Here is a 56,482-nt window from a genome sequence, read left to right on the forward strand (position 1 = left end):
GTGGGGGGGGGGGGGCCCCCGCCCCGGGGGGGGGGGGGGGGGGGGCGGGGGGGGGGGGGGGGGGGGGGGGGGGGGGGGGGGGGGGGGGGGGGGGGGGGGGGGGGGCCCCCCCCCCCCCCACCCTGTGATCCCGCTGCTGTAACGCCTTTTCAGCTCTGCCGGGCGCGGCGCAGTCCGGAGGTCACGGCGGCGCCCAGTCCCGCGACGACCAGCCCCGCCCCCATCCGCGACCGGTTCCGGGACACCCAGTCCTGCGGGCTGTCGGCGACCGCCTCGTCGTCGAACCGCCCGTGCGCCCCGAAGTCCCTTCCGTGCGCCCCGTCCATGGGAGCCCACAGGTTGCCGAACTCGCCGTGCCGACCGTCCTCCTGCTGGGAGTCGAACCCGGTCCGCGCCAGATAGCGGTCCAGGATCCCGGGCGCCACCGCGTTGGCGAGCAGCGTGGCCACCGTGGATCCGCCGACCCAGTACTCCCGCCGCCGCGCGTGCGAGGCCGCGTGCACGATCGCCCGAGCCGCCACCTCCGGCTGGTACACCGGTGCCACGGGCCGCGCCTTGCCCGGCATCCGGTTCAACACCCAGTCGAACTGGGGGGTGTTGAGCCCGGGCATCTGCACCATGGTGGTACGGACGCCGGTGCCGCTGTGCAGCAGTTCGCAGCGCAGCGACTCGTTGAACCCCTGGATGGCGTGCTTGGCCCCGCAGTACGCCGACTGCAGCGGAATCCCGCGGTAGGCGAGCGCCGAGCCGACCTGCACGATCGTGCCCCGGTCCCGCGGCAGCATGTGCCGCAGCGCGGCCCGCGTGCCGAACACGTATCCCAGGTACGTCACCTCGGTCACCCGGCGGAACTCGTCCGCCGTGATCTCGGTGAACGGCGCGAACACCCCGGTGAAAGCGTTGTTGACCCAGACGTCGATGTGCCCGAACGTGTCGGCGACCTGCTGGGCCGCGTCGTCGACGGCCTTGGCATCGGCCACGTCCACGGACACGACCAGGGCCTCGCCACCGGCGCGCTGCACGTCGTCTGCCGCCGCGGCCAGGCCCTCGCGGCCCCGGGCCAGCAGGGCGACCCGGTCGCCCCGCGCGCCGAAGGCCACGGCCGTGGCCCGTCCCACGCCCCCGCTGGCCCCGGTCACGACGACGGTCCTACGGTCTCCCGGCACGGGCACGCCCCATCGTTTGCGCATGACGCATCACGCCCGGTGGTGCGGCTGCTCGGGGTCGATGTCGTCCTGTCGCGGCGCCGGGGAGCCCATGCCGGTCCCCGGTTCGCCCACGACGGGCGCGCCGGCCGCCCCGGCCGCGCCACCCGGCGCGACGGGCGGCATCGGCGGTATGGGCGCGCCGGCCCCGGTCTGCGGGGTGACGGGCGCGCTGTCGCCGAAGGCACGGTCGCCCTGCCCGGCGGCCATCAGTTCGGCCTCGCGCTCCGGCGTCGGCCGGGCCCCGGACGGGTGGGCCATGTCGCGCAGGACGTAGGCCACGACGCCGAGGATGCCGGCCGTGATCAGCGCGGCGGCCCAGTCGGGCAGCCCGATGGCCAGGGCCAGGCCGACGGCGAGCGCGAGGGCCGCGCCCGCGTACAGGGCGACGGCTCCGGACGCGGCGTACAGCATGGCCGTACGGCGCTGCTTGCGAGTCTGTTCGCGCAGTTCGTCACGCACCGTCTCGCGTGCCACCTGCGCCAGCTCGTCGACCAGGTGCTTGTCCAGATGCTCCAGATGATCCAAGCCTTCCATGGCGGCCGGGTACCCTCGGTCACCGGCGCGTAACGCCGCAGCCGGGCGCGGCGATCACCGGAACTGATCACCTGGTCCGGCGGCCCCCAACTAGGCTTTCCTCCCATGGACATTCTGGGAGCCACGCTGCGTATCTGCGTCGACGACCTGGACAGGGCGGTCCCCTTCTACGAACGGCTCGCCGGACAGGAGGCCCTCCGTTTCGAGCGCGGCGGCGTCCGGGTGGCCGCCGTCGGCTGCTTCCTGCTGATGAGCGGGCCCGAGGCGGAGCTGGAGGTGCTGCGCAACATCGCCGCGACGATCGCAGTCAAGGACGTCGCCGAGGCCCACCGGGTGCTCACGGAGCTCGGCGCCCGCATCGTCGCCGGGCCGGTGGCGACCCCGGGGGGCCGCAACCTGATCGCGATGCACCCGGACGGCACGGTGTACGAGTACGCGGACCGCAACCCGTAGGACCGGCCGCCGGTTCAGGCCTCCGGGGGCCGCATGCGGAAGTCGTAGTGCGCCGGCAGCGGCTCGTCGGTCAGCCTCGCCCAGAGGCGGCCGACGTCGTCCGCTCCCTCCCGCAGGTCCGCGACCTCGAACCCGGCACGGAAGACGTCCAGCGCCTCCTCGCCCCGCCCCTCGGCGAGCAGCAACCGCGCCTCGATCAGCCGGAACCGGCCACGCGCCCGGGTACCGGGGTGGAGCCGGTCCCACACGGCACGGGCTTGAGCGGTACGGCGCACGGCGAGCAGCGCCTCGATCGCCTCGCGGCCCAGCGCGGCCGTGGCGGCCGTCCATGACGCGCCGTCGTCACGCCGCTCGTGGCACAGGTCGTCGAAGGCGTCGGCGTACCGGTCGGCGGCCCGCTCGTGGTGGCCGCTCTCCTGGTCGGCGACGGCGAGACAGCGCAACAACGGCCAGAGCGACGGGGCGAGTTCGAGCGCCCGTTCCCAACTGCGCACCGCCTGCGCCCGGTCACCGGCGTGCCACTGGGCCACCCCCAGGTGGTACTCGGTGAGCGGGCTGGCCGGCGCGGTCTCCAGCATGTCCCGCCAGTGCGGGGCGACCAGCGTCTCGCCGGGCGGCCGCACCCGGCGCGGCTCCGGGAAGGACCCGGTGCGCAGCAGCCGCAGCCACGGTTCCTGGGCCGCGCCGAGCGTGTCCTCGTCGAAGGGCGTGCCGGGCAGCTTCCAGTCGGCGCGCAGCACTTCGAGCGCGCCCCAGCCGGAGCCGCCGGCGAGGATCTCGGCGGGCTCGGCGTCGGCATGCGTCTTCCAGGCGGCGTACGCGGCGTCCACGTCGGCGCGCGGCAGCGCGGCCTCGAGGCGTGCTTCGGCCTCCTCGGCGGACGGCGGGGAGCTGAGCGGGCCGTACGCCTCCAGCCAGGACACCTCGCTCTCCGCGTCCAGGCGCACGTGCTCCAACTGGGTGCGGGCGAGCCCGGCCTGGATCTCGCAGTAGCCGCCGGTCCCCGGTTCGGTCAGCCACTGCTGCCAGCGCCGGCCTCCCGGGCCCGCGCCCCAGACGAAGAGCTTGCGGCCGCGCAGCAGGTCGGTGGACGTCTGCACCAGCCCGTGCCCGTCCTCGTCGAGGGCGGCGATCCAGCGCCGGCGCCCGTCGGGCAGGTCGTAGAAGTAGTCGGCCGCGTGCGGGTGCTGCCGGATCCGGTCGTACGGGGGTGCTGGCACCTTGCGCAGGCGCCGCTCGTGGCCGAAGTGCCAGGCCTCCCGCGCCGGGACGAGCACGTCGCGTTCCTCGGGCACGGCGATGTTGGACCACCAGTACGTCGGCACGGGCCGCTCGTGCGGATTGCGGATGCGGACGCCGACGTGGAGGAAATCGGAGCCGTCCGGGAGCCAGAGGTCGACCTGGAAGGGCAGGTCGCGCAGGCGTTCCCACTCCCACAGACGGAGCATCGGGCCGCCGCCGGGGGCGGGGACGCGGGCCGCGTGCAAGGGGGCGCAGGAGAGCGTGGTGTGGCCGGTGGCGCCGATGTTCCACTCGACGCCGCCGGAGAACCAGGCGCCGTTGAGGGCGAAGTTGGCGGGCTGCAACACCGGGTTGCGGTAGAGGAGTTCGCGCCCGGTGGGCTTGTGGAACAGGGACGCGAGCCGGCCGCCGAGGCCGGGCAGCACGGTGGCGCGCAGGCGGTCGTTCTCGATCACGAGGGTGTCGATGTCACGGGGTGCGCGCGAGCGTCCGTAACCGTCACGAACCCGGACGGGCAGCAGGCTGCGGAGCGGCCCGTAGCCGACCTGCCGCGCCATGTCCCTGGGTAGGTCGTCCCGGTCCCGGTCCTCGACGCGGTGGACCTCGTGCGGCGGCCGCAGGGGTGGCAGGGGGTTGTCCGGCCCGAGTTCCGCTGCGGGCAACGTCAGTACCTCACGTCGGATCGTCGTCACGATCACCATGGAAGCGGCCGACCGGTGAACCGGCCAGGGGAGCTACCGGTCAGGATTGCGCAAAGGCGGACGGCTTCACGCCGGAGACCGGCCTCAGGCCCGCATCTCGGCGGTGACCGCCCAGCGCTCGTGGTCCCGCCAGGCACCGTCGATGTAGATCATCTTCGGGGAGAAGCCCTCCAGGCGGAACCCGCAGCTGCGGGCCAGCGCGATCGATCCGGCATTGCCGGGCTGGACGTTGATCTCCAGCCGGTGCAGGCGCATCGGCCCGAACGCGTACCCCACGACGAGGCCGAGGCCCTCCCGCATCAGCCCGCGCCCGGCCGCGTGCGCGAAGGCGCCGTAGCCGAGGGCACCGCACTGGAAGCCGCCCTCGACGATGTTGTTGATGTTGATGAAGCCGGCGATGGCCCCCGCGCCCTGCTCACCGTCCTTCTCACAGACCAGGAACCCCGCCTTGGCCGGGTCCTCGATCAGCCGGCCCGCGTAGGCGGTGTAGGCGTCGGCGGCGTCCGGCGGGAACAGCCAGGGGTGGTGCAGGTCCTTGCTCTCCCGCGCGCGGGCGGTGAACTCGGCACCGTCCTCGTGGGTGAAGTGACGTATCCCCACGCGGGGGCCTTCGGCAAGGTAGCGGGAAGCGTGCGGCATCCCGCCAGCCTAGGGCCCTTCTGGCGTGCGGCTCAGCTCAGCGCCGGTTTTTCCAGCGTCAGCGTGCCCGCGTCCGCGTCGAGCTCGGCGCTCACCCCGAAGGGGACGGTCAACGCCCCTTCGCAGTGGCCGAATCCGAACTCCTCCACCACCGGGACGCCGAGATCGCCGAGCCGGTCGACGAGCACCGGGCGGACCCCGCTGTAGGGACCGCACTCCGCCCAGGACCCGAGCGCGATCCCCCGGACCCCGTCGAGCCAGCCGACGCGCAGCAGCTGGGTGAGCATGCGGTCGATGCGGTACGGCGGTTCGCCGACGTCCTCGAGCATCAGCAGTCCGCCCCCGGCTCCGGACAGCGCGTGGGGCGTGCCGAGGTCGGAGGCGAGCAGGGCGAGACAGCCGCCGAGAGTGACGCCCCGGGCCCGGCCGGGCACCAGTACGGTGCCGCCGGAGACGATGGTGGTGACCGTCTCGGGGGCCATGAGCGTGGCTCTGAGGTGGTCCTGCGCCCGCGCGTTCTTGATGAAGTCGGCGCCGCCGGCGGCCGGTCCGTACAGCGTGACCAGGCCGAGCCGCGTGGCGAAGGCCTGGTGCAGCACGGTGGTGTCGCTGAAGCCGACGAGCACCTTCGGTCCGGCGGCCCGCAGCGCCTCCCAGTCGAGCAGGTCGACCATCCGCTGCGCCCCGTACCCGCCCCGCGCGCACAGCACGGCGTCGACCGACGGGTCGCACCAGGCGGCCTGCAGGTCGGCGGCCCGGTCGGCGTCCGTGCCGGCGAGGTAGCCCAGCTCACCGTGCCGGTCCAGCGCATGGGGCGCCACGACCGGGTCGAGGTCCCAGCCGCGCAGGATGTCGAGCCCCGCCTGCACGCGCTCCTCGGGCACCGGCCCGCTGGGCGCCACGACCGCGACCCGGGCGCCGGGGGCGAGCCGGCGAGGGCGCACCAGTGTCTGCTCGCTCACTCGGACAGCTCCAGGGTCGGCACACCGCGCGGATCGAGTCCGAAGGCCTGTGCGTACAGGGAGAGTTCGGACTCCAGGACGCGGATCATGGTATCCGCCCGGCGGAACCCGTGCCCCTCCCCCTCGAAGGTGAGGTAGGCGTGCGGTACCCGCCGTCCGCGCAGCCGCTCCAGGAACCGTTCGCACTGGATCGGCGGGCAGATCACGTCGTCCAGGCCCTGGAGCAGCAGGAACGGCACGGTGATCCGGTCGGCGTGCTCGGTGGGCGACCGCTCGGCGTACCGTGCGGGCACCTCGGCGAGCGGTCCGACCAGGGTCTCCAGGTACCGCGACTCGAAGTCGTGGGTCTCCCCCTCGGCCCAGGAGGCGAGGTCGAGGATCGGGTACATGATCGTGCCGCAGGCGTACACGTCGGTCTGGGTGAGCGAGGCGGCCGTGGTCCAGCCGCCCGCGCTGCCGCCCCGGACGGCGAGCCGGTCGCGGTCGGCGGTGCCCTCGTCAGCGAGGGCGAGCGCCACGGCCGCGCAGTCCTCGACGTCGACCACGCCCCACTGCTCGCGCAGCCGCTCCCGGTAGGCGCGCCCGTGCCCGGTCGAGCCGCCGTAGTCGACCTCGGCGACGCCGATGCCCCGGGAGGTGAAGTAGGCGATCTCCAGGTCGAGGACGAGCGGCGCCCTGCTGGTCGGTCCGCCGTGGGCCCACACGACGTACGGCGGCAGCTCGCCGCCGGGCGGGACGCAGCCCGGGTTGTGGGGCGGGTAGATGTGGGCGTGGATGTCGCGTCCGTCGGGTCCGGCGAAGGTGCGGATCTGCGGTTCGGGGTAGTACGCCGGGTCGACGGCGTCCTGGTGCTCGGCGCCGATCACCCGGGCCCGGCCGGTGGCGGTGTTCAGCTCCACCACCTCGTACCCGGTGCGCGGGCTGGCCCCGACGGCGACGACCTGTTCGCCGTGCACCGCGAGCGTGGGCGCGAACTCGGTCCAGGGACCGGCCGCGTCGACGACCTCGCCGGTCTCCGGGTCCAGGATGCCGAGCACGCCGGCGCCCCGGCCGTGCACGACGGCGACCAGTCCGCTCTCCAGCGGGGCGAACCAGCGGAGGCCGAGCCGCCACAGCGGTCCCGCGAACTCCTCCTCGCGGGGGCACAGGGGGACGCCGTCGCGGTAGAGGTTCCACCAGCCGGTGCGGTCACTGGCGTACAGCAGGGAGCCGTCGGCCGCCCAGTCGACCTGGGCGATGGACTCCTCGGGGCCGCCGGCGACGGTCCGCGGTTCCTTCAGGGTGCCGTCCTCGGCCACCCCGGCGAGGACCAGTTCGGTGCCGTCCCAGGGCATCCGGGGGTGGTCCCAGGCGAGCCAGGCGGCGCTGCGGCCGTCGGGCGAGAGCCGGGGGCCGGTGACGAACCGGTGCCGTTCGCCGGTGAGTTCGCGTACCGCGTCCCGGTCCTGGGCGGCCGAGCCGTCCAGCGGTACGGCCGCCGGTACGCGGCGCACGTCGGTGGGTCCGTCACCGGTGAACTCCTCCAGCACGCACCACACTTCACCGCGTTCGGGCAGCAACTGCGGCTCCGTCCACCGCAGTCCGCCGCCGACGAGGGAGACGGGCGTCAAGGGGACGGGTTCGGTGCCGGGTTCGTAGCGGTAGAGGCGCTGGTCGGCGAAGTCGACGAAGACCACGAGGGGCCGGCCGTCCACGGTCGTGCCGGACCAGGGGTGGCCGCCGTACTCGATGACCCGGCTGCGGACGTTCCAGGGAGCGGGCAGCACCGACTCCTCCCGGCCGTCGACGTGCCGCCGCACGAGGGTGCGCCGGCCGCCCTCGGTGGGTCTCGGCTCGGTCCACCACGCCTCGTCGCCGACGAAGCCGACGTACTCGGGGTGCCCGTCGTGCGCGGCGGCCAGGGCCGCGTCGATGGGCGAGGGCCAGGAGCCGTAGGGCAGGGTGTGCACGTTCTCCCCCAACTCGGATCACGCCGTCCGCAGGAACCGGTCGAGTACCCGGACGCCGAAGTGCAGTGCCTCGACGGGGACGCGCTCGTCGACGCCGTGGAACATGGCCTGGTAGTCGTACCCCTCGGGAAGCCGCAGTGGGGTGAACCCGTAGCCGGTGATGCCGAGCCGGGAGAACTGCTTGGCGTCGGTGCCGCCCGACATGCAGTACGGCACCACATGTCCCTCGGGCGCGAACTCCTCGACGGCGGCCCGCATCCTCGCGTACGTCGGCGAGTCGAGCGGCGCCTGGAGGGCGACCTCGCGATGGTGGAACTCCCAGTCCACGTCGGGCCCGGTGAGCCGGTCCAGGGTGGCGCGGAACTCGTCCTCGGCGCCGAAAAGACACCGCCCGTCGATGTACGCGACGGCCTCCCCGGGAATGACGTTGACCTTGTAACCGGCGTCCAGCATGGTCGGGTTGGCGCTGTTGCGGACGGTCGCCTCGACCAGCTTGGCGGCCGGTCCGAGCTTCTCCAGCAGCCGGTCCACGTCACCGAGGCCGTCCTCGATGCCGTACAGCGCGGCGAGTTCGGTGAGGGCGGCGCGGACGGTCGGGGTGAGCCGCAGCGGCCACTCGTACTCGCCGATGCGGGTGACGGCGGCGGCGAGGCGGGTGACGGCGTTGTCCCGGTTCACCTTGGACCCGTGCCCGGCGCGGCCGCGGGCGGTGAGCCGCAGCCAGCCCGTGCCGCGCTCACCGGCCGCGATGGGGTAGATCTGCAACCCGCCGCCGTCGTGGAAGGTGAACGCGCCCGACTCGCTGACGCCTTCGGTGCAGCCCTCGAACAGCTCGGGGTGCTCGTCGGCGAGGAACCCGGAGCCGTCGCGGGCGCTGTCCTCCTCGTCGGCGGTGAACGCGACGACGACGTCCCGCCGGGGCCGGACGCCTTCCCGCGCCCAGCTCCGTACGATGGCGAGGATCATCGCGTCCATGTTCTTCATGTCGACGGCACCGCGCCCCCACACGACGCCGTCGCGGACCTCGCCCGAGAAGGGATGCACGCTCCAGTCCTCGGCCCGGGCGGGTACGACGTCCAGATGGCCGTGCAGGAGCAGCGCGTCCGCCGACGGGTCGGTGCCCTCGATACGGGCCACGACGTTGGTGCGCCCCTCGGTCCGCTCCAGCAGGACCGGCTCAAGGCCCGCCCCCGCGAGCTGCTCGGCCGCGTACTCGGCGGCGGGCCGCTCCCGGCAGTCCCCGCCGCCCTTGTTGGTGGTGTCGATCCGGATGAGGTCGGAGGTGAACCGCACGACCTCGTCCAGTGCCCGCTCGTCAGCCATACTGCTCCTCCACCGCGGCCGCGACGATCGTGGTGACCGCCTTGAAGGTACGGATGCCCCGGTACATGGTCTCCTCGGTGTACGCGACCCTCCGCTCGCCGATCCGGTCGACGCCCGGCACGACGGTGGCGGCCATCGCCAGGTGCTCGGCGTCGAACTCGACGGCGACGGTGAACGGACCTGCCTGCACCGGTTCCTGACGGACCGCCAGCCGCGCGGCCTCCTTGGCCGCGGCCCGGATGTCGGCGGCGGTGCGGGACGGTGTGCGGCACACGGCCGCGTACCGCGAGACATGGTCCTTGACGGCGACCTTCAACGCCTCGGGCGCGTACCCGAGGGCGTCCTCGCAGGCCACGTCGTCGCCCGTGACGAGGACGACGGGCACCCCGAACTCGGCGACGACCCGCGCGTTGAGCAGACCCTCGCTCGCCCGTACGTCGTTCAGCCAGACACCGGTGATGGAGTTCGCGAGGTAGGTGTGCGCGAGCACGCCCTCCATCCCGGCGCCGGCGTGGTAGCCGACGAAGGCGATGCCGTCCACGTCCCCGTGCTGCACGCCCTCGACCATGGACAGCGCCTTGTGCCGCCCGGTGAGCATCTCGGTCCGCTCGTCCAACTGCTCGAGGAGCAGGTTGCGCATGGTCCAGTGGGCCTCGTTGACGAGGACCTCGTCCGCCCCGCCGTCGAAGAACCCCCGCACGGCCGCGTCGACGTCCGAGGTGAACAGCGAGCGGCACCGCTCCCACTGCGGCGTGCCGGGCAGCACGTCGGCGGGCCAGGTCACCCCCGTGGCACCCTCCATGTCGGCGCTGATCAGGATCTTCATGGGGAGCCACGTTACTTGCCGGGTGACGGCGAGGCTATGAACCCGGTCGCAGCGCCCGGTCGAACTGGTCCAGCAGTGCCGTCGCCGATCTGTTCGGCGGGGATGGTGCTGTCCTGGTCGGCGTGGCCGAAGGAGAGCTCGGCACTGATCCGGTCGGCCAGCAGCTGGGGGCTGTCGGGAGCGTCGGTGGCGAGCTGGACGCCGTGGAAGCCGGCCGCGGCGGCGGCCGGCCCTCCCCCGCGCGGTGCGGGCGGCCGCCGTCCTCGGCTGTCTGAACGTCGCCCTGGACCACCGGCCGGCCTCGGACGGCGAACTCGACCTGGTGACCCTGCTGGTCGAGGCCTTCGCGGCGCCGGAGCCGGCGCTCCCCGCGGTCAGCTCGTCCGGCCCGCCACCACCCACGTCGACGGCAGAGTGATCCGGGTGCCGTCGGACGCGGACTCCGTGGTGGTCAGGGGGAGCCGCCCGGCGGCCAGGACGGCGAGGCCGGCCGCGCGCAGGTACTGAGGCACCGCGTCGTCGGCGACCTCGCCCGGCGCTATGCCGTGCCGGAAGACCGGTGCCAGCTTGGGCGGCGGCCCGGACGGGCTCTGTGCGAGGCCCAGCAGCACGGGCTTGGCCTCCTCGGAGAGTTCGAGGAGGAACAAACGGCCCCGGTCGCCGAGGAGCGTGGCGATGCCGTCCACCATGGGCTGCCGGTCCTCCGGTTCGGCCTGGTGCAGGACGCCGCGTATGTAGACGTTGGCGTCGCCGAGTTCGGCGTGCAGCGCCTCGGTCTCGCTCTTCTCGACGGCGTCGAGCACCCGGTAGGTCGCCTGTCCGGCCGGGTCGGCGTGCCGGGCGTGCTCGACGGCCGCCTCGGACAGGTCGGCGCCGACGACGCGCGGGAAGCGCCCCGCGAGGAACCGGGTCTGGGTGCCGTTGCCGCAACCGAGGTCCAGCAGCACCAGGCCGGGATCGGCCAGGTGCGGTGCGAACAGGTCCACGTGGACACCGGCGGTCAGCGCCGGTTCCGCGTCCCAGAACACGGCCCCCTGTTCGTCGGGGGCCTCACGCCAGAAGCCCTCCCAGGCCTCCCGGTACCGAGTGGTCACGCTCATGCCGTACTCCCCAGGGTGCGACGCCGAACCGCCTCAAGTGACGGGCCAGTACGGTCTATCGCGCCCGGATCACCGCTACAAGCGCGTGGCGCATACCTTCACGCCGCATTCGATACGCGTACGCCCCCGCGCGCCTCGTGCGCCCCGGTGCCGGGCACGGACGTCAGCGCCGCGGCAGCCCGAGCTCGAACCAGACGGTCTTGCCGGCCTTGGTCCGGCTGGTGCCCCACTCCCGGGCGAGGGTGCTGACCACCCGCAGTCCGCGCCCGAGCGTGTCGGTGGGCTCGGCGCTCAGCAGGTTGGGCAGCTCGTGGTCGTCGTCGTCCACCTCGCACAGCAGGGTGTCGCCCCGCACCAGCCGTAGTTCGACCGGGCTGCTGTGGGAGTGCCGTAGGGCGTTGGTGACCAGCTCACTGACCATCAGCTCGGCGTTGTCGACGAGTTTGACGAGGCCCCACTCGTGCAGTCGCTCGCGGACCACGGCACGCGCGCGGGCCACCTCGGCCGGGTCGAGGGCGAAGCGCCACTCGGCGACGTCGTCCTCGTCGATGCCGTTGAGCCGTGCCATCAGCAGGGCGACGTCGTCCTTGCGGCCACCGTGGGTGTTGAGGGCACGGATGATCGCGTCGCAGGCGTCGTCCATGGAGGCGGCCGGGTGGGCGGCGGACTCGCTGAGCGTGGCCAGGCCCACGCCGATGTCCTCGCCGCGCACCTCGACCAGTCCGTCGGTGCACATCACGAGCCGGTCGCCGGGCGCCACGCGCACGCGTACCGCCTCGAAGGGCACTCCGCCGACCCCGATGGGCGCGCCGGTCGGCAGGTCGAGCAGTTCGCTGCGGCCGTCCCAGGCGCGCACCAGCACGGGCGGGATGTGGCCCGCGTTGGCGATGTGCAGCTCACCCGCGATCGGGTCGTAGACGACGTACAGGCAGGTCGCGAGGTAGGTGTCGCCGAGACGCTGGGCGAGGTCGTCCAGGTTGCGCAGCAACTGCGCGGGCGGCAGGTCGAGGGCGGCCATGGTCTGTACGGCGGTCCGCAGCTGGCCCATCATGGCGGCCGAGTTGAGACCGTGGCCCATGACGTCGCCGACCACCAGCGCGGTCCGGGCGCCCGGCAGCTTCACGGAGTCGAACCAGTCGCCGCCGACGCGTCCCAGAAGGGTGCCGGGGAGGTAGCGGGTGGCGATGTCGCAGCCCGCCATGCGCGGCGGGATGTGCGGCAGCATGCTGTCCTGGAGGGTCTCGGCGACGCTCTCCTGGTGGGTGTACATCCGTGCGTTGTCGAGGACGAGGCCCGCGCGGGCGGCGAGTTCGGCGCCGGTGACCCGGTCCATGTCGTTGAACTCGGCGCGCTCCGGGTGGCGCAGCAGGATCATGAAGCCCAGGACGACGTTGCGTGCCTTCAGCGGTACGACCAGCATGGAGCGGTTGTTGATCAGCGGCCGGATGTCGCGCTTCTCGAACTGGGAGGCGATGGCGTGGCCCATCTCCTCGCTGATGCGCGGCACCAGGACGGGCTCGCCGGTGGTCATGCACTGGAAGAACGGCGTGTGGGCGGGGAACGGCATGGCCTCGCCGACCGGGACGACGTCGTCCCAGCGACCCGGTTCGTCGGTGTGCTCGACGGCCACCCGGTGCCACATGGTGGTCGTGTCGGGCACGCCCTCGGGGAAGCCCTCGCCCGCGACGACCTGTTCGCGCAGGTAGGTGCCGGCGACGTCGGTGAAGCGCGGGACGACGGCCCTGCTGACCTCGATGATGGTCCGTGACAGGTCGAGGGAGGTGCCGATGCGTCCGCTGACCTCGTTGAGGAACTCCAGGTGCTCGCGTACGGCCGCGTACTCCAGGTCCTCGCCCTCGTCGACGAGTTCCTGCGGCACCGGCAGGCCCTCGGCCGCCGCCTGCGCGGCCCGCTCGCGGCGCGCCCTGCGCTCGGCGCGCCGGGGCACACCCCAGTCTGGGGTCACGGGCACCCGGTCGTTCTGGCTGAACTCCAGAACCGGGTAACCGAGTTCGAGCACCTGCGAGACGATGCGGGCGCTTTCGTCGACGCTCATGCTGGGCAGGATCTCGGGCAGTCTGCGGGCCAGTTCCTCGGCGCCGGGGAAGTCGGTGTGCAGGGCGAAGCCGGGGGCGATCCGCTCGAACGCCAGATCGCCGGGGCCGTCGTTGCCGTCGTCCTGGCGCAGGCCCGCGGTGTCGGCGGCGAGGACGAGCAGCCGCTCGTGCCCCGGCCCCACCAGGGGATACGCCCACCACAGGACGTCGACGCGGTCCCTCCCGCACCCTTCGGCCTCCGGGGTCCCGCTCCCGCCGTGCTCGGGGACGGTGAGGCGGGCGCGGCCCGCGGCGGAGTAGGAGAGCCCGCCGTCGAGGGACGACTCGAGGTCGGGGCCGAGTCCGTCGTAGGCCGTGAACGCGTCGTACGGCGGGCCGTCGTCCGCCTCGGGCAGCGCTCCCGAGACGGGCAGCAGGTCGAGGGCCGGGCGGCCGATCGCGTCGTCCTTGGGGACACCGAACAGCCGGCGCGCCCCCGTGCTCCAGTGGGACACCAGGCCATAGCGGTCGACCACGACCACGGCCAGCGGGACGCGGCCGGCCGGGACGTGCCCGGCGAGCGCGCCGGTCCCGGCGTCGCGGCCGGGAGGCATGCCCCTCTCGGTGCCACGGTCGCTGCCACTTTCCATGGCGCAGGCCCTCTCTCCCCACGGCTCCGCAAGATCTGCCGCCTCGTCCACCGTACGGCGCCGCCAGGTGGTGATGTGCGGCAACACGGGAATTGGTCTCCCGCGTACCGCCCCCGCGCGCGGGGGCGCACGCCGGGTCCCGGTCAGTCCTCGTGCCCCAGCTGCAGGTCCCGGTCGGTCCGCCCGCCTCCGGCCAGCTGGAGCACCGTGGCGACGGGCGGGTAGCCCGCGGCGATGACGGTGTACTCGCCGGAGGACAGGTCCACGAACCGGAACGATCCGTCCGGGCCGGTGGTGAGCGTGTCCACGACATTGCCCGCCGCGTCGAGCAGCGTCACCCGCGCGTCCTCCACCGCCCGCCCGCCCCCCGCCCGCACGGTGCCCCGCAGCACGGCGCCGCCCGCGAGTTCGACGTCCTGGCAAGTCTGCCGGGCGGCCTGGACGGTGACGGGGAGCGCGGCCGGGCGGAACGCGGGCGCCCCGGCGGCGAGGGTGTACTCGCCGGCGACCAGCTCACCGATGACATAACCGCCCTCGCGGGATGTGCGGGTGGTGGCGACGACCTCGCCGTGCACATTGGTGAGGGTGACGGTGGCGTCCCGGACGCCGGTGCCGTCCGCGGTGCGCACGGTGCCGGTGAGGCGTCCGGCGCCGCCCAGGACGATGTCCAGCTCGACGGAACGCTCGCCGACGGTGACGGAGACGGCCTGCGGCCGGTGGCCGCCGGCCGCGGCGATCAGCATGTACGGGCCCGGCCCCGGTGTGGCGAGCGCGTACCGCCCGTCCTCGCCGCTCGCGCCCCGCCCGATCTGCTGTCCGGCCACGTCGATGAGGGTGAGCGCGGCACGCGGTACCACGGTGCCGTCGGGATGCTGCACCGTGCCGCAGACGGGGATCGAGGCGGCGTGCGCCGAACGGGCCTGCGGGATCGACGGGTTCACGGTCTCCGCCTCCGTTCCTGCGCCGTCGTGGGACGCTCCGGTGTTCGACAAGGGGGTCTCCTTGAGGAAGAAGGCGATCAGCACGCCGAGGGCGAGCACCGGCACGAGGTAGAGGAAGATCCGGGGCATCGCGTCGGCGTAGGCCCGGACGTAGCCGTCGCGCAGGGGTGCGGGCAGGGCGTGGACGAGCTGCGGGGTGACGGCCTCGGGGTCGCGGAGGCGGGCGCCCGCGCGCGGGGGCAGCCGTTTCGCGAGAGCGTGGGAGAGCCGGTCGGAGAAGAGGGTGCCGAAGACCGCGGCGCCGACGCTGCCGCCGATCTGCCGGAAGTAGTTGTTGGCGCTGGTGGCGGTGCCGAGGTCGGCCGGGCGCACGGAGTTCTGCACGGCGAGGATCAGGACCGGCATCACCATGCCGATGCCGGCACCGAGGACGGCCATCCACACGCTGTACTGCAGCCGCGGCGTGTCCACCTGGAGGCGGGACAGCAGCCACATGCCGACGGCGGAGACGGCGCTGCCGAGGACGGGGTAGATCTTGTAGCGCCCGGTGTGGCTGATGAGCTGCCCGGAGACGATCGAGGCGCCGACGATCCCGGCCATCATGGGCAGCATCAGCAGCCCGGACTCGGTGGCACTGGCCCCGTCCACCATCTGCAGGAAGGTCGGCAGATAGCTCGCGGCCCCGAAGAGGGCGACGCCGATCACCAACCCGACGAGGCCGGTGACGTTGAAGACGGGGTCACGGAACAGCCGCAGCGGGATGAGGGGTTCGGCGGCGACGTGCTCGGCGAGGAGGAAGAGCACGGTGGCGACGACGGCACCGGCGCCGAGCCCGAGGATCACGCGCGAGTGCCACGCGTACTCGGTGCCGCCCCAACTGGTCAGCAGGACCAGGCAGGTGGAGGCGGCGGCGAGCAACAGCGCGCCGGGGACGTCGAGTCGCGGTCTGGTCCGCGGTTTCGGGAGCTTCAGGACGACGGTGACGACGGCCAGGGTGACGAGCCCGAAGGGGACGTTGAAGTAGAAGCACCACCGCCACGAGAGGTGGTCCGTGAAGTAGCCGCCCAGCAGGGGCCCGGCGACGGAGGCGAGGCCGAAGGCGGCGCCGATCAGGCCCATGAAGCGGCCGCGTCGCCGGGGCGGCACGATGTCCGCGATGATCGCCTGCACGCCGATCATGAGCCCGCCCGCGCCGACGCCCTGGACGGCGCGGAAGGCGATCAGCTGGTCCATGCTGTGCGCCCGGCCGGCGAGCGCGGCGCCGATCACGAAGACGACGATGGCGAACTGGAAGACGCCCTTGCGGCCGAGCAGGTCGCCGAGCTTGCCGTAGACGGGCAGTCCGACGGTGGCCGTGAGCAGGTAGGCGGTGATCGCCCAGGACATCCGGTCGAGTCCGTGCAGCTCGCCGACGATCCGGGGCAGCGCGGTGGCGACGATCATCTGCTCCAGCGCGGCGAGCAGCAGCGCGAGCAGCAGCCCGAGGAAGACCAGCCGCACGCGGCGCGGGCTGAGCGCGTCCGCCGTGACCGGCACGGTGGCCGTGGTGTGCGCCGGCGCCACGGCCGGTCCGTCCATCACCGGAGTCGACCCGCCCACGCACCGCTCCCCTCGTCGCACCTGCCACGCCGTTCCCGCCACAGGCGACAACCGCGGGCAAGCACGACGGGTTACGGCGGACCGGCGCGTCGCGCGGAGATCCACTCGAACCGGTGAGGGAGGTCAACGCCCCTTTTCCACCGGGGACTTACTTCTCGACCTCGGTGGCGAACCGCTCTAGCACCGCGTCGTAGATCCGGGCCAGGCCCTTGGGGGCGAAGGTCTTCTCGAAGAAGCCGCCGATGCCGCCCGCGCCGTTCCAGACGGTGGTGACGACGACGCGGGACCTGCCCTCGCCGGCCGGGGTGACCGTCCAGGTGGTGACCATGGAGGAGTTGCGGTCCTTCTCGACGAGCTGTCCGTCGGTGGGCTCGGTGACGTCCAGGAGACAGTCGCGCACGCGCTTGCTGGTGGCCTGGAGCTTCCAGTGGACGAGGGTGCCCTCGCCGTCGCCGCCCTCGCGCACCTCGTACTCGCTGAAGTGCTCGGGCAGCACTCGCTGCCGGGTGCCGCTGTAGTCGGCGAGGGCGTCGAACACCTTCTCCGCGTCCGCCGCGACGACCCGCTCCGTAGTGGCCTCGACCTGCGCCATTGCGTTCCTCCAGGACTTGCTCTCTCGGGGGTTGGGGCAAGCCAACCACCCCCGCCCACGGCCGCCCAAATCGGGGTGCGGAACGCACTTGCACTAGAAATCGAACAGATGTTTCACTGCTGGTGCAGGTGCTACCGAGGAGGCGTCATGCGCTGGGAGAACCTCACCGTGGAGTCCGGCGGCCACAGCCGGGCGGCCGACGCCGCGCTGTTCGGCGCGGACGCCGTGGTCACCCGTACCTTCGACACGCCCGAGTTCCGCGGTATCACGTTCCACGAGGTGCGTGCCCGGTCGATCATCAACCGGGTCCCGGGAGCCTCCCGGATGCCCTTCGAGTGGACGATCAACCCCTACCGCGGCTGCTCGCACGCGTGCGTGTACTGCTTCGCCCGCAAGACGCACACCTACCTCGACCTGGACTCGGGCCTGGACTTCGACTCGCAGATCGTGGTCAAGGTGAACGCGCCGGAGCTGCTGCGCCGCCAGCTGGCCTCTCCCCGCTGGCAGGGCGAGCACATCGCGATGGGCACCAACGTCGACTGCTACCAGCGCGCCGAGGGCCGCTACCGGCTGATGCCGGGCATCCTCTCCGCCCTGCGCGACCACGCCAACCCCTTCTCGATACTCACGAAGGGCACGCTGATCCTGCGCGACCTGGACCTCCTGGTCGAGGCCGCCCGGGTGACCGACGTCGGCATCTCGGTCTCGGTCGGCTTCACCGACCCCGTGCTGTGGCGGGCGGTGGAGCCGGGCACGCCGGCCCCCGAGCGCCGCCTGGACGTCGTGCGCACACTCGCCGAGCACGGCATCGGCTGCGGGGTCCTGATGGCCCCGGTGATCCCCTTCCTGAGCGACGACCCGGCGCAGCTGCGCGCCACCGTCCGCGCCGTCGCGGCATCCGGCGCCACCTCGGTCACGCCCCTGGTACTGCATCTGCGCCCCGGCGCCCGGGAGTGGTTCACGGCCTGGCTGACCCACCACCACCCGCACCTGGTCCGCCGTTACGAGCGGCTGTACGCGGACGGTTCCTACGCGCCGAAGTGGTACCAGCGCCGGATCACCCGTCAGGTGCACGAGCTGGCCCAGGAGTACGGGATCGGGCCCGCGCGGGCGGGGATGCCGCGGCGGATCCGGCCGCCGGAGCCGGCCGAGCCGGCCGTGGCCGAACCGACTCAACTGTCGCTGATCTGAGAGCATTCGAGGGCATCCGGCGACCCGATCGGGTCAACTATTGCCAGAACGAGTTCTTCCGGGGGTGCTTCTCGGGACGATGCGGCGAGGACCGTACCACTCGCGGTCCGCCCCCCGTCCTGGGAGGACTCCATGAGGAAACGCGCAGCCGTGCTGTGCGGTGCCGCCGTCGTCGTGGCGGGGAGCGTCGCGGCCGTCCCCGCCGACGCGAGCGCCCCGAGCAGCGCGCAGGCCGCCCCGGCGGCCGAGCTCACCTGGCAGAACTGCGGCACCACCAACTACCCGACGCTTCAGTGCGCGTCCCTCCAGGTGCCGCTCGACCACCAGAACCCCTACGGGCGGCAGATCACGCTCGCCCTCTCGCGCGTGAAGCACACCGCGAAGAAGAGCCAGGGCCCGCTGCTGGTCAACCCCGGCGGCCCCGGCGGCAGCGGACTCACACTCGCCGGTTTCGTCGCCGCCTCGCTGCCGAAGGCGGTCGCCGCCCGGTACGACGTCATCGGCTTCGACCCGCGCGGGGTGGGCCGGAGCAAGCCCGCCCTGGACTGCGAGCCGGGCCACTTCAACCCGGTCCGCCCCGACACCGTGCCGAGCACCCCGGCCCTGGAGAAGGCCAACCTCGAGCGCGCCGGGTCCTTCGCCGCCGCCTGCGGCCGGAAGTACGCCGGCCTGCTGCCGTACATCAACACCGTGCAGGCCGCGCAGGACATGGACGCGATCCGTGCGGCGACCGGCTACCGCAGGACGAGTTACTTCGGCTACTCGTACGGCACCTATCTGGGCGCGGTGTACGCCAAGCTCTTCCCGCAGCGTGTCAAGCGCCTGGTGCTGGACTCGATCGTCGACCCGGCGGGCGTCTGGTACGACGACAACCTCGGCCAGGACTACGCCTTCAACGACCGGCACCGGGCGCTGATGTCCTGGATCGCCCAGCACGACTCCACGTACAAGCTGGGCACCGACCCGGAGAGGATCGAGGCCAAGTGGTACGCGATGCGCCGGGCGCTCGCGAAGAAGCCGGCCGGCGGCAAGGTGGGCGCCTCCGAACTGGAGGACACCTTCATCCCCGGCGGCTACTACGACGGCTACTGGCCCTACCTCGCCGAGGCGTTCGCGGCCTACGTGAACGACAGGAACACCGACCCGCTGGTCGAGGCGTACGAGCGGTTCGGCGCGGTCGACGCGTCCGGCGACAACGGCTACAGCATCTACACCTCGGTGCAGTGCCGGGACGCCTCCTGGCCGCGGGGCTGGGACCAGTGGCGCAAGGACAACTGGCGGGTGTACGACAGGGCGCCGTTCATGGCCTGGAACAACGCCTGGTACAACGCACCGTGCGCCTTCTGGCCGACGGACTCCCTGCGGCCGGTCGACGTGGCCAACGGAAAGCTGCCGCCGGTGCTGCTGTTCCAGGCGACCAACGACGCGGCGACGCCGTACCTGGGCGGTCTGACGGTCCATCGGCTGCTGGCCGGCTCGAGCTTCGTGGTCGAGCAGGGCGGCGGCAACCACGGCATCACGCTGAGCGGGAACGCCTGCCTGGACAAGTACCTGGCGCACTACCTGTCCGACGGCACGGTGCCGCGCAGCGGGCGGGAGATCGACGCGGTCTGCCCGAAGCTGCCCGATCCCGAGCCACTGGCCGCGAAGGGTGCCTCGAGCCCGACCCGCGGCTCGACGTTGCACGGCATGGTCGGCTTCCGCGGCTGAGCTGCGAGGGCCCTCGGGGGCGGGCATTGTCAGACCCGTGGTCCACCATGGACGCATGAGTGAGCTGACCAGGTTTCCCGCCCCCGGGGGGGTCTTCCCCGCGGCCCAGTACAGCCATGTCGTCATGGGCACCGGCCGCTTCGTCGCGATCGCCGGCCAGCTGGCCCTGGACGAGAAGGGCGAACTCGTCGGCGAGGGCGATCCCGACGCACAGGCCCGCCAGGTCTTCGAGAACCTGCGCCGCTGCCTGACCGCCGCCGGGGCGACCTTCGACGACATCGTCAAACTCACCTTCTTCGTCACGGACATGGCCCACATGCCCGCGATCCGCACGGCCCGCGCCGCCCACATACCGGACGACCGTCTCCCGGCCGCCTCCGCGATACAGGTCGCCTCGCTGGTCCGCCGCGAGTTCCTGATGGAGATCGAGGCCTTCGCGGTCGTGGGCCCGTGAACGGCCGACCGGTACGGGAGATGACCCTGGCCGACTGCGAGCGCGTGGCCGAGATCCGCGTCGGCGGCTGGCAGAGCGCCTACCGAGGCATCGTCCCGCAGTCCCACCTCGACGCGATGAGCGTGCCGGAGGACACCGAGCGCCAGCGGACGCGCTTCCTGCAGCGCAGTCCCGGCGTGCTGAACCTGGTCGCCGAGCAGGACGGGAAGGTCGTCGGCTGGCTCTGCCACGGCCCCTACCGGGACGGCGAAGCGCGCACGGCGGACGCCGAGCTGTACGCGCTCTACGTCGCCCCTGACCGGTACCGGGACGGGATCGGCCGGGCTCTCCTCGAGGAGTCCCTGCGGCGCTGTACGGCCGCCGGGCACGACCGCATGTTCCTCTGGGTCCTCAGGGAGAACGGTCGCGCCCGGCGCTTCTACGAGGCGGCGGGCTTCCGCTGCGACGGGGTCGAGGAACCGTTCGTGGTGGACGGGGTCGAGGTGCCGGAGGTGCGGTACGTGAGGGCGCCGGCCGGTTGACGCGCCGTCACCGTTGCTTGGGGATGCGTGCCAGGGCCCGTACCGCCGCCTCCGCCAGGGCGGGGTGGGCGAGCGCCTCCGTGAGGACGGGACGGGCGCGGGCGTCCTCCAGGGCGCCGAGCCCCTCCACGCAGGCGAGGGCCACGCGCCGGTAGGGGTCTCGCGGCCGCAGCCGCCGTTCCAGGGTGGTGATCAGGGCCGGTACGGACTCCGGGGCGCGCAACCGCGTCAGCAGCCGGACCGGGTGCAGGGCGTAGGCGATGCGGAGTTCGTTGGTGGCGAGGGCGGCGGCCGCGCGGGCGGTGCGCGGGTCGCCGAGCTTGGCGAGGGCGTACGCGGCCGACGCGCAGCGCTGCGGGTCACGGTGGTTGAGCAGCAGGACGAGGGCCTCGAAGGCACGCCGGTCCCCCGCGAGCCCGAGCCGGAACGCGGCCAGCTCCCTGGCCCACAGGGGCTGCCCCGGCTCGGTGAGCACGCCGGCCAGCTGGTCGAGGTCGTCGGTCGCCGTGAGCCGGTCGTACGCGGCGGACCCCCCGGACTCCTGCCGTGAACGCTCCGTGAGTGATCGCAACTCTTCGTCCATGACCCCGAGCGTAGAGGGGGCGTGGATCGCCCGGGACCTACATCACAAACACGGGGACTGGCGCGCTCGTTACCCACCGGTTAAGCTCATACGAGCGAGTCACCCTCTCGCACCCTGCTGACAGCGGCCTGGTGACGCAGCCGTTGTCAGAGCAGTCGGTTCGGTACCTCGAGTACCGCAGCACGACCCGGCCACGGGACAGGGCCGGTCGGACACCACCGTTCGCTCCGGGCGTGTGCACGCCCACGGCGACGGTACCGGGCGTGTGCGCTCGCAGCCCGGCACCACCCGCACCTTCCTCACGCACCCGGTGCGTCCCGGCCCGCCTCGGCAGGCCCGATACGGCGCACCCGGGCGCGCTCCCAGTCGTCACCCTCATTCCTGGAGTCCCGCGATGGCCACTCCCCTGTCCCAGACCCCTTCGTCCGCGCTCACGACGGTCGCCGTCGTCGGCCTCGGCACCATGGGCACCGGTATCACCGAGGTCCTCGCCAAGGCCGGCCGCGAGGTCGTCGGCATCGACATCAGCGAGGCCGCCGCCGCCAAGTCGCTGGCCCATCTGGAGGCCGCCACCGCGCGTGCCGTGAAGCGGGGCCGGCTGACCGAGCAGGAGCGCGCCGACGTCCTCGCCCGCGTCCGCACCTCCACCGACCTGCGCGCCGCGGCCGACGCCGACCTGGTCATCGAGGTGGCTCCGGAGTCGTACGAGATCAAGCAGCAGATCTTCCGTGAGCTCGACGGGATCGTGCGCCCGGAGACGATCCTGACGACCGGCACCAACGCCCTGTCGGTGACCCGGCTGGCCGCCGACTCGGCCCGTCCGGAGCGCGTGCTCGGCCTGCACTTCTTCAACCCGGCGCCGGCGATGAGGCTGGTCGAGGTCGTCTCCTCGGTGCTGACCGCGCCGGCCGCCGTCACGGCCGTCACCGACCTCGCCCTGGACCTCGGCAAGGAGCCCGTCGCGGTCGGCGACCGGCCCGGGTTCGTCGCCGACGGGCTGCTTTTCGGCTACCTCAACCAGGCCGCCTCGATGTACGAGGCCAAGTACGCCTCCCGCGAGGACATCGACGCCGCGATGCGGCTGGGCTGCGGCCTGCCGATGGGCCCGCTGGCCCTGCTGGACCTGATCGGCGTGGACACCGCCCGTACCGTCCTGGAGGCCATGTACGCCGAGTCCCACGACCGGCTGCACGCCCCCGCCCCGATCCTGGGGCAGCTCAGTGAGGCGGGCCTGACCGGCCGCAAGTCGGGACGCGGCTTCTACACCTACGAGGCCCCCGGCAGCGCGACGGTCGTCCCGGACGCGCTGACGCCCCTGACCGGCGGCCTGGCGGTGCCCGGTCGCCCGGTCCGCTCCGTCGGTGTCGCGGGCTCGGGCACCATGGCGTCCGGCATCGCCGAGGTCTTCGCCAAGGCGGGCTTCGACGTCGTCCTGGCGGCCCGCAGCGAGGAGAAGGCGCAGGCGGCCAAGGCCCGGATCGGCACGTCGCTCTCGCGTTCCGTCGACAAGGGCCGGCTGACCGCCGAGGCCGCCGCGCAGACGCTGGACCGGATCACGGCGGCGGGCTCCTACGAGTCCTTCGCGGACGTCGACCTGGCCGTCGAGGCGGTCGCCGAGGACCTGGAGATCAAGCAGCAGCTGTTCGCCGCGCTGGACAAGGTCTGCAAGCCGGGCGCGGTGCTGGCCACCACGACCTCCTCGCTGCCGGTCGTCGCCTGCGCACGGGCCACCTCCCGTCCGCAGGACGTGATCGGCATGCACTTCTTCAACCCGGCGCCCGCGATGAAGCTGGTCGAGGTCGTCCGCACGGTGCTGACGGCCGAGGACGTGCACGCCACGGTCCGCGAGGTCTGCGTCAGGATCAGGAAGCACGCGGTCGACTGCGGCGACCGTGCGGGCTTCATCGTGAACGCCCTGCTGTTCCCGTACCTCAACAACGCGATCAAGATGGTGCAGGAGCACTACGCGTCCCTGGACGACATCGACGCGGCGATGAAGCTGGGCGGCGGCTACCCGATGGGCCCGTTCGAGCTGCTGGACGTCGTCGGGCTCGACGTGTCCCTGGCGATCGAGAAGGTCCTGCACCGCGAGTTCCGGGACCCGGGCCTGGCTCCGGCCCCGCTGCTCGAGCACCTGGTGGCCGCGGGCTGCCTCGGCCGCAAGACCGGCCGCGGCTTCCGCGAATATGCCCGCCGCTGACGGCGTCGGCGACTGGTTCCGAGCGGAGGCGGACTGGGGCGGCCTGCTCGACCCCGCTGGAGGACCCCCGCCCGCCGAGGGCGGGGGAACCCCGGTACCGGCGCGACAAGCTGCGAACATGCAGTACGTTCGGGTCATGTCCCAGCCCGCCAGGTCCTCACGTACACCAGCCACGCCCGACGCACCGGAGAGTGCCGCGGGCAGCCGCGCCGCCGCCCAACGGCTCAAGATGCGCCGCGAACTGGCGGCCGCGGCCATGGAACTGTTCGCGACCAAGGGGTACGAGGCGACCACCGTCGACGAGATCGCGGCCGCGGCCGGCGTCGCCCGCCGCACCTTCTTCCGCCACTTCCGTTCCAAGGAAGAGGCGATCTTCCCCGACCACGACGACACCCTGATCCGTGCGGAGGCCGTGCTCAACGCGGCTCCGGCGCACGAGCACCCGCTCGACACGGTGTGCCGCGGCATCAAGGAAGTCATGCGGATGTACGCGGCCCGCCCGGAGATCTCGGTCGCCCGCTACAAGCTGACGCGCGAGGTGCCGACCCTGCGCGAGGCGGAGATCGCGTCGGTGGCCCGCTACGAGCGCCTCTTCACCCGTTATCTCCTCGGCCATTTCGACGAGCACGCGCACGACGACGACGCCAACGACGACCCGCTGCTGGCGGAGGTGGCCGCGTCCGCCGTGGTCACCGCCCACAACCACGTGCTGCGGCGCTGGCTGCGGGCCGGCGGCCAGGGCGACGTGGAGACGCAGCTGGACCACGCCTTCGCGATCGTGCAGAAGACGTTCGGGACGGGCATCGGGGCGGGGCGTTCGACCCCGCCCCAGCCGTCGGGCACCCCAGCGACGGTCTCCGCCCAGGGCGAGGTGCTGGTCGCGGTCGCCCGCACCGACGCGCCCCTGGACGAGGTGATGCGGACGATCGAGCAGGCGCTCAAGGAGCGCTGAGCGAGCGACCGCCACTGTGACGACGGCCACCCTCGGGGTGGCCGTTTTGGCATGTCGGGGCCCCTTTTCGCGCGGATTTCAGCGGCCGTTCGATCGATCATCGCTCATTTGTTACGTAAAGATTTCACCTGAGAGCAATCTCTGGCACTCAGTGCCTTGCAGCCTGACACGCGGTGTCATACGTTGATGGTGTCGGGCTGTCCCGGCAGGCCCACCGCCTGCGCGCCCGACGCCTGCGTCACAGGCAACCTCCCGCGCCGACCAAGCGCTGCCGAAGCACCACAGCCGAACCGACGGCACCTCCCGAAAACCCTCAGCAGCACACCGACGTAACCCTCAGCGTCCCCTTTGGGACGCGTATCGCCGGAGGCAACACCGTGACCGTGAAGGACATCCTCGACGCGATCCAGTCGCCGGACTCGACGCCCGCCGACTTCGCCGCCCTGCCGCTCCCCGAGTCGTACCGCGCCATCACCGTGCACAAGGACGAGACGGAGATGTTCGCGGGCATGCAGACCCGCGACAAGGACCCGCGCAAGTCGCTCCACCTGGACGAGGTTCCGCTGCCGGAGCTCGGCCCGGGCGAGGCCCTGGTGGCCGTCATGGCCTCCTCGGTCAACTACAACTCCGTGTGGACCTCGATCTTCGAGCCCCTGTCGACCTTCGGGTTCCTGGAGCGCTACGGCAAGGTCAGCGAGCTCACCAAGCGCCACGACCTGCCGTACCACATCATCGGCTCCGACCTCGCGGGCGTCGTCCTGCGCACCGGCCCCGGCGTCAACGCCTGGAAGCCCGGTGACGAGGTCGTCGCGCACTGCCTGTCGGTGGAGCTGGAGTCCAGCGACGGCCACAACGACACGATGCTCGACCCCGAGCAGCGCATCTGGGGCTTCGAGACCAACTTCGGCGGCCTCGCCGAGATCGCGCTGGTCAAGTCCAACCAGCTGATGCCCAAGCCGGGTCACCTGTCGTGGGAGGAGGCCGCCGCCCCGGGCCTGGTCAACTCCACCGCCTACCGGCAGCTGGTCTCCCGCAACGGCGCCGCCATGAAGCAGGGCGACAACGTCCTGATCTGGGGCGCGAGCGGCGGACTCGGCTCGTACGCCACCCAGTTCGCGCTGGCCGGCGGAGCCAACCCGATCTGTGTCGTCTCCAGCCCGGAGAAGGCGGACATCTGCCGCTCGATGGGCGCCGAGAACGTCATCGACCGCAACGCCGAGGGCTACCGGTTCTGGAAGGACGAGCAGACCCAGGACCCGAGGGAGTGGAAGCGCTTCGGCAAGCGCATCCGCGAGCTGACCGGCGGCGAGGACATCGACATCGTCTTCGAGCACCCCGGCCGCGAGACCTTCGGCGCCTCGGTCTTCGTCACCCGCAAGGGCGGCACCATCACCACCTGCGCCTCCACCTCGGGCTACATGCACGAGTACGACAACCGCTACCTGTGGATGTCCCTGAAGCGGATCATCGGCTCGCACTTCGCCAACTACCGCGAGGCCTGGGAGGCCAACCGGCTCATCGCGAAGGGCAAGATCCACCCGACGCTCTCCAAGGTCTACTCCCTGGAGGACACCGGGCAGGCCGCCCACGACGTGCACCGCAACGCCCACCAGGGCAAGGTCGGCGTGCTGTGCCTCGCCCCCGAGGAGGGCCTCGGCGTGCGCGACGAGGAGATGCGCGCCAAGCACGTCGACGCCATCAACCGCTTCCGCAACATCTGAGACACCCGGGGTCATAGATGACTGAGCGTCAGCCCGCCGACGGCATACGGGAGAAGGACCGGCCGTGGCTCATGCGCACGTATGCCGGGCACTCCACCGCCGAGGCGTCCAACGAGCTGTACCGGCGCAACCTCGCCAAGGGCCAGACCGGTCTGTCGGTGGCGTTCGACCTGCCGACGCAGACCGGCTACGACTCCGACCACATCCTCGCCCGCGGCGAGGTGGGCCGGGTCGGCGTGCCGATCGCGCACCTCGGTGACATGCGCCGGCTGTTCCAGGACATCCCCCTGGAGCAGATGAACACCTCGATGACGATCAACGCCACCGCCATGTGGCTGCTGGCGCTCTACCAGGTCGTCGCCGAGGAGCAGGGTGCGGACATCACCCGGCTCCAGGGCACGACCCAGAACGACATCGTCAAGGAATACCTGTCGCGGGGGACCCATGTCTTCCCACCGGGGCCCTCACTCCGGCTGACGACGGACATGATCGCCTACACGGTCTCCCACATCCCGAAGTGGAACCCGATCAACATCTGCAGCTACCACCTGCAGGAGGCGGGCGCCACGCCGGTCCAGGAGATCGCCTACGCGATGTCCACCGCGATCGCGGTTCTCGATGCCGTACGCGACTCAGGGCAGGTCCCCGCCGAGAAGTTCGGGGACGTCGTGGCCCGTATCTCCTTCTTCGTGAACGCGGGTGTCCGCTTCATCGAGGAGATGTGCAAGATGCGGGCGTTCGGGCGGATCTGGGAGAAGATCACGCTCGAGCGGTACGGCATCGAGAACCCCAAACAGCGCCGCTTCCGCTACGGCGTCCAGGTCAACTCCCTCGGCCTGACCGAGGCGCAGCCGGAGAACAACGTCCAGCGGATCGTGCTGGAGATGCTGGCCGTGACCCTCTCGAAGGACGCCCGCGCACGTGCCGTGCAGCTGCCGGCCTGGAACGAGGCCCTGGGCCTGCCGCGCCCCTGGGACCAGCAGTGGTCGCTGCGCATCCAGCAGGTGCTCGCCCACGAGAGCGACCTGCTGGAGTACGAGGACATCTTCGAGGGCTCGAAGGTGATCGAGGCGAAGGTCGCCCGACTGGTCGAGGACTCCCTCGCCGAGATCGAGCGGATCCAGGAGATGGGCGGCGCGATGGCCGCCGTCGAGTCCGGCTACCTCAAGGCGCAGCTCGTCTCCTCGCACGCCGAGCGGCGGGCCCGTATCGAGTCGGGCCAGGAGAAGATCGTCGGCGTCAACATCTTCGAGACGACCGAGCCCAATCCGCTCACCGCCGATCTCGACACGGCCATCCAGACGGTCGATCCGGCCGTCGAGGCCCGCGTCATCGCGGCGCTGCAGCACTGGCGCGACACCCGTTACCAGCCGCCCTTCAACCACCCGCGTCCCTGCAAGGCGCTGGAGAAGCTGAAGGAGGCCGCGAAGGGCACCGACAACCTCATGGAGGCCACCCTGGAGTGCGCCCGCGCCGGTGTCACGACCGGCGAGTGGGCCGGGGCCCTGCGCGAGGTGTTCGGTGAGTTCCGCGCGCCGACCGGCGTGTCGTCCGCGCCGGTCGCGGTCGCCGCCGAGGAGGGCTCGGCGATGAGCGAGGTGCGCCGCAAGGTGGACGCCACCGCCCGCGACCTCGGCGTCGGCAAGCTGCGCTTCCTGGTCGGCAAGCCCGGTCTGGACGGGCACTCCAACGGCGCCGAGCAGATCGCCGTGCGGGCCCGTGACGCCGGGTTCGAGGTGGTCTACCAGGGCATCCGCCTGACGCCCGAACAGATCGTGGACGCGGCCCTCGCCGAGGACGTGCACGCGGTCGGCCTGTCCATCCTGTCCGGCTCGCACGCCCAGTTGGTGCCGGACGTGCTCGAACGGCTGCGTGTGGCCGGTGCCACAGATATACCCGTCATCGCCGGTGGGATCATCCCCAATGGAGACGCCGAGCAGCTCAGGGCCGCCGGAGTGGCCGCCGTCTTCACCCCGAAGGACTTCGACATCACCGGCATCATCGGCCGCATCGTGGACGAGATCCGCACAGCGAACAAGCTCGACCCCCTGGAGGTCCCCGCATGACCGTCAACCGTCTGCGTCCCCGCCGCTCGTGTCTCGCGGTACCGGGAAGCAACCCCCGCTTCCTGGAGAAGGCGCAGGGCCTCCCGGCGGACCAGGTCTTCCTCGACCTGGAGGACGCGTGCGCGCCGCTCGCCAAGCCCGAGGCGCGGCACACCATCGTCAAGTTCCTCAACGAGGGTGACTGGACGGGCAAGACGAGGGTCGTGCGCGTCAACGACTGGACGACCGAGTGGACGTACCGCGATGTCGTGACCGTGGTCGAGGGGGCCGGCCAGAACCTCGACTGCATCATGCTGCCGAAGGTGCAGGACGCGCAGCAGATCGTCGCCCTGGACCTGCTGCTGACCCAGATCGAGAAGACCATGGGCTTCGAGGTCGGCAAGATCGGCATCGAGGCGCAGATCGAGAACGCGCAGGGGCTCAACAACGTCAACGAGATCGCGACGGCCTCCCAGCGCGTCGAGACGATCATCTTCGGCCCCGCCGACTTCATGGCGTCGATCAACATGAAGTCGCTGGTCGTGGGCGAGCAGCCGCCCGGCTACCCGGCGGACGCCTACCACTACATCCTGATGAAGATCCTGATGGCCGCCCGCGCCAACAACCTCCAGGCGATCGACGGCCCCTACCTGCAGATCCGCAACATCGACGGCTACCGCGAGGTCGCCCAGCGCGCCGCGGCGCTCGGCTTCGACGGCAAGTGGGTGCTGCACCCGGGCCAGGTCGAGGCGTCCAACGAGATCTTCTCGCCCTCCCAGGAGGACTACGACCACGCGGAGCTGATCCTGGACGCGTACGACTACTACACGTCCGAGGCCGGCGGCAAGAAGGGCTCGGCGATGCTCGGCGACGAGATGATCGACGAGGCCAGCCGCAAGATGGCGCTGGTCATCTCCGGCAAGGGCCGTGCGGCGGGCATGCAGCGCACGTCGAAGTTCGAGATCCCGGAGGGCTGAGCGCGATGCAGTTCGGACGCACCTACGAGGAGTTCGAGGTCGGGGCGACGTACAAGCACTGGCCGGGCAAGACGGTCACGGAGTACGACGACCACCTGTTCTGTCTCCTCACCATGAACCACCACCCGCTCCACATGGACACCAACTACGCGGAGAAGACGACGGACTTCGGCAAGAACGTCGTCGTGGGCAACTACGTCTACTCCCTCCTGCTCGGCATGAGCGTGCCGGACATCTCCGGCAAGGCGATCGCCAACCTGGAGATCGAGTCGCTGAGGCACGTGGCGCCGACCTTCCACGGCGACACGATCTACGGCCAGACGACCGTGCTCGACAAGTGGCCGTCGAAGTCGAAGAACGACCGCGGGATCGTCTACGTCGAGACCAAGGGCTACAAGCAGGACGGCACGCTGGTCTGTGTGTTCCGCCGCAAGGTGATGGTGCCGACCGAGACGTACATCAAGGAGCGCGGCGGCGAGCAGCCCGGCCGCCCGGAACTTCAGGAGGGCTGAGCCCCATGGCACGCCTCGCCCAGACCGCCGGTCTGACGGACATCCAGCAGGAGATCCTCTCCACCGTCCGCGACTTCGTGGACAAGGAGATCATCCCGGTCGCCACCGAGCTGGAGCACCGCGACGAGTACCCCCAGCAGATCGTGGACGGTCTCAAGGAGCTGGGCCTGTTCGGGCTGATGATCCCCGAGGAGTACGGGGGCCTGGGCGAGTCGCTGCTCACCTACGCGCTCTGCGTCGAGGAGATCGCCCGCGGCTGGATGTCGGTGTCCGGCATCATCAACACCCACTTCATCGTGGCGTACATGCTCAAGCAGCACGGGACGCAGGAGCAGAAGGACCACTTCCTGCCGCGCATGGCGGCCGGTGACATCCGCGGCGCCTTCTCGATGTCGGAGCCGGGCCTCGGCTCGGACGTGTCCGCCATCACCTCCAAGGCGGTCAGGGACGGCGACGAGTACGTCCTGAACGGCCAGAAGATGTGGCTCACGAACGGCGGAACGTCAAGTCTGGTCGCCGTACTCGTCCGAAGTGATGAAGGACACCCCGAGGGGACCGCTCCCCACCGGTCGATGACGACCTTCCTGGTCGAGAAGGAGCCCGGCTTCGGAGAGGTCCGCCCCGGCCTCACCATCCCCGGCAAGATCGACAAGATGGGCTACAAGGGCGTCGACACGACCGAACTCATCATGGACGGCCTGCGGATTCCGGCCGACCGGGTGCTCGGCGGCGTCACCGGCAGGGGTTTTTACCAGATGATGGACGGTGTCGAGGTCGGCCGTGTCAACGTGGCGGCGCGTGGCTGCGGCGTCGCTCAGCGCGCCTTCGAGCTCGGTGTCCGGTACGCGCAGCAGCGGCACACCTTCGGCAAGCCGATCGCCCAGCACCAGGCCATCCAGTTCAAGCTGGCCGAGATGGCTACCAAGGTCGAGGCCGCGCATGCCATGATGGTCAACGCCGCACGCAAAAAGGACTCCGGTGAACGAAACGACCTCGAGGCCGGAATGGCGAAGTACCTGGCCTCCGAGTACTGCAAGGAGGTCGTGGAGGACGCCTTCCGGATCCACGGCGGGTACGGCTTCTCCAAGGAGTACGAGATCGAGCGCCTCTACCGGGAGGCCCCGATGCTGCTGATCGGTGAAGGTACCGCCGAAATCCAGAAAATGATCATCGGCCGCAGGTTGCTCGAAGAGTATCGGTTCCAGGGCTAGATGTCCGGATACGGGGTGTTTTCTTGGAGAAGAAGGTCACACCCCGTAGGCACAACTCGGCCGCCGACTCGTCTTCCTGGCTTGCCGAGTTGCGGCCCGCGACCGGTACGATCCCGGGAAAGCCGCCGTCCCCCGTTACAGCGCGGCATCATCCGCTACGAAGGTCATCCATGCCCCACAGCCAAACCTCTGCACCACGCGACAGCCTGGCAGGCGTACGTCTTGCGCGCGGAGCATCGCCGTGGCTTCTGCCGACCGTCGCCACCGCAGCCCTCAGCCTCGCCCGCGCGCGCCGCTCCGGCGCCGCCAAGGCCGTGGCCGTGCCCGCCACCGCGCTCGCGGCGGGCATGCTGTGGTTCTTCCGCGACCCGGAGCGCGAGATCGCCACGGGCCGGGTCATCTCCCCCGCCGACGGTGTGGTGCAGAGCATCATGCCGTGGAAGGACGGCCGCACCCGGGTCGCGATCTTCATGAGCCCGCTCAACGTCCACGTCAACCGCGCGCCGCTCGCCGGCACGGTGACGTCCGTCGAGCACATCCCCGGCGGGTTCGTTCCGGCGTTCAACAAGGAGAGCGAGAACAACGAGCGCGTAGTCTGGCATTTCGACACCGAACTCGGCGACATCGAGATGGTCCAGATCGCCGGCGCGGTGGCCCGCCGTATCGTCCCCTACCTCCCGCAGGGCACGAAGGTCGAGCAGGGCGACCGTATCGGTCTGATCCGCTTCGGCTCGCGCGTCGACGTCTACCTGCCCGAGGGCGTGGAGGTCGCGGTCGAGGTCGGTCAGAAGACCGTGGCTGGGGTGACTCGCATTGACCGTGATTGATCCTGATACCCAGGCGGGCTGGGTGCCCGAGGCCGACGAGGTGGACGAAGAGGAGGAGATGCCCCTCTCTCTCCGCCTCTCAATAGCGGACACCCTCACCCTCGGTAACGCCACCTGCGGTTTCATGGCGGTGTACTTCACCACCACCGGCATCCTGATCCCGCACCTCACCGGCCACGACGAGTCGGCGGGCATGGCCCGGCACAGCGCGGCCACGGCGGTGATCCTGATGCTGTGCGCGGCGGTCTTCGACCTGTTCGACGGCCTGGTCGCGCGCAAGCTGCGCTCCTCCCCCATGGGCGCGGAGCTGGACAACCTCTCCGACCTGATCAGCTTCGGTCTGGCACCGGCGTACTTCGTGCTGGTCTACGGCATGGTCGCGGACGACGCCCACCAGAGAGTGGCCGCGGTCGGGGCGATCGTGGTGCTGCTGGCCGTCGTCCTGCGCCTGGCGCGCTTCTCGTGCGTGACGGTGCCGAACGGGATGTTCCAGGGCATGCCCTCGCCGTTCGGCGCGCTGACGGTGGTGTCGATCGTGCTGCTGGAGCTGCCCTTCGTGGCGACGCTCCTTGCGATCCTGGGCACGGCCTGGCTGATGGTGAGCCGGGTGGAGTACCCGAAGCCGCGGGGGCGCCTCGCGGTGGCGATGCTGACCTGGATCGTCGTGTCCATGGGGCTGCTCGCCGCCTGGGCGTTCGACGCCCCGAGCGGTCAGCTGCTCCTCCAGACGGGCTGCGCCCTGCAGCTGGTCACCGGCGCGGTGATCCCGCTGTTCGCCACGGCCCGCCGGGTGAACAACTTCCGCGACAACCGGCGCGAGGCGCGGGCGGCTCAGCCGTAGCACTGCGTTGGCTCGGGCCCCGGACCGGTGTGGTTCGGGGCCTTTGCTTTGCGTGCGGGGCGTTGGCGTGCCGGTCCGGGGGCTGCCGCCCCCAGGCCCCCGCTTCGGCCCTGGACGGGCCCCGTCCTCAATCTCCCCCAGAGGGGGGACCCCCAGACGGGCTGTGGGGGCTGAACTCAGCTCAGGAAGTCCTGGGCGATTCGTTCTGCCACTCGTTCCAGGATCGGACCCGCCTCGGCGATGCACTTGGCCACGTCGGGCTCGGCGTCCGTCAGGGGGTAGACGCGGCGGATTCCCGCGCGGCCCAGGGCCTCCGGGGGGAGGGCCAGGCGGCCGCAGACCGCGATGACCTCCTTGTCCGCTGCCCGGGCCGCCGCGGCGACGCCCGCGGGGGCCTTGCCGTGCAGGGTCTGTTCGTCCAGGGAGCCCTCGCCGGTGATCACCAGCGTGGCCCACTCCAGGGCGGGAGCGAAGCCCAGGACCTCGAGCATGACCTCGATGCCGGGGCGGAAGCGGGCGCCGAGCAGCAGAGCGCCGAAGCCGATGCCGCCGGCGGCGCCCGCGCCCGGGGACGCGGCGTACTCGGCCGCCCGCGCGTCGGCCGTCTCCTCCAGCACCTTCGCGTAGTGCGCGAGGGCCGAGTCGAGGGTCGCCACGTCGTCCGGGGAGGCGCCCTTCTGCGGGCCGTAGACGGCCGGGGCGCCCTTGGGGCCGGTCAGCGGGTTGTCGACGTCGCTGGCCAGGATCAGTTCCACGGCCGCGAGGCGCGGGTCAAGGCCCGAGAGGTCGGCGGACGCCAGCTCGGCGAGGCCGCCGCCGCCCGGCGGCACCGGCTCCCCGTCCCCGTCCAGGAACCGCGCGCCCAGCGCGGACAGCATGCCCGCTCCGCCGTCGGTGGTCGCGCTGCCGCCGACGCCGAACACGATCGTCCGCGCACCGGCGTCCAGCGCGGCGCGCAGCAGTTCGCCGGAGCCGTACGTCGACGCCGACAGCGGTGCGAAGACGCCTCTGGGCAGCCGCTGCAGCCCGCTGGCCTCCGCCATCTCCACGACCGCGGTACCGGCGCGGAGCGCGAAAGCGGCCGTGACCTCGTGCCCGAGTGGTCCGGCGACCCGTACCTCCCGGCGCTCGAACCCGGCCGCGACCGCCGCGTCCACGGTCCCGTCGCCGCCGTCGGCCACGGGCAGCGCCTCCACCTCCAGCCCCGGCACGACGCGGCGCAGTCCGGCCGTCACGCGCTCGGCCACCTGCACGGCCGTCAGCGACCCTTTGAACTTGTCCGCGGCGATGAGCACACGCTGTGTCACCTGTATCCCCTTGCTCTCCGGGCCTCACGCACGTCAAGGCCAGTCGCGCCGCTGCGACCATAACCGGAGCACAGGCCCCCCGTCATGCCGAGACCGGCCCCTGAGAACGGCGTGGGAGCAACCTACGAGCGCCGTGCTAAGCGCCTGTGCGGACGCCCGAATGCGCACACGCGCCCCCGGAATCGGGTAAACCGGAGCTATGACCCCTGTGGGCACCGAGCCAGAGCTCGCCGACCGCGTCCTCGGGGGCTGGCTGGGCCGGATCGCGGGCAACATGCTCGGCAAGCCGGTCGAGCAGGGCGACCTGTGGACGCGGGACCGTATCGACCGCTACCTGCGGCAGGCCGCCGCCCTGCCCCTGACCGACTACCTGCCCGAGCCGGCCGTCGAGAGCGACGGCTTCGAACTGCGCCCGGAGTGGCGCCAGTGCGTGCGCGGCCGGATCCACGGGAGCTGCCGGGACGACGACGTCGACTACGCCATCCTCGGCCTCGACCTGCTGGAGACGCACGGCTTCGGCTTCAGCACCGAGCAGGTCGGCGACCTCTGGCTGCTGAGACTGCCGTACCTGCAGACCTTCACCGCGGAGCGGGCGGCCTACCGGAATCTCGCCAACGGCCTGAAACCGCCCCTGACCGCCACCTACGACAACCCCTACCAGGAGTGGATCGGCGCCCTGATCCGCGCCGACATCTACGGCTGGACCTGCCCGGGCGCGCCCCGTCGCGCCGCGTCCCTGGCCCGCCGGGACGCCGTGCTCTCGCACACCGGCAACGGGGTGTACGGCGCGATGTGGGCGGCGGCGCTGATCGCGGCGGCGTTCACGGCCCCGACGGTCCGGCACGCGGTGGACGAGGCGCTGGCCGTCATCCCGGCGAGCAGCCGCCTGGCCCGCACCGTGCGCCGGGTCGTCTCGCTCCACGACACCCGGATGACCTGGGAGGACACCCTCGCCACCGTCGGCGAGGAGACCACCGGTCTGGGCTGGATCCACACCGTCCCGAACTCGGCGGTGCTCACGGCGGGCCTGCTGTACGGCGACGGCGACTTCACCCGCACCATCACGCTCACCGTCCGCGGCGGCCTGGACACCGACTCCAACGGCGCGACGGCGGGCTCGGTGGCCGGCGTCCTGACCGGCGCGGAGGCGATCCCGTCCCAGTGGAAGGACCCCCTGGAGGACACGGTCCGCAGTGCGGTCTTCGGCTTCGACGGCGTACGGATCAGCGAGCTGGCGCGGCGGACGCTGGAGCTGGCGAAGGCGGAGAGCTGAGCAGGCACGGCTGGTTACCCTTCCTGAATGACCAGCTCCGAAGATTTCGCCGCGTACGTCGCGGGTCTGCCCCGCATCCTCTCCGGCGCCGCCGCGCTCTTCCGTGACGCGGAGGGCCGTGTGCTGCTCGTGGAGCCCAACTACCGCGAGGGGTGGGCGCTGCCGGGCGGCACGATCGAGTCCGACGACGGCGAGACCCCGCGCCAGGGCGCCCGCCGGGAGACGCTGGAGGAGATCGGCCTCGACCGCGAAGTCGGTCGCCTCCTCGCGGTGGACTGGGTCTACCGGCCCGGCTGGCCGCCGCTGGTGGCGTACCTGTACGACGGCGGGGTCCTCACCGAGGACGACCTCAAGGCGATCCGCCTGCAGGAGGAGGAACTCCTGTCCTGGCGCCTGGTCCCCCGCGAGGACCTCCCCGCGCTCCTGCTGGGCAGCCTCGGCGACCGCGTCCTGGCCGCCCTGGACGTCCTGGCGGAGGGCTCGGGCACGGCGGAGCTGGAGAACGGGCGGCACGTGGGCGGATGAGGCAGGGGCGGGAGGCCGCTCAGAAGAGGCCCGCGCCCCGTTCGAAGTCCAGCAGGCGGCGCTTGCGGTCCAGGCCGCCGCCGTAGCCCGTCAGGCTGCCGTCGGCGCCCACCACCCGGTGGCACGGGACGATGATGCCGACGGGGTTCCTGCCGTTGGCGAGGCCCACCGCGCGGGAGGCGGCGGGATTGCCGAGGGCTTCGGCGAGTTCGCCGTAGGAGCGGGTCTCGCCGAAGGGGATGCTCCGGAGCATGCTCCACACGGACCGTTGGAACGGGGTGCCGGCCAGGCGCAGTTCGAGGGTGAACTCCTTCAACTCGCCGTGGAAGTAGGCCTTCAGCTGGTCCTCGGCCGCCGCGAAGAGGGAGTCGTCGCGCGGTCCGAAGGTCTCCTCGGCGGGGCGGTGGCGTTGTCCGGTCATGTAGAGGCCGCACAGGACTCCGTCGTCGGCCACGAGGGTCAGCGGGCCGTAGGGGCTGGGAACGACCTTGTGGTGCTTCATCGTCGTGGAACGTCCTTACACGGGGAGGAAGTTGATGGGGTGGGAGTCCGTCGCCCACAGGTACTGGACCGCGTACGCCCGCCAGGGGCGCCAGGCCGCCGCGCGGGCCGTGAGCGCCGCCGGGGTGGAGGGCAGGCCCAACTCCTGTGCCGCGCGGCGGATTCCGAGGTCGGTGGGGAGGAAGGCGTCGGGGTCGCCGAGGGCACGCATCGCGATGACATCGACGGTCCAGGGGCCGAAGCCGGGGAGGGCGAGCAGGCGGGCGCGGGTGTGCGACCAGTCGCTCCCGACGCCCAGGTTCACCGTTCCGTCGGCCAGTTGGCGCACCAGCGTGGTGAAGGTGGTGCGGCGGGTGCGCGGCATCGCCAGGGTGTCGGGGTCGAGGGCTGCCAGGCCCCGCGGGGTCGGGAAGAGGTGGGTGAGGCCGCCCTCCGGGTCGTCGACGGGTTCGCCGTGTGCCGTGACCAGGCGGGCCGCGTGGGTGCGGGCGGCGGCTGTGGAGACCTGCTGGCCGAGGACGGCCCGTACGGCGAACTCGGCCTCGTCGACGGTGCGCGGGACGCGCCGGCCGGGGGCCTTGTCCACCAGCGGGGCCAGGACGGGATCCGTGCGGAGCTGGTCGTCGACGGCGACCGGGTCGGCGTCCAGGTCCAGCATGCGGCGGCAGCGGCTGATGGCGACGGGCAGGTCACGCAGGTCGCTGAGGGTGAGGCGGCAGGCGATGTGGTCCGGCCGGGGAGCGAGGGAGACGATGCCGTGACCGTAGGGGAGGCGAAGGGTGCGTCGGTAGGCGCCGTCCCGCCACTCCTCCACACCGGGTACGGCGGTCGCCGCGAGGTGGCCGAAGAGGTTGTCCGGGTTGAGGGGGGCGCGGAAGGGGAGGCGGAGGCCGAGCGTGCCGGGGGTGGCGATCGGCGCCCTGCTTCTGGGCACGCGGGCGCGCAGCTCGCTCGGGGAGAGGGCGAAGACCTCGCGAACGGTGTCGTTGAAGGTGCGGATCGAGGAGAAACCGGCCGCGAAGGCGATCTCCGCCATCGGAAGCGCGGTCGTCTCGATCAACAGGCGGGCGGTCTGGGCGCGTTGGGCGCGGGCGACGGCCAGCGGGCCCGCGCCGAGCTCGGCGAACAGCTGGCGTTCGATCTGGCGGGTGCTGTAGCCGAGGCGGGCCGCGAGGCCGGGCACGCCGTCGCGGTCCACGACGCCGTCGGCGATCAGCCGCATCGCGCGGGCCACGAGGTCGGCGCGCTGGTTCCACTCCGGGGAGCCGGGGCTGGTGTCGGGGCGGCAACGCTTGCAGGCGCGGAAGCCGGCCTGCTGACAGGCGGCGGCGCTGGGGTAGAAGGTCATGTTCTCGGGCTTGGGCGGGACGACGGGGCAGCTGGGTCGGCAGTAGATGCGGGTGGTCAGGACCGCCGTGAAGAACCAGCCGTCGAAGCGGGCGTCCTTGGACTGGACGGCGCGTACGCAGCGCTCTCGGTCGGTGTGCATCCCGTTCTGCATACGTCCAGCATCGGCGACGACCGGCACCGGGGGCTGGCGAGATTCCGACATGGACCTCGGTCTGAACTTCGTTCAGGCGTGCGGGGGCGGTGGGTAGGATGCCCCCATGGGTCATGGAGCCGCCGCCGCGCGGGACGTCACCGAGCGCGTACGGCTGGACGCGGGCAATGTCGGCAAGGTGGCGACCACGCTGCAGGCCCTGTCGACCCCCTCCCGGCTGCTGATCCTCGCACGGCTGCGTGAAGGTCCGCTGCCCGCGACGGAGTTGGCGGCGGAGGTGGGCATGGAACAGTCGGCGTGCTCGCACCAGTTGCGGCTGCTGCGGAACCTGGGGCTGGTCGTCGGCGAGCGACGCGGGCGGTCGGTGGTGTACGCGCTGCACGACCACCATGTCGCCGAACTGCTCGACCAGGCCGTCTACCACGTCGAGCACCTGCGGCTCGGAATCAGTGACGCCGACGAGTGAGGCGGCGCGGCGGCGGATGTGGCCGCTGTACGGTGCCGGGTTCACCACCGCCTTCGGGGCGCACGGCATCGCCGCGAACCTCGGGGCCGCGGGGAAGGGCACCGTCACCTCGCTGCTCGTCCTGGGCGGGCTGCTCGCCCTCTACGACGGCGCCGAGGTCCTGCTCAAGCCGGTGTTCGGCACGCTGGCCGACCGGGTCGGGGCGCGTCCGGTGCTGCTCGGCGGGCTGGTGGCGTTCGCCCTCGCGTCCGCGGTGTACGCCCTCGCGGACAGCCCGGGGTGGCTGTGGGCCGCGCGGCTGGGGCAGGGGGCCGCGGCCTCGGCGTTCTCGCCGGCCGCTTCGGCGCTGGTGTCCCGGCTGAATCCGGCGGCGAGGCAGGGGCGGGCGTTCGGCAGCTACGGCTTCTTCAAGTCGGTCGGCTACACGCTGGGTCCGCTGCTCGGCGGGCTGCTGGTGTGGGCGGGCGGGCTGCGGCTGCTGTTCACCGTGCTGGCGCTGCTCGGCGCGGCCGTGGCGGTGTGGGCGTTGGTCGCCGTACCCGTAGTACCGCCGCTCCCCCGGGCCCGGCAGACGGTGCTGGACCTGGCGCGGCGGCTGGTGGACCGTGCGTTCCTGGTACCGACGGCCGCGCTCGCGGGGGCCACGGCGGCGCTGTCGGTCGGGGTGGGCTTCCTGCCGGTGTCCGGCCGGGCGGCGGGGCTCGGGACGGTGGCCACGGGGGCCGCGGTGTCGGTGCTTGCCGTCTGTGCGGCTCTCGTCCAACCACGTGCCGGGCGGGCGTTGGACGCGGGTCGGCTCACGGCGCGCGCCGGGCTCACCGCCGGGCTGCTGCTCACGGCGGCCGGCCTGACCTGCGCGACGCTGCCCGGCCTGACCGGCGTCCTGCTCGCCGCCGCCCTGATCGGCGCCGGCACGGGCCTGATCACCCCTCTCGGCTTCGCGACCCTGGCCTCCTCGACCCCGAGGGAACGGCTCGGCCAGACCATGGGCGCCGCCGAACTCGGGCGCGAACTCGGCGACGCGGGCGGCCCTTTGCTCGTCGCCGCGGTGGCCACCTGGGCCACACTCACCTACGGCTACGCGGCTCTGGCGGCGGTACTGGCCGCCGGCACGGTGCTGGTGGCCACGGGGGTACGGGCCGGGTCGCGAGCGGCCGGCTCAGGAGCCCCCGGTGGCTCCGGAGGAGGAGCCGCCTGACCTGCGCTCGGGCGACGCGGGGGCGGCACGCCGTGAACGGCAGGCGCGGTCCTCGGGATCCGCCGTCAGACCAGCAGCCCGTGCACCAGTTGCACGAGATCCCCGGTCGCGTCGGCCGCGCCGAGGGCCGGGAGCGCGCCGAGGGCGAGGATGGCCGCGGCGAGGAGCGGGACGCGCGGCGGGGGCGCCGTCTGGAGCGCCGCGACACGGCGGGTGACGGCTCGGTCGGAGAAGTTCAGGGCGCATCCGGGGCGGTGGGCGACCAGGGCGGCGCGGGCCAGGGCCCGGGCGGTGATGTCGCGGTCGCCGACCGCGGTGGCCGCCTGCTCGTCGGCCCAGCGTTCCACCAGGTAGGCGACCGCCCTGCGGACCGGCACGAGCAGCGGGTTCGCGGCCGCGGCGAGCGTGACCGCGCCGACCAGCAGGGCATGGCGGTGGCTGAGATGGGCGCGCTCGTGGGCGAGCAGGACACGGCGTTCGTCGGGACGCAGGGCGGCGAGCATCGCCGAGGTCACCACGATGCGGCCCGGCCTGCCGGGGACGGCGAAGGCCTGCGGCCGCGGTGAGGCGGCGACGACGAGTTCGGTGCCGGGCGGATGGCCCTCGCACAGGCGCCGCAGGGTGCGGTGGGTGGTCCGTGCGGTGCGCGCGGCGCGCAGGACCCGCAGGACGACGCCCGCGAGGACCGCGAGGGCGAGGACGGCGACCGCCTCGGGGACCGGTGCGGGCAGCGCCCGCCCGTCCTCCCGCGCGTCGGCCACGACCTGCGGGGCGTCGCCGAGCAGTGTCAGGGCCAACAGGGCGAGGGTCCAGGTGGTGGCGCCGGCGGTGACCACGGCGGCCAGCGTCAGGGCACGGGCCGCCTGCCCAGGAGCAAGGTGCCGGGCGGCCGGCCGGCTGACAGAGGCGAGCAGCAGGGACAACAGCAGCGGGAGGTAGACGTCGATCCTCATCGCCCACGCCCCAGCAGCCTCCGCAGCGCCGTCTCCTCCTCCGGGCTGAGTCCCGTCACGAACCGCTGCAGGGCGGCGATGGGGTCGGGCCCCCGGTCCAGGGCCTGGTGCATGGCCTCGGCGGTCATCTGGGCCGCGTCCTTCGCGGGCCGGTACGCGCCGCGCCGGCCGTCGGCGTCGCGCAGCACGAGGCCCTTGTCGTGCAGGCGCCGCAGGATGGTGTGCACGGTGTTGTAGGCGAGGTCACCGCCGAGGTCCGTCTGGATCTCGGCCGGGGTGAGGGCCCGGCCCGTCGCCCACAGCGCGGCAAGGACCTCGCTCTCCAGCTCGCCGGGGCTGCGCCGCTCGGTTCTGCCCCGAGGAGTCGTGCCTGCCATGGACGCCACCTTACGACGCGTGCGGTCGGCGGTCACCGACTCCCACCCCGCCCTTACCCGCCTCGGACGTTCCCCCGACTCACGGCCTGTAGGGTGACCACAACCCTACTCCTTGTAGGGCCGGAGGGATGGACGATGGCAAAGGCCTCCGACGCGGCACCCGCATCCTCGCCGACCCGTGCACTCGCCCGGGTCGCGCCCCCTGGGCCACCCCCGGCGGCCATCATGACCTCTTGTGTCGTACGGAAGGGACCCGGGGCGTGAGCGCGCCGTTCGGCGGCGCGCTGGAGGCCGGCAGGCGGGTGCCGTGGCAGGCGCTGTCGGCCGTCGCCGTGGTGGCCGGGGTCGCGGGTCTCGGGGTGCGGCACTGGCCGGTGCTGGACGCGGGGGCCGACCGGCTGGTGGTGGCCGACCGGGAGTGGCTGCTGCTGGCCGGGCTGTGCGCCCTGCTGACGTGGGTGTGCGCGGCGATCACGGTGCAGGGCTCGGTGCGGGAGGCGCTGCCGGTCCGGCGGGTGGTGGCGGTGCAGTTCGCCGCGTCCGCTGCCAATCACGTGCTGCCCGCCGGGCTCGGGGCCGGTGCCGTCAATCTGCGGTTTCTGATGCGGTGCGGTCTGGCGCCCGGACGTGCGGCGACGGCTCTCGCGGTCCGCAGCACCGCGGGGGCGGTCGTGCGGGGCGCGCTGATCGCCGTGCTGGCCGTGGCCTCTCCGGGCGTGCTGCGGCTGCCGTCGGTGGGCCGGATGCCCCTGCTCCTCGGGCTGGCGGGTGCGGTGGCCGTCGGCTGCGTGGCCGTGCCGCTGGCGCGACGGACGCGGGTACGGCGGTGGCTGGCGTGCACGGTGGCCGACGTGCGCGGCGTCCACGAAAACCCGCGGCGCGCGGCGGCCCTGTGGGGCGGCTCGCTGATGTTCGCCGCGATGCACACGGCGGTGGTGATCGCGCTGGTACGGGCCCTTGACCTGCCCGTTCCCGCGGGGCGGGTGGCGCTCGCGTATCTCGCCGCGAGCAGCGCCGCCGTCCTGCTGCCGACGCCCGGGGGCCTCGGCTCGCTGGACGCCGCGCTCGCCTGGACACTGACCGCGGCCGGTGCTCCGGCCGCGGCGAGCGTGTCGGTGGTGATCGGCTACCGGCTGCTGACCGTGTGGCTCCCGCTGGTTCCCGGACTGCTGGTACTGGTGGGGCTGGTGCGCCAGAAGTCGCTCTGAGGGCGCGGATACCAGGGCCGCGGGGCGTCAGGACAGACGGTGGCCGACGCCGCGGGCGGTGCCGATGGTCTGGCCACTGCCCGCGGTGCGCAGCTTGCGGCGGAGCCTGGTCAGGTACTGGTCGAGGGTGTTGTCGCTGACCTGCGCGCCTTCCGGCCAGCCTGCCCGGACGAGGTCACGGCGGCTCACCAGCTCCCCCGGCTTCGCCATGAGCGTGGCCAGGAGGCGGAACTCCGTCGGCGTGAGGTCGGTCTCGCTGCCGCGCACGGTCAGGCGGTGCCGGACGGCGTCCAGGACCAGGTCTCCGGCCGCGGTGCGGGGAGCGGGTGCGGCGCGTTTGAGAGCGGCGCGCAGACGGGCGGCCAGTTCGGCGAGGTGGAAGGGCTTGGGGAGGTAGTCGTCGCCACCGGCCGAGAAACCGGACAGGCGGTCGGTCAGGCCGTGGCGTGCGGTCAGGAAGATCACCGGGGACGAGAAGCCGTTGGCCCGCAGCGCCTGGCACACGTCCCGGCCGTCGGCGTCGGGCAGCCCGACGTCGAGCACCGTCGCGGCGACCTCGTCCCCGGCCAGCCGCAGCGCGGTGGCGCCGTCGGCGGCGGGCACCGTGGCGAACCCTTCGTGCCCGAGCCCCCGCACCAGCACGTCACGCAGGGCGTGATCGTCCTCAACGACCAGGATCTTGGGGGGCATGGTCCTCCGTCGGGGGCTGGGGAGAGGTCGGGGGCGGGGCCGGGGGTGTGCCGGAGGCGTCCGTGGGAGCCGGGGCGGGGTCCGGCGCGGAGGGGGGAGAGGTGGGTCCGTCGGTTTCCGGGGCGGTGCCGGACGACCGGCGGCCGCCCCCGTCCACCGAAGTCGGCGGGAGCCATCGGCCCAGCCACCACCAGGACAGACCGAGCCACACGGTGGCCAGCAGCCAGCCGCCCAGAACGTCGCTCGCCCAGTGCACGCCCAGGTATATCCGGCTCAGTCCGACGGCCGCCGCCCAGGCCGCCGCGACCACGCAGGTCGTACGGGCGAGGTCCCGGCGGGTGTGCCGGGTGACCGCCCAGCACAGCAGGCCCGCGGTGAGGGCGGAGGTGGTGGCGTGTCCGGAGGGGAAGGCGAAGCCGGATGCGTTGACCGCCCAGTCGGCAACCGGGGGGCGGGGCCGGGCGAACAGTTCCATGAGCCCCGTGCGCACCAGTTGCCCGGCGATCAGGACGGCCAGGGCGCAGCCCACGGCCCGCACCCGCTCACGGGCGTCGCGCCCGGCGACCAGCCCGGCCACCAGGACGATCAGGTACGGCCAGACCCCCGTCCCGCTCGCCGTGATCCCGCGCCCGAGCGCCTGTGCGACCGGCGGCCGGTGCCGCAGCGCCCAGTCGTGCGCCGCCCCGTCGCCCGGCAGCGGCGCGCCGTGCCGCACGCCGACCGTGGTCGCGAGGGCGGCGAACAGCACGGCGCAGACCAGTACGAGCAACGCCGGCCCCCGCCGCAGCGCCCGCGCGCCCGACCTCACGTCAGCCCCACCGACCGCAGCCACCACGCCACCTCACCCCACCAGGTCACGTCGCCGTCACCAGCCCCCTGAGCCGTGTGTCGGCCATCCGCTGGACCAGGGGCTCTCCTCGGTCCGCGAGGATCATCAGGACCCAGGCCAGGACCGCGCCGATGATCAGGCCGACCGCGACGTCGTGCGGGTAGTGGACGCCGATCCAGACGCGGGAGGCGGCCATCAGGACGGCGGCCACGGCGGCGATGCGGGCGAGCCTGCGGTCGGTCAGGGCGAGGGCCATCGCCGCTGATCCGGCGATCACCGCGTGGTTGCTGGGGAAGGACCAGTCGCCGGCCGCGGGGCAGGCCTCGACCGTGACGACATGGAGGGTCTGACAGGGGCGTTTCTCGGCCACCGCCGACTTCACCACCATGTCGACGGCGTACACGATCACCACGATCAAGGGCGTCGCCAGGGCCCGGACCATCCGCGCCTCGCCGCCGCTGCGGGCCCGCCACCAGGCGAGGACCATCAGCACGGCGAAGAGAGCGAGGCCGTAGTCGGACCAGAGGGCGATCAGCGTGTCGACCCAGTGGGGTGTGTCGTGGGCGAGGCGCGTGATCGAGGTGTACAGGCCACCGTCGACCGACGCGCCACCGAAGGCGAGCGAGGTCACGACGAGGCTCCCTGGGACGCGCGCCGGGCACGCGCGCGGCGGGCCTCGATGGCGAGGGGCGTCAGGGAGGCGATGACCACGAGGGCGACCAGGGGCAGGAGGTAGCGGTCGACGTTCGGGATCGAGGAGCCCAGCGCGTAGCCGCCCAGGACGAGACCGATCGTCCACACCAGACCGCCGACGACCTGCCAGACGGTGAAGACCCGTACGGGCACCTCCAGTGCGCCGGCCAGCGGGTTCAGCACCGTGCGCACCACCGGGACGAAGCGGGCCAGCACCACCGCCTTCGCGTGGCCGTATTTCCCGAGCAGTTCCTCGGCGCGGGCCGCGCCCTCGTGCAGCTTCCTCGACCGGCTGCGCGCGAGCAGCGCCCGGCCGCCACGACGCCCGATCCAGTACCCGGTCTGCGCGCCGAGCAGGGCGCCGACGACCGCGGCGACCAGCACCTGCGGAAGGGACAGGTGGACGGACCGGTGCGAGCCGCCCACGCACAGCAGCCCCGCCGTGAACAGCAGGGAGTCGCCGGGCAGGAAGAAACCGACCAGCAGGCCGGTCTCCGCGAACAGCACGACGGCGACGCCGAGCGCGCCGAAGGCGGACAGCAGTGATCCGGCATCCAGGACGTTCACCGCTTGCGCGAGGGCGAACTGGGCAGCTGCCATGCAGGCGACCCCTCTCATACTGGGACTTGGACGGAGCGGGGACGAACCCGCGTCGAGCGACTACAGTCATGTAGACCGTCCACTGCACTGTAGACGAATCCGAGCCGAGGAGCGTTCCCATGCGGGAGGGGCAGATTGACGAGCCGGTCGACGACCCGGCCGTCGGGCGGACCGACCGGCGGCCCGCCGGCGAGCTGGAGGCGAGCGTGCTGGCGGCGCTGTGGTCCGCCGAGGGGCCGATGACGCCCGGGGCCGTGCAGCTGGAACTCGGCGGCGGGCTCGCCCGGACCACCGTCACCACGATCCTCACCCGTCTGCACGCCAAGGGCGTGGTCACCCGCGAGCGTCTGGGCCGCGGCTACACCTACGCGCCGGCCCAGGACTCCCCCGGGCTGACCGCCCGCCGTATGCACGCCGAACTGGACAAGGACGAGGACCGCGGCACCGTACTCGCCCGTTTCGTCTCGGATCTGAGCCCCGAGGACGAGCGGCTGCTGCGCACGCTGCTGGAGGGCGGCCCGGCGGACTCCACGCCGTGAGTCGGGAGCAGGGGGTCGTTCGCGCCGCGTAGGCTGAGCCCTGACGGACCGGCGGCCCTGGAGGAACCCGTGAACTTTGCCGTGTGGCTCCCGCTCCTCGTGCCGCTGTTCGCCGTGCCGCTGGCCCGGCGCGGCGCGGAGCAGCTGCCGCCACGGACGGCCGCCTGGGCGCTGACCGCCCTCGCCCTGGTCCTCGCCCTGTCGAGTACGGCTGCGCTCGCGCTGCTCACCCTGGCGGGTGCCCTGCGGGTCCCCTTCATCGCGGCGCTGGGCCACCTTTCCCCCATCCTGCTGGGCAGCGCCTCCCCGGCCACCGTGCCGACCGGGGCCCTGGCCGCACTCGCGCTCGCCGGACTCGGCGGCCTGGTGCTGCGCCGGACCGTCCGCCATCTGCGCGAACTGCGCTGCGCCCAACGGCAGTTCAAGGACTCGGCGAGGGCCGGCGACCTGTCCGTGCGGGACGACGAACGGCCCGACGCGTACGCCCTGCCCGGCCGTCCCGGCCGCATCGTGGTGACCACCGGCATGCTGCGCGCGCTCAGCGCCCGGGAGCGCGAGGTGCTCTTCGCCCACGAGCGCGCCCATCTCGCCGGACGTCACCATCTCTTCCTCGCGGCGACCGAGTTCGCCGTCGCCCTGCACCCGGCCCTGCGCGGTCTGCGCGCTCCGCTGTCGTACGCCCTGGAGCGCTGGGCCGACGAGTCCGCGGCCCGGGCGACGGGCGACCGGGCCCTCACCGCTCGCGCGGTCGGCCGCGCCGCGCTGGCCGCCCGTGCCGTGGGGCCGCGGCCGCTGCTGTCCCTCACGGCGACCGCAGGACCGGTACCGCGCCGTGTCACCGCGCTCCTGCACGCCCCGAAGCCGGCCCCCCGCCCGCTGCCCCGCGCCCTGGCCTGCCTCCTCCTCGCCTGCGTCGCGGTGTCGTCCGCCGGTGCGCTGGACGCGGCCAAGGACCTGCACAGCGGCATCGAGGTAGCCCAGGGCGAGAACGGCCCGCTCACGGAACACGGCGAATGACACCGGGCCGCGCCCCCTGCCCCTTCCCGCAGGACCGTTGACGCCAGACCTTCCGCGTGTCTGAGAGACCGTCGGCGAGCTGTCGCACACAGGCTACTCACAGCCTGCCCTTATGGCATGCTCAGGCCAACAAGTGCACGCAACCCCCGACCGCTCCCGGCGCACCCAGGCCGAGGGGTGGTCGCCGAGCAGACCGGAATCCGGTCGCCCTGAAGGAGTTCCGCGTGAGAACCACCCCCCACAGGTCCCTCGCCGCGCGCCTGCTGGCCGTCGTCGCGCTGGCCGGCGTGTCGCTCCCCGCCCTTCCGGCGGCAGCCGCACCGCATCCCGCCGCCTGCACCCCGGCTCAAGTGGTCGCCAACGGCGGCTTCGAGAGCGGGACTTCGCCGTGGAGCCAGTCGTCGACGAGCGTCATCACCAGCCGCTCGGGGCAGACCGCCCACGGCGGCAGTTCGTTCGCCTGGCTGGACGGTGTCGGCAGCACGCACACCGACACGCTCTCCCAGAGCGTCACCATCCCCTCCGGATGCGACAAGGCAACTTTGTCGTTCTGGCTGCATGTCGACACCGCCGAGACGACCTCCTCCACCGCCTACGACAAACTGACCGCGAAGATCGGCTCCACGACGCTGGCGACGTACTCGAACCTCGACCAGAACACCGGGTACGTGCGGAAGTCCGTCGACGTGTCGTCCTTCGCCGGCCAGACCGTGACCCTCGCCTTCACCGGCACCGAGGACTCCAGCCTCCAGACCAGCTTCGTCCTGGACGACATCGCCCTCGACACCTCCGCGGGCACCACCCCGCCGGCGGACCCGACACGGACACCCGCCGCGCCCTCGTACACCGTCAGCCTGAGCAGCGACACCAGCGGCACCGTCTGGACCGGACACGAGAGCGCGACCTTCACCAACGCCTCCTCGACCGCGCTCGGCGAGGTGTACCTGCGGCTGTGGGACAACTACCACGGCACCTGCTCGGCGACGCCGATCACCGTCACGAACGTCACCGGCGGCACGGCGGGCGCCCTGTCCGTCGGCTGCACGGCCCTGCAGATCACCCTGCCGACCCCCCTCGCGCAGGGGCAGAGCGCCACGATCGGCTTCGATCTCGGCATCACCGTCCCCAGCGGCGCCGACCGGTTCGGCCACGACGGGGCGTTCAGCAACATCGGCAACGCGCTGCCCGTGCTCGCGGTGCAGGACGGCGCGGGCTGGCACCTGGACCCGTACACCAACAACGGTGAGTCGTTCTACTCCCTGGCCGCCGACTTCAGGGTCACCCTCGACCACCCGAGCAGCCTGCTGGTGCCGGCCACCGGTACGTCCGTCGACACACCCGGTACCGCCGGACGTACGGTCACCACGGCCACCGCGTCCAAGGTGCGCGACTTCGCCTGGGCGGCCGGGCCGTTCAGCAAGATCTCGGGCACGTCGGCGGCCGGTACCGCGGTCAACGTCTACTCCGTCTCGGGCATCAGTTCCTCCGACGCCCAGTCGATGCTGAGCACGGCGGAGACGGCGGTCGACGCCCACGCCGCACGCTTCGGCGCCTACCCGTACGGTGAGTTGGACGCGGTCATCGACAACAACTACTGGTTCGGCGGCATGGAGTACCCCGGCTTCGTCCTCGACCTCGTCAGCACCACCGCGCTCACCCACGAGATCGGTCACCAGTGGTGGTACGGCATCGTCGGCGACGACGAGTACAACAGCCCCTGGCTGGACGAGGCGTTCACCGACTACGCCACCGACCTGGCCCTCGGCAAGACCGGCGCCAACTGCTGGAACAGCGTCTCCTGGGCGTCGTCCGCCGAGAGGATCACCAACTCCATGGCGTACTGGGACGCCCACTCCTCGCGCTACTCCACCGTCGTCTACGGCTACGGCAAGTGCGCCCTGCACGACCTGCGGCGCGTGCTCGGCGACACCGCCATGGCCAAACTCCTGAAGGACTACGCCGGTTCGCACTGGTACGGCGTGTCGACCACGGCCGAGTTCAAGGCCGCCGCGCAGGCCGCGACGACCACGGACCTGACGTCCTTCTGGACCGCCCACCGCATCGACGGCTGAGAGAGGAAAGCAAAAGGCAAGGAGAACTCGTTCTCCTTGCCACTCTCAACTTATAGCGCACAGGGGGGCTTGCGGCAAGACCCCGGGTCCGGCGCAGAATCGTCGGCCCAGGCCGCTGTTTCCCGGAGGTATCTCGTTGACCGAGCAGTATGTGATGGATCTTCAGGAGGTCGACGAGAGCCGGACCGCCGTCGTCGGCGGCAAGGGCGCGCACCTCGGCGCGCTGTCGCGGATGGACGGCATCAGCGTGCCGGCCGGCTTCTGCGTGACGACGGACGCCTTCCGCCGGATCATGGCGGAAGCACCGTCGATCGACGGACTGCTCGATCAGCTCTCGCGCTCGGACCCGGAGGACTCGGAGGCGGTTCGCACACTGAGCGCGGAGATCCGCCGGACCATCGAGGCGGCCGTCGTACCGGACGATCTCGCCCAGGCCGTCACCCGTGCCCTCGCCCGGCACGGCGACCAGGCCGCCTACGCCGTGCGGTCCAGTGCGACGGCGGAGGACCTGCCGACGGCGTCCTTCGCCGGCCAGCAGGACACGTACCTGAACGTCGTCGGACCGGCCGCGGTCCTTCGGCACGTCAGCCGGTGCTGGGCCTCGCTGTTCACCGAGCGGGCCGTGACCTACCGCCGACGCGGCGGCATCGACGACCGTACGGTCCACATGGCCGTGGTCGTCCAGCGGATGGTGGCCCCGCACGCGTCCGGCATCCTGTTCACGGCCGACCCGGTCACCGGCGACCGGAAGGTCGCCACCGTGGACGCCGGCTTCGGCCTCGGCGAGGCCCTGGTCTCCGGGATGGTGAATCCGGACGTCTTCAAGGTGCGCGGCGGCGAGGTCGTCTCCCGGGCGATCGCCGCCAAGCAGCGTGCCGTGCACGCCCTGCCGACCGGCGGTACGCGGGAAGTGGCGGTCGACGCGCAGCACCAGGAACAGCCGGCTTTGACCGACGAGCAGGTCGTGCGGCTCGTGCAGGTCGGGCGGCGGATCGAGGCGCACTTCGGCCGACCGCAGGACATCGAGTGGTGCCTGGTCGACGACGGCTTCCAGATCGTCCAGAGCCGGCCCATCACGACCCTCTTTCCCATCCCCCGGGCCGACGACCAGGAGAACCACGTCTACGTCTCCGTCGGCCACCAGCAGATGATGACCGACGCCATGAAGCCGCTCGGACTTTCCGTGTGGCAGCTGACCGCCATGGTGCCGATGCACGAGGCGGGCGGAAGGCTGTTCGTCGACGTCACCCGGCGCCTGGCCTCCCCCGCGGGCCGCGCCGGCCTCCTGGACGTCATCGGGAAGGGCGATCCGCTGGTCAGGGACGCCCTGGAGACCGTTCTCGACCGCGGCGACTTCGTCCCCTCGCTCCCGGACGCGGCTCCGGCCGGCGCGCCGGCCGACGGCGCGGCCGCCCCGATCCCGACCGATGCGGCCATCGTCACCGAGCTGGTCGAGCGCAGCCGGGCGTCCGTCGCCGCCCTGGAGCGGGACATCCGGGCGAAGACCGGACCGGCGCTGTTCGACTTCCTGCTGGAGGCCTTCGAGGAGCACAAGCGGGTCCTCAGCGATCCACTGAGCATTCAGGCGATCATGGCGGGGATGGAAGCCACCTGGTGGCTGGGCGACAAGCTCCAGGAGTGGCTCGGCGAGCGGAACGCGGTCGACACCCTCACCCTGTCCGCCCCCGGCAACATCACGTCCGAGATGGGCCTCGCGCTGCTCGACGTCGCGGACGTGATCCGCCCGCACGCGGAGCTGGTGGCGTTCCTTGAGGGCGTCGAGGACGAGGACTTCCTGGACGAGCTGGCGAAGTTCCCGGGCGGAAGCGAGGCCCGGGAGGCCATCGAGGCGTACCTGGACCGGTACGGCATGCGCTGCGTCGGCGAGATCGACATCACGCGGCCGCGCTGGCGCGAGCGCCCCAGCACGCTCGTGCCCGCGATCCTCGACAACGTCAGGAACTTCGAGCCGGGCGCCGCCGCACGGCACTTCGAGCAGGGGCGGCGGAAGGCCAAGGAGAAGGAGCAGGACGTGCTGTCCCGCCTGCGGGCCCTGCCGGACGGGGACCGGAAGGCCGACGAGACCCAGCGGATGATCGACCGGGTCAGAACCTTCATCGGCTACCGGGAGTACCCGAAGTACGGCATCGTCAGCCGCTCCTTCGTCTACAAGCAGGCCTTGATGAGGGAGGCCGGACGTCTCGTGCGGTCAGGCGTGCTCGCCGACGAGGAGGACGTCTTCTACCTCACGTTCCGGGAACTCCACGAGGTCGTGCGCTGGAACCGGGTGGACGACCGGCTCCTCCAGCAGCGCAAGGACGCGTACCGGTCCTACCAGGCGCTCACCCCGCCCCGGGTGCTCACCTCGGACGGCGAGGCCGTCACGGGGACGTACCGGCGCGAGGACGTGCCGGCGGGTGCCCTGATCGGCCTGCCGGTCTCCACCGGGACCGTCGAGGGCAGGGCCCGTGTCGTCCTGGACATGGCACAGGCCGATCTGGCGCCGGGAGACATCCTGGTCACGGCCTTCACGGACCCCAGCTGGTCGCCGCTGTTCGTCGGCATCGCGGGGCTGGTCACGGAGGTGGGGGGACTGATGACGCACGGCGCGGTGATCGCCCGGGAGTACGGCCTGCCGGCCGTCGTGGGTGTGGAGCGGGCCACCCGGCTGATCCGGGACGGGCAGCGGATCCGCGTGCACGGAACGGACGGCTACGTCGAGATCCTGCCGTGACGGACCACGACCGCCGTCCACGTCATCCGAGTTGCCGGGCGAACGCTTCGTAGGCCCGGTCGTCGAAGAGGACGAACCGCACCTCTTCGACGTCCGTCGGTGTCTCCCGCACCGTCTCCACCGCGATACGCGCCGCATCCTCCAGGGGCCACCCGTAGACGCCGGTCGAGATCGCCGGGAACGCGACCGTGCGGGCGCCCAGTTCGTCGGCCACACGGAGCGCCTCCCGGTGGCAGGAGGCGAGCAGGGAGGGATCGCCGCGGCCGCCCTGCCAGACCGGGCCGACCGTGTGGATCACCCACCGCGCGTCGAGCTTCCCGGCGGCCGTGGCCACCGCCTGGCCGGTGGGCAGCCCCTTTCCGTACCGCGAGGCGCGCAGCGCCCGGCACTCGTCGAGGATCTCCGGGCCGCCCCGGCGGTGGATGGCGCCGTCCACGCCTCCGCCGCCGAGCAGCGAGGAGTTCGCGGCGTTGACGACGGCGTCGACGCTCTGCCGGGTGATGTCGCCCTGCACCAGCCTGATCGTGGTCACCCCGCTTCTATACCATCACCCGCTACGGCTGATGGCGCAGCCGCCGCCACACCGCCTTCGCCGCGTTGTGCCCGGACATGCCGTGGACGCCGGGTCCCGGTGGGGTGGCCGAGGAGCAGATGAAGACCGCCGGGTGGGGGGTGGTGTACGGGGACAGGGAGAGCTTGGGGCGCAGCAGGACCTGGAGGCCGGTGACCGCGCCGGAGCCGATGTCGCCGCCGACGTAGTTGGCGTTGCGGGCGGCGAGTTCGGCCGGCCCGGCCGTCGCACGGGCGAGGACGCGGTCGCGGAAACCCGGGGCGAAGCGCTCCAGTTGGCGTTCCATGACGTCCGTGAGGTCTCCGCTCCAGCCGCTCGGCACATGGGCGTAGGCCCAGAAGACCTGCTTGCCCTCGGGTGCGCGGGTGGGGTCGACGAGACTCGGCTGCACCGTGATCATGAAGGGCCGGTCCGGCGCCCGGCCCTCCCGGGAGGCGGCGCGCAGAGCCGCGCCGATCTCCGCGCTGTCGGCGCCGATCTGCACGGTGGTGGCGGCGCGGGCCTCCTCTGCGGTCCACGGCACGGGGCCGTCGAGCGCGTAGTCGATCTTGAAGACGCCCGGACCGTACGTGTAGTGCGCGTAGTAGCGGCCGAACCCGGCGATCCTGGCGAGCGCGGTGGGCGAGGTGTCGAAGACGTAGGCGCGCGCGGGAGGCAGGTCGTCGAGCCGCTTGACCTCGTAGTCGGTGTGCACCAGGCCGCCCAGGTCCTTCAGATACGCGGTCAGCGCGTCCGAGACGGACTGGGAGCCGCCGCGGGCCACGGGCCAGCCGCGGGCGTGCGCCGCGAGCGCGAAGACCAGGCCGATGGCGCCGGTCGCGAAGCCGCTCAGGGGTGCCATGACGTGGGCGACCAGACCGGCGAAGAGGGTCCTCGCCCGCTCGTCGCGGAACCGGCGGGTCAGCAGCGTCGACGGGGGCAGGCCCACCAGGCCGAAGCGGGCGAGGGTGACCGGGTCGCGCGGCAGGGCGGTCGTCGGCAGCGACATGAAGTCGCGGACGAGGGTGTCCCACCGGGGCAGGAACGGCGCGACCAGCCTGCGGTACGCCCCCGCGTCACGGGGGCCGAAGGAGGCGGCCGTCTCGGCGACCGAGCGGGACAGCACGGCGGCGGTGCCGTCGGTGAAGGGGTGCGCCATGGCGAGGTCGGAGTGCAGCCACTCCAGGCCGTACCGCTCCAGGGGCAGGGCGCGGAAGGCCGGGGAGTTGATGCCGAGGGGGTGGGCCGAGGAGCAGGGGTCGTGCCGGAACCCGGGCAGGGTGAGCTCTTCGGTGCGGGCGCCTCCGCCGACGGTGTCACGGGCCTCGAAGACGGCCACGGAGAAGCCGCGGCGGGCCAGCTCCACGGCGGCCGTCAGTCCGTTCGGCCCCGCACCCACCACGACGGCGTCGAGCATCGACGGCACCCCTTCGTCAGCCGACGGTAACGGGCTCAGGATATGCCGAGGGCCTGCGGCGTGCGGGGGGCGCCTAATAGCTCGGGTCCACCGGGGGGGTGTGCGAGTGCGGGTTGTGGGGGTTCTTCGCGCAGTTCCCCGCGCCCCTTGCGTTGGTCACGGCTGAGCCTGGCTGAGAAGGGCCGCTACCTTTTGTGCCGTCTCCTTGTCGCGGGCCGTGGTGAAAGGGAGGGCGTTGCCGCCCGTTATGCGGAAGGGGTCTCCTGTGAGCGTCAGGTGGGTGCCGCCTGCCTCCTCGACGAGGAGGATGCCTGCCGCGTGATCCCATGCTGCTTCCCAACTGAAGACGGTTGCCTCGAGTTCTCCGCGGGCGATGGCGAGGTACTCCAGGCCCGCCGAGCCGCAGGAGCGGAAGGCGATGCCGTCCGTGCACAGGCCGAGCAGGGCGCGCTTCTGCTCGTCGGTCGTGTAGTCGGGGTGGGATGTGGCGACGCGCAGGTCCTGGCCCGGTACCGGCGAACCCGCGTGCAGGCGCTCGCCGTTGAGGAAGGCACCCTGGCCCCTGACGGCGACGGCGAGTTGGTCGCGGGCCGGTGCGTAGGTCCAGGAGGCGAGGAGGTCTCCGCCGCGCGCGAGCGCGACCAGCGTGCAGAACCCGGTCTCGCCCCGGACGAACTGGCGGGTGCCGTCGACCGGGTCGACGATCCACACCGGGGCCTCGCCCTGCAGCGCCTCGTACGTCGCCGGATTCGCGTGCACCGCCTCCTCACCGACCACGAGGGAACCGGGCAGCAGCGCGCCGAGGGTCTCGGTGAGGTACTGCTCGGCCAGGCGGTCGGCGTCGGTGACCAGGTCGTGGGGTCCGGCCTTCTGGTCGACCTCGTGGGCGGCCACGCGGCGGAAGCGGGGCATGATCTCGGCCGCGGCGGCTGCGCGGACCGCCTTCTCCACGTCGGCCGCGTGCCGGGTGAGAAACTCGTCGATGGTTTCCGTGTCTACGATCATGCCTCCATGAGAGCACGCGCCACTGACAATGCCCGCCCGCCAGACGGATCCCCGGTGGAATCGGGATGAACTCCGGGTGCGGCGACCGCGAGGGCTAGCGTCCGACCGCGTAGCCCTGCATGCCGCGCGGGTTGGCGGCCGCCGACAGGACACCCGTCCGTGGGTCCCGAGCCACCGCGCACAGGCGGCCCTCCGACCAGGGGTCGCCGACGGTCACGTCGTGGCCGCGGCGCCGGAGTTCCTCGATGACCTCCGTGCCGAGGCGGGACTCGACCGTGACGCTGCCGGGGCGCATGCCGCGTGGGTAGAAGGAGCCGGGGAAGCTGTCGTTGTGCCAGTTCGGTGCGTCGATCGCGCCCTGGAGGTCGAGCCCGCCGCGGACCGGGGCGCGCAGGGCGACGGCCAGGAAGAAGTGCAGTTGCCACTGGTCCTGCTGGTCGCCGCCGGGCGTGCCGAAGGCCATGACCGGGACCCCGTCGCGCAGAGCGAGCGAAGGGGTGAGGGTGGTGCGGGGACGGCGGCCCGGCGTGAGGGAGTTCGCCAGGCCCTCCTCCAGCCAGGTCATCTGGAGCCGGGTGCCGAGCGGGAAGCCCAGTTCGGGCACGACCGGGTTGGACTGGAGCCAGCCGCCGCTGGGGGTGGCGGCGACCATGTTGCCCCAGCGGTCGACGACGTCGAGGTGGCAGGTGTCGCCGCGGGTCGCGCCGTCGGCCCCGACCGGTGGCTCGCCCGGCACCGGGGAGGTCGGCGGCTTGGCCACGGTCGGCTCGCCGATGCCCATCGGGCTGAACCCCGCGTCGTCGGTGATCACCACGTGCGCGTGCGCGCTCAGCCGCGGGGTGCGGCCACCCGGGCTGCCGGGGCGCAGTTCGAAGGAAGCCTTGCCGTCGATCAGTGCGCGCCGGGCCGCGTTGTAGTCGGCCGACAGCAGCTCCGCCAGCGGTACCTCGGCGGCGTCCCCGTACCAGGCCTCGCGGTCGGCCATGGCGAGTTTGCAGCCCTCGATCAGGAGGTGGACGTGGTCGGCGGAGCCGTACTCGGGCAGTTCGGGCGGCAGGAGCGCCAGTTGCTGGAGCAGCACCGGGCCCTGGCTCCAGGGGCCGGCCTTGCACAGGGTCCAGCCGTTCCAGTCGTACGTCGCCGGTGCCTCGTAGGTCGCGGACCAGCCGGCGAGGTCGGCGGCGGTGAGGGTGCCGGTGTGGTGCTCGCCGCTGGTGTCCAGGGTGGGGCGACGGGACTGCCGTAGGAGCGCCTCGGCGATGAAGCCCGAGCGCCACACCTCGCGCGCCGCCTCGATCTGGGCGACCCGGTCCCCGGCCCCGGCGACCTCGGCGAGCAGGCGCTTCCAGGTGGCGGCGAGCGCGGGGTTGCGCAGCAGCTCGCCGGGGCGGGGCGGCTTTCCGCCGGGCAGGTAGACCTCCGCCGAGGACGTCCACTCGGTCGCGAACAGCTCCCGTACCGTCTCGACGGTCGCGCCGACGTTCTCCACGGGCGCGTGGCCGTGTTCGGCGTACCCGACGGCGTACTTGAGGACGTCGGCGAGGGGCTTGGTGCCGTGGTCGCGCAGCAGGAGCATCCAGGCGTCGAACGCGCCGGGCACAGCGGCGGCGAGCGGGCCGGTCCCGGGCACGAGGTCCAGGCCGAGCCCCCGGTAGTGGGCGACCGTGGCGCCGACCGGTGCCACGCCCTGTCCGCACAGCACCCGCACCTCGCCGCCGGCCGGCGCGAGCAGGATCGGCACCTCGCCGGCGGGGCCGTTGAGGTGGGGCTCGACGACGTGCAGCACGAACGCGCCCGCCACGGCGGCGTCGTAGGCGTTGCCGCCGTCCTCCAGCACGGCCATCGCGGACTGCGAGGCCAGCCAGTGGGTGGAGGACACCATTCCGAAGGTGCCCTGGAGGGTCGGCCGGGTGCGGAAGGGCATGTCTCACCTCGCTGCTCGCGCGCCCCGGCCGCTCCGGAGCGCGTTCACGCCTACGGGGCGTCCCCCTACCCGGCGCGGGGGCCTACGACGCTAGGGGGTGTTTGCCGACCGTGAGCAGGTGACCGCTCGCGCCCAGCAGCGTCGGCTCGGACTCGACCCGGCGCGTCGCCGCCAGGACCGCCTCGCGGCGCTCCGGGTCGTCGAGCCGGTCCCTCGACGCCGGCCATCAGCCAGGCGAGGCCCTCCAGGCCGTACTGGCCCTCCGGGGCGAGGCCCGCGTCCGCGAACTCCCCCGGTACGTCGGCGGGTTGGGCGAAGTGGGCGACGGTGAACAGGCCGCCCTCGGAGCCGTGCCGGCCGTCGGCGGTCACCGCGTCGGTGCGGGCGCGCTGGGCGGGGTCGAAGTAGCGTTCCTCGCGGAGGAGGTCGTGGAGCCCCGCGTACCGGTTGATGGTCGCCGCGACCACCGGGCCGCCCGGCTTGACCACCCGGCGCGCCTCGGTCAACGCCCGTACCCGGTCTGCTCGTTCGGGCAGGTGGTAGAGCGGGCCGAGCAGCAGGACCGCGTCGTACGTGGCGTCCTCGTCGGGCAGGGACCGGGCG

The 56,482-nt window shown here is 72.5% G+C and carries 50 protein-coding genes and 2 pseudogenes (1 of these 52 only partly in view); 24 read left to right on the top strand and 28 right to left on the bottom strand.

Going from position 1 to position 56,482, the window contains the following annotated elements; all coding sequences use genetic code 11:
* Positions 1-149: 149 nt before the first annotated feature.
* Positions 150-1,190 (bottom strand): SDR family oxidoreductase, encoded by a 1,041-nt coding sequence (locus tag ACIRVK_RS24165; protein WP_404250305.1) that lies wholly within the window; start codon positions 1,188-1,190, stop codon positions 150-152.
* 6 nt (positions 1,191-1,196) lie between these two features.
* Complete coding sequence (locus ACIRVK_RS24170; protein ID WP_404250307.1) at positions 1,197-1,742, bottom strand: phage holin family protein; 546 nt, start codon at positions 1,740-1,742, stop codon at positions 1,197-1,199.
* Positions 1,743-1,847: 105 nt separating this feature from the next.
* Between ACIRVK_RS24170 and ACIRVK_RS24175 the strand changes: the two genes are divergently transcribed.
* Positions 1,848-2,195 carry a VOC family protein gene (locus ACIRVK_RS24175; RefSeq protein ID WP_404250309.1) on the top strand — a complete coding sequence of 116 codons (348 nt, stop codon included), beginning with the start codon at positions 1,848-1,850 and terminating at the stop codon, positions 2,193-2,195.
* 14 nt (positions 2,196-2,209) lie between these two features.
* Here ACIRVK_RS24175 and ACIRVK_RS24180 read toward each other — a convergent pair whose 3' ends face one another.
* The 7 genes and pseudogenes from ACIRVK_RS24180 to ACIRVK_RS24210 all read right to left on the bottom strand — a co-directional run.
* Positions 2,210-4,138, bottom strand: coding sequence for a DUF5107 domain-containing protein (locus ACIRVK_RS24180; RefSeq protein WP_404250311.1), 1,929 nt, complete (start codon positions 4,136-4,138; stop codon positions 2,210-2,212).
* An 84-nt stretch (positions 4,139-4,222) separates the two neighbouring features.
* Positions 4,223-4,777, bottom strand: coding sequence for a GNAT family N-acetyltransferase (locus tag ACIRVK_RS24185; protein ID WP_404250313.1), 555 nt, complete (start codon positions 4,775-4,777; stop codon positions 4,223-4,225).
* Between the two features lie 32 nt (positions 4,778-4,809).
* The gene (locus tag ACIRVK_RS24190) at positions 4,810-5,739 is read right to left on the bottom strand and encodes an LD-carboxypeptidase (protein ID WP_404250315.1); all 930 of its coding nucleotides are present in this window, start codon (positions 5,737-5,739) and stop codon (positions 4,810-4,812) included.
* The gene (locus tag ACIRVK_RS24195; protein ID WP_404250317.1) at positions 5,736-7,688 is read right to left on the bottom strand and encodes an LpqB family beta-propeller domain-containing protein; all 1,953 of its coding nucleotides are present in this window, start codon (positions 7,686-7,688) and stop codon (positions 5,736-5,738) included. The genes ACIRVK_RS24190 and ACIRVK_RS24195 overlap by 4 nt, the downstream gene beginning before the upstream one ends.
* Before the next feature lie 18 nt (positions 7,689-7,706).
* Entirely contained in the window at positions 7,707-9,011 is a 1,305-nt protein-coding gene (locus ACIRVK_RS24200; RefSeq protein ID WP_404250319.1) for a M20/M25/M40 family metallo-hydrolase, read from the bottom strand.
* Positions 9,004-9,837, bottom strand: a complete 834-nt coding sequence (locus ACIRVK_RS24205) for a M55 family metallopeptidase (protein ID WP_404250321.1) — start codon at positions 9,835-9,837, stop codon at positions 9,004-9,006. Before ACIRVK_RS24205 ends, ACIRVK_RS24200 begins: the two co-directional genes overlap by 8 nt.
* An 86-nt stretch (positions 9,838-9,923) precedes the next feature.
* A pseudogene (locus tag ACIRVK_RS24210) lies at positions 9,924-10,061 on the bottom strand (dienelactone hydrolase family protein); the annotation flags it as partial.
* 20 nt (positions 10,062-10,081) lie between these two features.
* On the opposite strand from ACIRVK_RS24210, the gene ACIRVK_RS24215 reads away from it, so the two are divergent.
* Positions 10,082-10,255: a hypothetical protein gene (locus ACIRVK_RS24215; RefSeq protein WP_404250323.1), complete on the top strand. Its 174-nt coding sequence runs from the start codon at positions 10,082-10,084 to the stop codon at positions 10,253-10,255.
* Here ACIRVK_RS24215 and ACIRVK_RS24220 read toward each other — a convergent pair.
* From ACIRVK_RS24220 to ACIRVK_RS24235, 4 genes are all read right to left on the bottom strand, one after another.
* Positions 10,212-10,937, bottom strand: coding sequence for a class I SAM-dependent methyltransferase (locus ACIRVK_RS24220; protein ID WP_404250325.1), 726 nt, complete (start codon positions 10,935-10,937; stop codon positions 10,212-10,214). The two genes, ACIRVK_RS24215 and ACIRVK_RS24220, sit on opposite strands and share 44 nt — an antisense overlap.
* Before the next feature lie 163 nt (positions 10,938-11,100).
* Entirely contained in the window at positions 11,101-13,623 is a 2,523-nt protein-coding gene (locus ACIRVK_RS24225; RefSeq protein WP_404250327.1) for a SpoIIE family protein phosphatase, read from the bottom strand.
* Between the two features lie 143 nt (positions 13,624-13,766).
* On the bottom strand, positions 13,767-16,163 hold the full coding sequence (locus ACIRVK_RS24230; protein WP_404250329.1) for an MFS transporter: 2,397 nt from the start codon (positions 16,161-16,163) through the stop codon (positions 13,767-13,769).
* A gap of 148 nt (positions 16,164-16,311) precedes the next feature.
* Positions 16,312-16,755, bottom strand: coding sequence for an SRPBCC family protein (locus tag ACIRVK_RS24235; protein WP_404250331.1), 444 nt, complete (start codon positions 16,753-16,755; stop codon positions 16,312-16,314).
* Between the two features lie 147 nt (positions 16,756-16,902).
* On the opposite strand from ACIRVK_RS24235, the gene ACIRVK_RS24240 reads away from it, so the two are divergent.
* The 4 genes from ACIRVK_RS24240 to ACIRVK_RS24255 all read left to right on the top strand — a co-directional run bounded on the left by ACIRVK_RS24240 (position 16,903) and on the right by ACIRVK_RS24255 (position 20,631).
* The gene (locus ACIRVK_RS24240; RefSeq protein WP_404250333.1) at positions 16,903-17,946 is read left to right on the top strand and encodes an Rv2578c family radical SAM protein; all 1,044 of its coding nucleotides are present in this window, start codon (positions 16,903-16,905) and stop codon (positions 17,944-17,946) included.
* Positions 17,947-18,078: 132 nt separating this feature from the next.
* Positions 18,079-19,656: an alpha/beta hydrolase gene (locus ACIRVK_RS24245; protein WP_404250335.1), complete on the top strand. Its 1,578-nt coding sequence runs from the start codon at positions 18,079-18,081 to the stop codon at positions 19,654-19,656.
* Positions 19,657-19,711: 55 nt separating this feature from the next.
* Positions 19,712-20,110 carry a RidA family protein gene (locus ACIRVK_RS24250; RefSeq protein WP_404250337.1) on the top strand — a complete coding sequence of 133 codons (399 nt, stop codon included), beginning with the start codon at positions 19,712-19,714 and terminating at the stop codon, positions 20,108-20,110.
* A gap of 20 nt (positions 20,111-20,130) precedes the next feature.
* On the top strand, positions 20,131-20,631 hold the full coding sequence (locus tag ACIRVK_RS24255; RefSeq protein ID WP_404250434.1) for a GNAT family N-acetyltransferase: 501 nt from the start codon (positions 20,131-20,133) through the stop codon (positions 20,629-20,631).
* Positions 20,632-20,638: 7 nt separating this feature from the next.
* On the opposite strand, the gene ACIRVK_RS24260 is transcribed toward ACIRVK_RS24255, so the two are convergent.
* Entirely contained in the window at positions 20,639-21,214 is a 576-nt protein-coding gene (locus tag ACIRVK_RS24260; RefSeq protein ID WP_404250339.1) for an adenylosuccinate lyase, read from the bottom strand.
* A 394-nt stretch (positions 21,215-21,608) separates the two neighbouring features.
* Between ACIRVK_RS24260 and ACIRVK_RS24265 the strand changes: the two genes are divergently transcribed.
* The 9 genes from ACIRVK_RS24265 (at position 21,609) to pssA (ending at position 32,500) form a co-directional block, all read left to right on the top strand.
* Positions 21,609-23,414 (top strand): 3-hydroxyacyl-CoA dehydrogenase family protein, encoded by a 1,806-nt coding sequence (locus ACIRVK_RS24265; protein ID WP_404250341.1) that lies wholly within the window; start codon positions 21,609-21,611, stop codon positions 23,412-23,414.
* Positions 23,415-23,550: 136 nt separating this feature from the next.
* On the top strand, positions 23,551-24,366 hold the full coding sequence (locus tag ACIRVK_RS24270; protein ID WP_404250343.1) for a TetR family transcriptional regulator: 816 nt from the start codon (positions 23,551-23,553) through the stop codon (positions 24,364-24,366).
* Positions 24,367-24,749: 383 nt separating this feature from the next.
* The gene (ccrA, locus tag ACIRVK_RS24275) at positions 24,750-26,087 is read left to right on the top strand and encodes a crotonyl-CoA carboxylase/reductase (RefSeq protein ID WP_404250436.1); all 1,338 of its coding nucleotides are present in this window, start codon (positions 24,750-24,752) and stop codon (positions 26,085-26,087) included.
* 17 nt (positions 26,088-26,104) lie between these two features.
* Entirely contained in the window at positions 26,105-28,153 is a 2,049-nt protein-coding gene (locus ACIRVK_RS24280) for a protein meaA (protein ID WP_404250345.1), read from the top strand.
* Complete coding sequence (locus ACIRVK_RS24285) at positions 28,150-29,109, top strand: CoA ester lyase (RefSeq protein ID WP_359016456.1); 960 nt, start codon at positions 28,150-28,152, stop codon at positions 29,107-29,109. The genes ACIRVK_RS24280 and ACIRVK_RS24285 overlap by 4 nt, the downstream gene beginning before the upstream one ends.
* Positions 29,110-29,114: 5 nt before the next feature.
* Entirely contained in the window at positions 29,115-29,621 is a 507-nt protein-coding gene (locus tag ACIRVK_RS24290; RefSeq protein WP_404250347.1) for a MaoC family dehydratase, read from the top strand.
* A gap of 5 nt (positions 29,622-29,626) precedes the next feature.
* Positions 29,627-30,832, top strand: coding sequence for an acyl-CoA dehydrogenase family protein (locus tag ACIRVK_RS24295; protein WP_404250349.1), 1,206 nt, complete (start codon positions 29,627-29,629; stop codon positions 30,830-30,832).
* A gap of 170 nt (positions 30,833-31,002) precedes the next feature.
* A complete protein-coding gene (locus tag ACIRVK_RS24300; protein ID WP_404250438.1) occupies positions 31,003-31,659 on the top strand; it encodes a phosphatidylserine decarboxylase in 657 nt (218 codons plus the stop codon).
* A 22-nt stretch (positions 31,660-31,681) separates the two neighbouring features.
* Positions 31,682-32,500, top strand: a complete 819-nt coding sequence (pssA, locus tag ACIRVK_RS24305) for a CDP-diacylglycerol--serine O-phosphatidyltransferase (RefSeq protein WP_404250440.1) — start codon at positions 31,682-31,684, stop codon at positions 32,498-32,500.
* A gap of 176 nt (positions 32,501-32,676) precedes the next feature.
* Here the strand turns inward: pssA and ACIRVK_RS24310 are convergent, their stop codons facing one another.
* Entirely contained in the window at positions 32,677-33,795 is a 1,119-nt protein-coding gene (locus ACIRVK_RS24310) for a glycerate kinase (RefSeq protein ID WP_404250442.1), read from the bottom strand.
* A gap of 211 nt (positions 33,796-34,006) precedes the next feature.
* Here ACIRVK_RS24310 and ACIRVK_RS24315 point away from each other — a divergent pair, with 211 nt between their 5' ends.
* Together ACIRVK_RS24315 and ACIRVK_RS24320 are read left to right on the top strand one after the other, a co-directional pair.
* A complete protein-coding gene (locus tag ACIRVK_RS24315; RefSeq protein WP_404250351.1) occupies positions 34,007-35,080 on the top strand; it encodes an ADP-ribosylglycohydrolase family protein in 1,074 nt (357 codons plus the stop codon).
* Positions 35,081-35,107: 27 nt separating this feature from the next.
* Positions 35,108-35,605 carry an NUDIX domain-containing protein gene (locus ACIRVK_RS24320; protein WP_404250353.1) on the top strand — a complete coding sequence of 166 codons (498 nt, stop codon included), beginning with the start codon at positions 35,108-35,110 and terminating at the stop codon, positions 35,603-35,605.
* A 19-nt stretch (positions 35,606-35,624) separates the two neighbouring features.
* Here ACIRVK_RS24320 and ACIRVK_RS24325 read toward each other — a convergent pair whose 3' ends face one another.
* Both ACIRVK_RS24325 and ACIRVK_RS24330 read right to left on the bottom strand, forming a co-directional pair.
* Positions 35,625-36,107, bottom strand: coding sequence for a methylated-DNA--[protein]-cysteine S-methyltransferase (locus ACIRVK_RS24325; protein WP_404250355.1), 483 nt, complete (start codon positions 36,105-36,107; stop codon positions 35,625-35,627).
* Positions 36,108-36,122: 15 nt separating this feature from the next.
* Positions 36,123-37,607 carry an AlkA N-terminal domain-containing protein gene (locus tag ACIRVK_RS24330; protein ID WP_404250357.1) on the bottom strand — a complete coding sequence of 495 codons (1,485 nt, stop codon included), beginning with the start codon at positions 37,605-37,607 and terminating at the stop codon, positions 36,123-36,125.
* 106 nt (positions 37,608-37,713) lie between these two features.
* Between ACIRVK_RS24330 and ACIRVK_RS24335 the strand changes: the two genes are divergently transcribed.
* Positions 37,714-38,073: an ArsR/SmtB family transcription factor gene (locus ACIRVK_RS24335; protein WP_404250359.1), complete on the top strand. Its 360-nt coding sequence runs from the start codon at positions 37,714-37,716 to the stop codon at positions 38,071-38,073.
* Positions 38,074-38,089: 16 nt separating this feature from the next.
* A complete protein-coding gene (locus ACIRVK_RS24340) occupies positions 38,090-39,271 on the top strand; it encodes an MFS transporter (RefSeq protein ID WP_404250444.1) in 1,182 nt (393 codons plus the stop codon).
* 65 nt (positions 39,272-39,336) lie between these two features.
* Here the strand turns inward: ACIRVK_RS24340 and ACIRVK_RS24345 are convergent, their stop codons facing one another.
* Complete coding sequence (locus ACIRVK_RS24345; RefSeq protein WP_404250361.1) at positions 39,337-40,224, bottom strand: M56 family metallopeptidase; 888 nt, start codon at positions 40,222-40,224, stop codon at positions 39,337-39,339.
* A complete protein-coding gene (locus ACIRVK_RS24350) occupies positions 40,221-40,601 on the bottom strand; it encodes a BlaI/MecI/CopY family transcriptional regulator (RefSeq protein WP_404250363.1) in 381 nt (126 codons plus the stop codon). Before ACIRVK_RS24350 ends, ACIRVK_RS24345 begins: the two co-directional genes overlap by 4 nt.
* 260 nt (positions 40,602-40,861) lie before the next feature.
* On the opposite strand from ACIRVK_RS24350, the gene ACIRVK_RS24355 reads away from it, so the two are divergent.
* Positions 40,862-41,809 (top strand): YbhN family protein, encoded by a 948-nt coding sequence (locus ACIRVK_RS24355; RefSeq protein WP_404250365.1) that lies wholly within the window; start codon positions 40,862-40,864, stop codon positions 41,807-41,809.
* A gap of 27 nt (positions 41,810-41,836) precedes the next feature.
* On the opposite strand, the gene ACIRVK_RS24360 is transcribed toward ACIRVK_RS24355, so the two are convergent.
* From ACIRVK_RS24360 to ACIRVK_RS24375, 4 genes are read right to left on the bottom strand one after another with little or no spacing between them, the layout of a single operon-like run.
* Positions 41,837-42,499, bottom strand: a complete 663-nt coding sequence (locus ACIRVK_RS24360) for a response regulator transcription factor (protein WP_404250367.1) — start codon at positions 42,497-42,499, stop codon at positions 41,837-41,839.
* The gene (locus ACIRVK_RS24365) at positions 42,474-43,331 is read right to left on the bottom strand and encodes a phosphatase PAP2 family protein (RefSeq protein ID WP_404250369.1); all 858 of its coding nucleotides are present in this window, start codon (positions 43,329-43,331) and stop codon (positions 42,474-42,476) included. The genes ACIRVK_RS24360 and ACIRVK_RS24365 overlap by 26 nt, the downstream gene beginning before the upstream one ends.
* 22 nt (positions 43,332-43,353) lie before the next feature.
* Positions 43,354-43,959 (bottom strand): phosphatase PAP2 family protein, encoded by a 606-nt coding sequence (locus tag ACIRVK_RS24370; RefSeq protein ID WP_404250371.1) that lies wholly within the window; start codon positions 43,957-43,959, stop codon positions 43,354-43,356.
* Positions 43,956-44,621, bottom strand: a complete 666-nt coding sequence (locus ACIRVK_RS24375; RefSeq protein ID WP_404250373.1) for a DedA family protein — start codon at positions 44,619-44,621, stop codon at positions 43,956-43,958. Before ACIRVK_RS24375 ends, ACIRVK_RS24370 begins: the two co-directional genes overlap by 4 nt.
* A 119-nt stretch (positions 44,622-44,740) precedes the next feature.
* On the opposite strand from ACIRVK_RS24375, the gene ACIRVK_RS24380 reads away from it, so the two are divergent.
* The 4 genes from ACIRVK_RS24380 to rph all read left to right on the top strand — a co-directional run bounded on the left by ACIRVK_RS24380 (position 44,741) and on the right by rph (position 50,983).
* Positions 44,741-45,160: a BlaI/MecI/CopY family transcriptional regulator gene (locus tag ACIRVK_RS24380; protein WP_404250375.1), complete on the top strand. Its 420-nt coding sequence runs from the start codon at positions 44,741-44,743 to the stop codon at positions 45,158-45,160.
* A gap of 69 nt (positions 45,161-45,229) precedes the next feature.
* Positions 45,230-46,177 carry a M56 family metallopeptidase gene (locus ACIRVK_RS24385; protein ID WP_404250377.1) on the top strand — a complete coding sequence of 316 codons (948 nt, stop codon included), beginning with the start codon at positions 45,230-45,232 and terminating at the stop codon, positions 46,175-46,177.
* Positions 46,178-46,401: 224 nt separating this feature from the next.
* Positions 46,402-48,249, top strand: coding sequence for a M1 family aminopeptidase (locus tag ACIRVK_RS24390; RefSeq protein WP_404250379.1), 1,848 nt, complete (start codon positions 46,402-46,404; stop codon positions 48,247-48,249).
* Positions 48,250-48,385: 136 nt separating this feature from the next.
* The gene (gene rph, locus ACIRVK_RS24395; protein WP_404250381.1) at positions 48,386-50,983 is read left to right on the top strand and encodes a rifamycin-inactivating phosphotransferase; all 2,598 of its coding nucleotides are present in this window, start codon (positions 48,386-48,388) and stop codon (positions 50,981-50,983) included.
* 22 nt (positions 50,984-51,005) lie between these two features.
* Here the strand turns inward: rph and ACIRVK_RS24400 are convergent, their stop codons facing one another.
* The 5 genes and pseudogenes from ACIRVK_RS24400 to ACIRVK_RS24420 form a co-directional block, all read right to left on the bottom strand.
* Positions 51,006-51,515: an O-acetyl-ADP-ribose deacetylase gene (locus tag ACIRVK_RS24400; RefSeq protein ID WP_404250383.1), complete on the bottom strand. Its 510-nt coding sequence runs from the start codon at positions 51,513-51,515 to the stop codon at positions 51,006-51,008.
* Between the two features lie 22 nt (positions 51,516-51,537).
* Positions 51,538-52,950, bottom strand: coding sequence for a phytoene desaturase family protein (locus ACIRVK_RS24405; protein ID WP_404250384.1), 1,413 nt, complete (start codon positions 52,948-52,950; stop codon positions 51,538-51,540).
* A 156-nt stretch (positions 52,951-53,106) separates the two neighbouring features.
* Positions 53,107-53,955 carry an inositol monophosphatase family protein gene (locus ACIRVK_RS24410; RefSeq protein WP_404250386.1) on the bottom strand — a complete coding sequence of 283 codons (849 nt, stop codon included), beginning with the start codon at positions 53,953-53,955 and terminating at the stop codon, positions 53,107-53,109.
* Between the two features lie 94 nt (positions 53,956-54,049).
* Complete coding sequence (locus ACIRVK_RS24415) at positions 54,050-55,879, bottom strand: gamma-glutamyltransferase family protein (protein ID WP_404250388.1); 1,830 nt, start codon at positions 55,877-55,879, stop codon at positions 54,050-54,052.
* A gap of 82 nt (positions 55,880-55,961) precedes the next feature.
* A pseudogene (locus tag ACIRVK_RS24420) lies at positions 55,962-56,482 on the bottom strand (class I SAM-dependent methyltransferase) (it continues 314 nt past the right edge of the window).

The sequence above is a fragment of the Streptomyces sp. NPDC101152 genome (assembly GCF_044768275.1).
Lineage (GTDB): Bacteria > Actinomycetota > Actinomycetes > Streptomycetales > Streptomycetaceae > Streptomyces.

Bases quoted from the DNA above. Each gene is read 5' to 3' on its own strand.
- ACIRVK_RS24165 (WP_404250305.1), bottom strand. From the start codon at position 1,190: ATGCGCAAACGATGGGGCGTGCCCGTGCCGGGAGACCGTAGGACCGTC.
- ACIRVK_RS24170 (WP_404250307.1), bottom strand. From the start codon at position 1,742: ATGGAAGGCTTGGATCATCTGGAGCATCTGGACAAGCACCTGGTCGAC.
- ACIRVK_RS24175 (WP_404250309.1), top strand. From the start codon at position 1,848: ATGGACATTCTGGGAGCCACGCTGCGTATCTGCGTCGACGACCTGGAC.
- ACIRVK_RS24180 (WP_404250311.1), bottom strand. From the start codon at position 4,138: ATGGTGATCGTGACGACGATCCGACGTGAGGTACTGACGTTGCCCGCA.
- ACIRVK_RS24185 (WP_404250313.1), bottom strand. From the start codon at position 4,777: ATGCCGCACGCTTCCCGCTACCTTGCCGAAGGCCCCCGCGTGGGGATA.
- ACIRVK_RS24200 (WP_404250319.1), bottom strand. From the start codon at position 9,011: ATGGCTGACGAGCGGGCACTGGACGAGGTCGTGCGGTTCACCTCCGAC.
- ACIRVK_RS24205 (WP_404250321.1), bottom strand. From the start codon at position 9,837: ATGAAGATCCTGATCAGCGCCGACATGGAGGGTGCCACGGGGGTGACC.
- ACIRVK_RS24220 (WP_404250325.1), bottom strand. From the start codon at position 10,937: ATGAGCGTGACCACTCGGTACCGGGAGGCCTGGGAGGGCTTCTGGCGT.
- ACIRVK_RS24225 (WP_404250327.1), bottom strand. From the start codon at position 13,623: ATGGAAAGTGGCAGCGACCGTGGCACCGAGAGGGGCATGCCTCCCGGC.
- ACIRVK_RS24235 (WP_404250331.1), bottom strand. From the start codon at position 16,755: ATGGCGCAGGTCGAGGCCACTACGGAGCGGGTCGTCGCGGCGGACGCG.
- ACIRVK_RS24240 (WP_404250333.1), top strand. From the start codon at position 16,903: ATGCGCTGGGAGAACCTCACCGTGGAGTCCGGCGGCCACAGCCGGGCG.
- ACIRVK_RS24245 (WP_404250335.1), top strand. From the start codon at position 18,079: ATGAGGAAACGCGCAGCCGTGCTGTGCGGTGCCGCCGTCGTCGTGGCG.
- ACIRVK_RS24250 (WP_404250337.1), top strand. From the start codon at position 19,712: ATGAGTGAGCTGACCAGGTTTCCCGCCCCCGGGGGGGTCTTCCCCGCG.
- ACIRVK_RS24255 (WP_404250434.1), top strand. From the start codon at position 20,131: ATGACCCTGGCCGACTGCGAGCGCGTGGCCGAGATCCGCGTCGGCGGC.
- ACIRVK_RS24260 (WP_404250339.1), bottom strand. From the start codon at position 21,214: ATGGACGAAGAGTTGCGATCACTCACGGAGCGTTCACGGCAGGAGTCC.
- ACIRVK_RS24265 (WP_404250341.1), top strand. From the start codon at position 21,609: ATGGCCACTCCCCTGTCCCAGACCCCTTCGTCCGCGCTCACGACGGTC.
- ACIRVK_RS24270 (WP_404250343.1), top strand. From the start codon at position 23,551: ATGTCCCAGCCCGCCAGGTCCTCACGTACACCAGCCACGCCCGACGCA.
- ACIRVK_RS24280 (WP_404250345.1), top strand. From the start codon at position 26,105: ATGACTGAGCGTCAGCCCGCCGACGGCATACGGGAGAAGGACCGGCCG.
- ACIRVK_RS24285 (WP_359016456.1), top strand. From the start codon at position 28,150: ATGACCGTCAACCGTCTGCGTCCCCGCCGCTCGTGTCTCGCGGTACCG.
- ACIRVK_RS24290 (WP_404250347.1), top strand. From the start codon at position 29,115: ATGCAGTTCGGACGCACCTACGAGGAGTTCGAGGTCGGGGCGACGTAC.
- ACIRVK_RS24295 (WP_404250349.1), top strand. From the start codon at position 29,627: ATGGCACGCCTCGCCCAGACCGCCGGTCTGACGGACATCCAGCAGGAG.
- ACIRVK_RS24300 (WP_404250438.1), top strand. From the start codon at position 31,003: ATGCCCCACAGCCAAACCTCTGCACCACGCGACAGCCTGGCAGGCGTA.
- ACIRVK_RS24315 (WP_404250351.1), top strand. From the start codon at position 34,007: ATGACCCCTGTGGGCACCGAGCCAGAGCTCGCCGACCGCGTCCTCGGG.
- ACIRVK_RS24320 (WP_404250353.1), top strand. From the start codon at position 35,108: ATGACCAGCTCCGAAGATTTCGCCGCGTACGTCGCGGGTCTGCCCCGC.
- ACIRVK_RS24325 (WP_404250355.1), bottom strand. From the start codon at position 36,107: ATGAAGCACCACAAGGTCGTTCCCAGCCCCTACGGCCCGCTGACCCTC.
- ACIRVK_RS24330 (WP_404250357.1), bottom strand. From the start codon at position 37,607: ATGCAGAACGGGATGCACACCGACCGAGAGCGCTGCGTACGCGCCGTC.
- ACIRVK_RS24335 (WP_404250359.1), top strand. From the start codon at position 37,714: ATGGGTCATGGAGCCGCCGCCGCGCGGGACGTCACCGAGCGCGTACGG.
- ACIRVK_RS24340 (WP_404250444.1), top strand. From the start codon at position 38,090: ATGTGGCCGCTGTACGGTGCCGGGTTCACCACCGCCTTCGGGGCGCAC.
- ACIRVK_RS24345 (WP_404250361.1), bottom strand. From the start codon at position 40,224: ATGAGGATCGACGTCTACCTCCCGCTGCTGTTGTCCCTGCTGCTCGCC.
- ACIRVK_RS24350 (WP_404250363.1), bottom strand. From the start codon at position 40,601: ATGGCAGGCACGACTCCTCGGGGCAGAACCGAGCGGCGCAGCCCCGGC.
- ACIRVK_RS24360 (WP_404250367.1), bottom strand. From the start codon at position 42,499: ATGCCCCCCAAGATCCTGGTCGTTGAGGACGATCACGCCCTGCGTGAC.
- ACIRVK_RS24375 (WP_404250373.1), bottom strand. From the start codon at position 44,621: ATGGCAGCTGCCCAGTTCGCCCTCGCGCAAGCGGTGAACGTCCTGGAT.
- ACIRVK_RS24380 (WP_404250375.1), top strand. From the start codon at position 44,741: ATGCGGGAGGGGCAGATTGACGAGCCGGTCGACGACCCGGCCGTCGGG.
- ACIRVK_RS24405 (WP_404250384.1), bottom strand. From the start codon at position 52,950: ATGCTCGACGCCGTCGTGGTGGGTGCGGGGCCGAACGGACTGACGGCC.
- ACIRVK_RS24410 (WP_404250386.1), bottom strand. From the start codon at position 53,955: ATGATCGTAGACACGGAAACCATCGACGAGTTTCTCACCCGGCACGCG.
- ACIRVK_RS24415 (WP_404250388.1), bottom strand. From the start codon at position 55,879: ATGCCCTTCCGCACCCGGCCGACCCTCCAGGGCACCTTCGGAATGGTG.